The 56,027-nt window shown below is 70.0% G+C and carries 57 protein-coding genes (1 of these 57 cut by a window edge); 29 read left to right on the top strand and 28 right to left on the bottom strand.

The features are described from left to right. Positions 1-10 precede the first annotated feature (10 nt). Complete coding sequence (locus ASD84_RS18835; RefSeq protein WP_056713676.1) at positions 11-361, top strand: DUF4345 family protein; 351 nt, start codon at positions 11-13, stop codon at positions 359-361. A 54-nt stretch (positions 362-415) separates the two neighbouring features. Here the strand turns inward: ASD84_RS18835 and ASD84_RS18830 are convergent, their stop codons facing one another. Beyond that, complete coding sequence (locus ASD84_RS18830) at positions 416-1,540, bottom strand: epoxide hydrolase family protein (protein ID WP_056713674.1); 1,125 nt, start codon at positions 1,538-1,540, stop codon at positions 416-418. A 98-nt stretch (positions 1,541-1,638) separates the two neighbouring features. Between ASD84_RS18830 and ASD84_RS18825 the strand changes: the two genes are divergently transcribed. The 5 genes from ASD84_RS18825 to ASD84_RS18805 are packed head-to-tail and all read left to right on the top strand — an operon-like array spanning position 1,639 to position 7,013. Then, the gene (locus ASD84_RS18825; protein ID WP_082573823.1) at positions 1,639-2,610 is read left to right on the top strand and encodes a helix-turn-helix transcriptional regulator; all 972 of its coding nucleotides are present in this window, start codon (positions 1,639-1,641) and stop codon (positions 2,608-2,610) included. 10 nt (positions 2,611-2,620) lie between these two features. After that, positions 2,621-4,291 carry a DUF885 domain-containing protein gene (locus ASD84_RS18820; RefSeq protein ID WP_056713669.1) on the top strand — a complete coding sequence of 557 codons (1,671 nt, stop codon included), beginning with the start codon at positions 2,621-2,623 and terminating at the stop codon, positions 4,289-4,291. A 7-nt stretch (positions 4,292-4,298) separates the two neighbouring features. Next, positions 4,299-5,387 carry a DNA glycosylase AlkZ-like family protein gene (locus tag ASD84_RS18815; protein WP_056713667.1) on the top strand — a complete coding sequence of 363 codons (1,089 nt, stop codon included), beginning with the start codon at positions 4,299-4,301 and terminating at the stop codon, positions 5,385-5,387. 50 nt (positions 5,388-5,437) lie between these two features. After that, a complete protein-coding gene (locus tag ASD84_RS18810; RefSeq protein WP_056713664.1) occupies positions 5,438-5,974 on the top strand; it encodes a SigE family RNA polymerase sigma factor in 537 nt (178 codons plus the stop codon). Beyond that, entirely contained in the window at positions 5,967-7,013 is a 1,047-nt protein-coding gene (locus ASD84_RS18805; protein WP_056713661.1) for a hypothetical protein, read from the top strand. The genes ASD84_RS18810 and ASD84_RS18805 overlap by 8 nt, the downstream gene beginning before the upstream one ends. Before the next feature lie 7 nt (positions 7,014-7,020). On the opposite strand, the gene ASD84_RS18800 is transcribed toward ASD84_RS18805, so the two are convergent. Continuing rightward, complete coding sequence (locus ASD84_RS18800; RefSeq protein ID WP_056713658.1) at positions 7,021-8,292, bottom strand: oxygenase MpaB family protein; 1,272 nt, start codon at positions 8,290-8,292, stop codon at positions 7,021-7,023. Between the two features lie 60 nt (positions 8,293-8,352). Here ASD84_RS18800 and ASD84_RS18795 point away from each other — a divergent pair, with 60 nt between their 5' ends. After that, positions 8,353-8,946: a TetR/AcrR family transcriptional regulator gene (locus tag ASD84_RS18795; RefSeq protein WP_200954638.1), complete on the top strand. Its 594-nt coding sequence runs from the start codon at positions 8,353-8,355 to the stop codon at positions 8,944-8,946. A gap of 71 nt (positions 8,947-9,017) precedes the next feature. Here the strand turns inward: ASD84_RS18795 and ASD84_RS18790 are convergent, their stop codons facing one another. Beyond that, positions 9,018-9,269, bottom strand: a complete 252-nt coding sequence (locus ASD84_RS18790; protein ID WP_056713654.1) for a hypothetical protein — start codon at positions 9,267-9,269, stop codon at positions 9,018-9,020. 12 nt (positions 9,270-9,281) lie between these two features. Further along, positions 9,282-10,193, bottom strand: coding sequence for a mycothiol conjugate amidase Mca (gene mca / locus ASD84_RS18785; RefSeq protein WP_056713651.1), 912 nt, complete (start codon positions 10,191-10,193; stop codon positions 9,282-9,284). Positions 10,194-10,234: 41 nt separating this feature from the next. Between mca and ASD84_RS18780 the strand changes: the two genes are divergently transcribed. Both ASD84_RS18780 and greA read left to right on the top strand, forming a co-directional pair. Further along, entirely contained in the window at positions 10,235-10,642 is a 408-nt protein-coding gene (locus tag ASD84_RS18780) for a DUF4307 domain-containing protein (protein WP_056713649.1), read from the top strand. Positions 10,643-10,717: 75 nt separating this feature from the next. Next, a complete protein-coding gene (gene greA / locus ASD84_RS18775; RefSeq protein ID WP_056713646.1) occupies positions 10,718-11,230 on the top strand; it encodes a transcription elongation factor GreA in 513 nt (170 codons plus the stop codon). On the opposite strand, the gene ASD84_RS18770 is transcribed toward greA, so the two are convergent. The 3 genes from ASD84_RS18770 to ASD84_RS18760 form a co-directional block, all read right to left on the bottom strand. After that, positions 11,227-12,543, bottom strand: a complete 1,317-nt coding sequence (locus ASD84_RS18770) for an AI-2E family transporter (protein WP_235531175.1) — start codon at positions 12,541-12,543, stop codon at positions 11,227-11,229. The two genes, greA and ASD84_RS18770, sit on opposite strands and share 4 nt — an antisense overlap. A 40-nt stretch (positions 12,544-12,583) precedes the next feature. After that, positions 12,584-14,524 carry a fatty acid desaturase gene (locus ASD84_RS18765; RefSeq protein WP_056713642.1) on the bottom strand — a complete coding sequence of 647 codons (1,941 nt, stop codon included), beginning with the start codon at positions 14,522-14,524 and terminating at the stop codon, positions 12,584-12,586. Between the two features lie 90 nt (positions 14,525-14,614). Beyond that, positions 14,615-15,787, bottom strand: coding sequence for a cystathionine gamma-synthase (locus tag ASD84_RS18760; protein WP_056713639.1), 1,173 nt, complete (start codon positions 15,785-15,787; stop codon positions 14,615-14,617). A 55-nt stretch (positions 15,788-15,842) separates the two neighbouring features. On the opposite strand from ASD84_RS18760, the gene ASD84_RS18755 reads away from it, so the two are divergent. After that, positions 15,843-16,793: a DUF5995 family protein gene (locus ASD84_RS18755; protein WP_056713635.1), complete on the top strand. Its 951-nt coding sequence runs from the start codon at positions 15,843-15,845 to the stop codon at positions 16,791-16,793. Between the two features lie 4 nt (positions 16,794-16,797). On the opposite strand, the gene ASD84_RS18750 is transcribed toward ASD84_RS18755, so the two are convergent. After that, complete coding sequence (locus tag ASD84_RS18750; RefSeq protein ID WP_056713632.1) at positions 16,798-17,166, bottom strand: type II toxin-antitoxin system death-on-curing family toxin; 369 nt, start codon at positions 17,164-17,166, stop codon at positions 16,798-16,800. Then, the gene (locus tag ASD84_RS18745) at positions 17,166-17,381 is read right to left on the bottom strand and encodes a ribbon-helix-helix protein, CopG family (RefSeq protein WP_200954637.1); all 216 of its coding nucleotides are present in this window, start codon (positions 17,379-17,381) and stop codon (positions 17,166-17,168) included. Before ASD84_RS18745 ends, ASD84_RS18750 begins: the two co-directional genes overlap by 1 nt. Before the next feature lie 125 nt (positions 17,382-17,506). Here ASD84_RS18745 and msrA point away from each other — a divergent pair, with 125 nt between their 5' ends. Next, complete coding sequence (msrA, locus tag ASD84_RS18740; RefSeq protein WP_056713628.1) at positions 17,507-18,157, top strand: peptide-methionine (S)-S-oxide reductase MsrA; 651 nt, start codon at positions 17,507-17,509, stop codon at positions 18,155-18,157. Positions 18,158-18,182: 25 nt separating this feature from the next. Here msrA and ASD84_RS18735 read toward each other — a convergent pair whose 3' ends face one another. Next, the gene (locus ASD84_RS18735) at positions 18,183-21,284 is read right to left on the bottom strand and encodes a M14 family metallopeptidase (protein ID WP_056713626.1); all 3,102 of its coding nucleotides are present in this window, start codon (positions 21,282-21,284) and stop codon (positions 18,183-18,185) included. 142 nt (positions 21,285-21,426) lie between these two features. Here ASD84_RS18735 and ASD84_RS18730 point away from each other — a divergent pair, with 142 nt between their 5' ends. After that, complete coding sequence (locus ASD84_RS18730) at positions 21,427-22,788, top strand: ABC1 kinase family protein (protein ID WP_056713624.1); 1,362 nt, start codon at positions 21,427-21,429, stop codon at positions 22,786-22,788. A 15-nt stretch (positions 22,789-22,803) separates the two neighbouring features. Here ASD84_RS18730 and ASD84_RS18725 read toward each other — a convergent pair whose 3' ends face one another. Genes ASD84_RS18725 through ASD84_RS18705 form a run of 5 tightly spaced genes read right to left on the bottom strand, consistent with a single transcriptional unit; the run spans position 22,804 to position 26,829 of the window. Beyond that, complete coding sequence (locus tag ASD84_RS18725) at positions 22,804-23,583, bottom strand: TSUP family transporter (RefSeq protein ID WP_056713622.1); 780 nt, start codon at positions 23,581-23,583, stop codon at positions 22,804-22,806. Between the two features lie 27 nt (positions 23,584-23,610). Continuing rightward, positions 23,611-24,108, bottom strand: a complete 498-nt coding sequence (locus ASD84_RS18720; RefSeq protein WP_056713619.1) for a hypothetical protein — start codon at positions 24,106-24,108, stop codon at positions 23,611-23,613. Further along, the gene (locus ASD84_RS18715; RefSeq protein WP_056713617.1) at positions 24,108-25,922 is read right to left on the bottom strand and encodes an alpha/beta hydrolase; all 1,815 of its coding nucleotides are present in this window, start codon (positions 25,920-25,922) and stop codon (positions 24,108-24,110) included. The genes ASD84_RS18720 and ASD84_RS18715 overlap by 1 nt, the downstream gene beginning before the upstream one ends. Then, a complete protein-coding gene (locus ASD84_RS25355) occupies positions 25,922-26,248 on the bottom strand; it encodes a hypothetical protein (protein ID WP_162251563.1) in 327 nt (108 codons plus the stop codon). Before ASD84_RS25355 ends, ASD84_RS18715 begins: the two co-directional genes overlap by 1 nt. Further along, a complete protein-coding gene (locus ASD84_RS18705) occupies positions 26,239-26,829 on the bottom strand; it encodes a hypothetical protein (protein ID WP_056713613.1) in 591 nt (196 codons plus the stop codon). The genes ASD84_RS25355 and ASD84_RS18705 overlap by 10 nt, the downstream gene beginning before the upstream one ends. A 143-nt stretch (positions 26,830-26,972) precedes the next feature. Between ASD84_RS18705 and ASD84_RS18700 the strand changes: the two genes are divergently transcribed. Continuing rightward, positions 26,973-28,190, top strand: a complete 1,218-nt coding sequence (locus ASD84_RS18700; RefSeq protein WP_056713611.1) for a serine hydrolase domain-containing protein — start codon at positions 26,973-26,975, stop codon at positions 28,188-28,190. Between the two features lie 19 nt (positions 28,191-28,209). On the opposite strand, the gene ASD84_RS18695 is transcribed toward ASD84_RS18700, so the two are convergent. Continuing rightward, the gene (locus ASD84_RS18695) at positions 28,210-30,255 is read right to left on the bottom strand and encodes a vWA domain-containing protein (RefSeq protein ID WP_056713607.1); all 2,046 of its coding nucleotides are present in this window, start codon (positions 30,253-30,255) and stop codon (positions 28,210-28,212) included. After that, positions 30,248-31,696 (bottom strand): AAA family ATPase, encoded by a 1,449-nt coding sequence (locus tag ASD84_RS18690; protein WP_082573817.1) that lies wholly within the window; start codon positions 31,694-31,696, stop codon positions 30,248-30,250. Before ASD84_RS18690 ends, ASD84_RS18695 begins: the two co-directional genes overlap by 8 nt. 62 nt (positions 31,697-31,758) lie before the next feature. Between ASD84_RS18690 and ASD84_RS18685 the strand changes: the two genes are divergently transcribed. Beyond that, a complete protein-coding gene (locus ASD84_RS18685) occupies positions 31,759-32,586 on the top strand; it encodes an adenylate/guanylate cyclase domain-containing protein (RefSeq protein ID WP_056713602.1) in 828 nt (275 codons plus the stop codon). Between the two features lie 44 nt (positions 32,587-32,630). Here ASD84_RS18685 and ASD84_RS18680 read toward each other — a convergent pair whose 3' ends face one another. The 6 genes from ASD84_RS18680 to mshB are packed head-to-tail and all read right to left on the bottom strand — an operon-like array spanning position 32,631 to position 38,082. Beyond that, positions 32,631-33,812, bottom strand: coding sequence for a lipid-transfer protein (locus tag ASD84_RS18680; RefSeq protein ID WP_056713599.1), 1,182 nt, complete (start codon positions 33,810-33,812; stop codon positions 32,631-32,633). Continuing rightward, a complete protein-coding gene (locus ASD84_RS18675; protein WP_056713597.1) occupies positions 33,812-34,306 on the bottom strand; it encodes a Zn-ribbon domain-containing OB-fold protein in 495 nt (164 codons plus the stop codon). The genes ASD84_RS18680 and ASD84_RS18675 overlap by 1 nt, the downstream gene beginning before the upstream one ends. 37 nt (positions 34,307-34,343) lie before the next feature. Continuing rightward, positions 34,344-34,928, bottom strand: a complete 585-nt coding sequence (locus ASD84_RS25575) for a 2'-5' RNA ligase family protein (protein WP_056713594.1) — start codon at positions 34,926-34,928, stop codon at positions 34,344-34,346. A 52-nt stretch (positions 34,929-34,980) separates the two neighbouring features. Then, positions 34,981-36,768: a VanW family protein gene (locus ASD84_RS18665; protein ID WP_056713592.1), complete on the bottom strand. Its 1,788-nt coding sequence runs from the start codon at positions 36,766-36,768 to the stop codon at positions 34,981-34,983. Between the two features lie 10 nt (positions 36,769-36,778). Beyond that, complete coding sequence (locus ASD84_RS18660; RefSeq protein ID WP_156392100.1) at positions 36,779-37,162, bottom strand: hypothetical protein; 384 nt, start codon at positions 37,160-37,162, stop codon at positions 36,779-36,781. Then, the gene (gene mshB / locus ASD84_RS18655; protein WP_056714896.1) at positions 37,159-38,082 is read right to left on the bottom strand and encodes an N-acetyl-1-D-myo-inositol-2-amino-2-deoxy-alpha-D-glucopyranoside deacetylase; all 924 of its coding nucleotides are present in this window, start codon (positions 38,080-38,082) and stop codon (positions 37,159-37,161) included. The genes ASD84_RS18660 and mshB overlap by 4 nt, the downstream gene beginning before the upstream one ends. Positions 38,083-38,107: 25 nt before the next feature. Here mshB and ASD84_RS18650 point away from each other — a divergent pair, with 25 nt between their 5' ends. After that, a complete protein-coding gene (locus ASD84_RS18650; RefSeq protein WP_056713589.1) occupies positions 38,108-39,139 on the top strand; it encodes a hypothetical protein in 1,032 nt (343 codons plus the stop codon). Positions 39,140-39,156: 17 nt separating this feature from the next. Here the strand turns inward: ASD84_RS18650 and ASD84_RS18645 are convergent, their stop codons facing one another. Next, positions 39,157-39,453: a hypothetical protein gene (locus ASD84_RS18645; protein WP_056713586.1), complete on the bottom strand. Its 297-nt coding sequence runs from the start codon at positions 39,451-39,453 to the stop codon at positions 39,157-39,159. 40 nt (positions 39,454-39,493) lie between these two features. Between ASD84_RS18645 and ASD84_RS18640 the strand changes: the two genes are divergently transcribed. The 5 genes from ASD84_RS18640 to ASD84_RS18620 are packed head-to-tail and all read left to right on the top strand — an operon-like array spanning position 39,494 to position 44,057. After that, positions 39,494-40,534, top strand: coding sequence for a hypothetical protein (locus tag ASD84_RS18640; protein WP_056713583.1), 1,041 nt, complete (start codon positions 39,494-39,496; stop codon positions 40,532-40,534). A 40-nt stretch (positions 40,535-40,574) separates the two neighbouring features. Then, on the top strand, positions 40,575-41,648 hold the full coding sequence (locus ASD84_RS18635) for an acetamidase/formamidase family protein (protein WP_056713579.1): 1,074 nt from the start codon (positions 40,575-40,577) through the stop codon (positions 41,646-41,648). Then, positions 41,648-42,814, top strand: a complete 1,167-nt coding sequence (locus ASD84_RS18630) for an amidase (protein ID WP_056713576.1) — start codon at positions 41,648-41,650, stop codon at positions 42,812-42,814. The genes ASD84_RS18635 and ASD84_RS18630 overlap by 1 nt, the downstream gene beginning before the upstream one ends. A 37-nt stretch (positions 42,815-42,851) precedes the next feature. After that, positions 42,852-43,439 (top strand): hypothetical protein, encoded by a 588-nt coding sequence (locus ASD84_RS18625; protein ID WP_056713573.1) that lies wholly within the window; start codon positions 42,852-42,854, stop codon positions 43,437-43,439. A 48-nt stretch (positions 43,440-43,487) separates the two neighbouring features. Further along, a complete protein-coding gene (locus ASD84_RS18620; RefSeq protein WP_056713571.1) occupies positions 43,488-44,057 on the top strand; it encodes a hypothetical protein in 570 nt (189 codons plus the stop codon). Between the two features lie 10 nt (positions 44,058-44,067). Here ASD84_RS18620 and ASD84_RS18615 read toward each other — a convergent pair whose 3' ends face one another. Further along, positions 44,068-44,475: a DUF6281 family protein gene (locus tag ASD84_RS18615; protein WP_156392098.1), complete on the bottom strand. Its 408-nt coding sequence runs from the start codon at positions 44,473-44,475 to the stop codon at positions 44,068-44,070. A 50-nt stretch (positions 44,476-44,525) separates the two neighbouring features. Further along, complete coding sequence (locus ASD84_RS18610; protein WP_200954635.1) at positions 44,526-45,962, bottom strand: hypothetical protein; 1,437 nt, start codon at positions 45,960-45,962, stop codon at positions 44,526-44,528. A 191-nt stretch (positions 45,963-46,153) separates the two neighbouring features. On the opposite strand from ASD84_RS18610, the gene ASD84_RS18605 reads away from it, so the two are divergent. From ASD84_RS18605 to ASD84_RS18565, 9 genes are all read left to right on the top strand, one after another. After that, positions 46,154-47,464 (top strand): adenylate/guanylate cyclase domain-containing protein, encoded by a 1,311-nt coding sequence (locus ASD84_RS18605; protein WP_056713565.1) that lies wholly within the window; start codon positions 46,154-46,156, stop codon positions 47,462-47,464. Positions 47,465-47,559: 95 nt separating this feature from the next. Then, positions 47,560-48,090, top strand: a complete 531-nt coding sequence (gene uraD, locus ASD84_RS18600) for a 2-oxo-4-hydroxy-4-carboxy-5-ureidoimidazoline decarboxylase (RefSeq protein ID WP_056713564.1) — start codon at positions 47,560-47,562, stop codon at positions 48,088-48,090. After that, positions 48,087-48,404 (top strand): hydroxyisourate hydrolase, encoded by a 318-nt coding sequence (gene uraH, locus ASD84_RS18595; protein ID WP_056713562.1) that lies wholly within the window; start codon positions 48,087-48,089, stop codon positions 48,402-48,404. Before uraD ends, uraH begins: the two co-directional genes overlap by 4 nt. Next, positions 48,404-49,291 carry a factor-independent urate hydroxylase gene (gene pucL, locus ASD84_RS18590; RefSeq protein ID WP_056713560.1) on the top strand — a complete coding sequence of 296 codons (888 nt, stop codon included), beginning with the start codon at positions 48,404-48,406 and terminating at the stop codon, positions 49,289-49,291. The genes uraH and pucL overlap by 1 nt, the downstream gene beginning before the upstream one ends. Before the next feature lie 4 nt (positions 49,292-49,295). Then, positions 49,296-50,645 (top strand): allantoinase AllB, encoded by a 1,350-nt coding sequence (gene allB, locus ASD84_RS18585; protein ID WP_056713559.1) that lies wholly within the window; start codon positions 49,296-49,298, stop codon positions 50,643-50,645. Beyond that, positions 50,638-51,882 carry a pyridoxal-phosphate-dependent aminotransferase family protein gene (locus ASD84_RS18580; RefSeq protein ID WP_056713557.1) on the top strand — a complete coding sequence of 415 codons (1,245 nt, stop codon included), beginning with the start codon at positions 50,638-50,640 and terminating at the stop codon, positions 51,880-51,882. Before allB ends, ASD84_RS18580 begins: the two co-directional genes overlap by 8 nt. After that, positions 51,879-53,117 carry an allantoate amidohydrolase gene (locus ASD84_RS18575; RefSeq protein ID WP_056713555.1) on the top strand — a complete coding sequence of 413 codons (1,239 nt, stop codon included), beginning with the start codon at positions 51,879-51,881 and terminating at the stop codon, positions 53,115-53,117. Before ASD84_RS18580 ends, ASD84_RS18575 begins: the two co-directional genes overlap by 4 nt. After that, positions 53,107-53,946, top strand: coding sequence for a MurR/RpiR family transcriptional regulator (locus tag ASD84_RS18570; protein ID WP_235531174.1), 840 nt, complete (start codon positions 53,107-53,109; stop codon positions 53,944-53,946). Before ASD84_RS18575 ends, ASD84_RS18570 begins: the two co-directional genes overlap by 11 nt. Positions 53,947-53,956: 10 nt before the next feature. Further along, on the top strand, positions 53,957-54,451 hold the full coding sequence (locus ASD84_RS18565; protein ID WP_056713553.1) for a nucleoside deaminase: 495 nt from the start codon (positions 53,957-53,959) through the stop codon (positions 54,449-54,451). Here ASD84_RS18565 and xdhC read toward each other — a convergent pair. Next, on the bottom strand, positions 54,404-55,240 hold the full coding sequence (gene xdhC, locus ASD84_RS18560; RefSeq protein ID WP_056713551.1) for a xanthine dehydrogenase accessory protein XdhC: 837 nt from the start codon (positions 55,238-55,240) through the stop codon (positions 54,404-54,406). The two genes, ASD84_RS18565 and xdhC, sit on opposite strands and share 48 nt — an antisense overlap. Position 55,241: 1 nt before the next feature. Beyond that, positions 55,242-56,027, bottom strand: the final stretch of a protein-coding gene (gene xdhB / locus ASD84_RS18555) for a xanthine dehydrogenase molybdopterin binding subunit (protein ID WP_056713549.1). The gene runs 1,467 nt beyond the window's last position; only the last 786 of its 2,253 coding nucleotides appear in the window; the start codon falls outside the window, past its right edge; the stop codon is at positions 55,242-55,244.

Here is a 56,027-nt window from a genome sequence, read left to right as displayed (position 1 = left end):
CGATGGGCCGATGAACCGCCTCATCGCCCTCGGTGCCGCCGGGTACGCCGGCCTCGGCATCGTGTCCTTCCTCAAGCCTTCCGTGGTGCCGGCCACCACTGGCCTCACTGCGCCGAACGCGGACTCGCGCACCGAGATCCGTGCGGTGTACGGCGGCCTGCCGCTCGGTCTGGCGGCAACGCTGGTCGCCAACCCGGCCTCTGCGTCGGCCGTCGGGATCGCGACCGCCGGCATGGCGCTCGGTCGCGCAGCATCGTCTGTCTTCGAAGGCCGGCCGAGCCCGACGATGGCCGGGTTCACCGCGCTCGAGGCGGTCGCGGCCGCAGCGCTGCTCCTCGGTGCCAGGCGCCACGCACGCTGATCGGCAGGGATCCGATCAACCAGGTTGATCAGATCCCTGCCGATGTCAGAGGCGTCAGGCGAAGAACGCCCGGAGGTCGCCGACGACGTCCTGCGGGACCTCCATCGCAGCAAAGTGGCCGCCGGCGGGGAACTCCGACCAGTGCTGGATGTTCGCGTTGTCGCGCTCCGCCAGCGAGCGGATGGTCTGGAAGTCGTCCTTGAAGACCGCGACCCCGATCCGGCCCTGGCTGACGACCGGCCCCGAGTCCGCCTGGCCGACGTGCTGCTCCTCGTAGTGGTAGCGAGCAGCCGAGCCGTAGGTGTTGGTCAGCCAGTAGAGGGTCGCCTGGGCCAGCACCTGCTCCGGGCGGACCAGGCTCGTGCCGTTGCCGAAGCTCTCCAACAGCTCGCTGTAGGCCAGGACCGCGACCGGCGAGTCGGCCAGCCCGGCGGCCACCGTCTGCGGCCGGGTGCCGTTCATCTGGTTGTAGCCGCCGACCGACTGGAACCACTGCATGTGCTCGAGCGCGGCGTACTCCTTGGGTCCGAAGCCCTCGAACTCGGCCGGGTCACCGGAGGGGAACGAGAACAGGTGCAGGACGTGCGCGCCGAGGAAGCCCTCGGGGTTGATCACGGCGAGCTCACGGCCGACCATCGCGCCACCGTCGCTGCCGTGCACGCCGTAGGCGTCATAGCCCAGGCGGCGCATCAGGACGTCGTACGCCTCTGCGACCCTCTTCATCGTCCAGCCGGTGTCGACCACCGGGGTGGACCAGCCGAAGCCGGGCATCGAAGGTACGACGACGTGGAACGCGTCCTCTGCCTTGCCGCCGTGGGACTCGGGGTCCACCAGCGGGCCGATCATGTCCAGGAAGTCGAGCACCGAGCCGGGGTAGGTGTGCGCGAGCAGGAGGGGCGTGGCGCCCTCGACCTCGGAGCGGACGTGCAGGAAGTGGATCCGCTGGCCATCGACCTCGGTGACGTAGCCGGCGTGCTCGTTGAGGCGGGCCTCCACGGTCCGCCAGTCGAAGGACTTCCACTGCTCGACCATGTCGCGCAGGTAGGACTCCGGGGTGCCGTACTCCCACGAGTCGCCGGGGACGGCCGGGGCGAACCGGGTGCGCTCCAGCCGGGCCTGCAGGTCGTCGAGGTCGGCCTGGGGGACGTCGATCTTGAAGGGGGTGATCTGCTCGGTCATCGTCGTGCCTCTCGGTGGGGGTGGGAGAGGGTTTCCCTCCCGGTGAAGACGACGTTATGAGGCATACAGGAACAGTTCGTTCCTGTTTAATCGACCTCGTGAAGAAAACTTCCGGACGGGTCCTCGAGCTCCTCGGCCTGCTCCAGTCACGCGTCGAATGGACCGCCCCGGAGCTCGCGAAGCGGCTCGGCGTCACCGACCGGACGGTGCGCAACGACGTCGCCCGGCTGCGCGAGCTGGGCTACCCGGTGGACGCGACCCGTGGCCGCGCCGGGCACTACCAACTGGGGATCGGCGCGAAGCTGCCGCCGTTGCTGCTCGACGACGAGGAGGCCGTCGCCGTGGCGGTCGGGCTGCGCACCGTGACCGGTGTGGCCGGTTTCGAGGAGAGCGGACAGCGCGCCCTGACCAAGCTGGAGCACGTCCTGCCCGACCGGCTCCGCCGCCAGCTCGCCAGCCTGCGCGACGCCACCGATGCGGGCCCGGTCAACACCGACTCCAACGTCGAGGATCCCGAGGTTGACCCCGGTGTGCTCACCGAGATCGCCGCCGCGATCCGCGACCACCGCGGGCTACGGGTGTTCCACCGGCGTGACGACGAGGACGAACGGATCGAGTTCGAGCCCTACAAGTTGGTGGCGTGGCAGCGACGGTGGTTCGTCGTGGGCCGCGATCCGTCGACGGGCGGATGGTCGCCGTACCGGGTGGACTGGCTGACCCTCCGGCTCCCCGGCGGGCGCAGCTTCAGCCCCGCTCCCCTGCCGGGCGACCTGACCGAGCTCGTGGTGCGCGAGGTCGCGCGCACGGGGTGGGCCGTGCACGCCCGGTTGGTCATCGACGCTCCCGCCGACGACGTCCTGGCCCGGATCAATCCGGCGGTCGGCGTGGTCGAGGCCCGGCCCGATGGCCGCAGCGTGCTCGTCACAGGCGGTGACAGCCTGGAGATCGTCGCCGTGTGGATCGGCATGCTCGGTCTGGACTTCACCGTCGAGTCGCCGCCGGCCCTCGTGGACCACCTGCGGGTACTGGCGGACCGATATGCCCGTGCCCTTGTCGGCAGCGCGCCCTAGGCTCGCGCCCATGACGCGACTCGTGGACGCCCGCACCGACCAGTTCGTCGAGGACGTGGCCGCACTCGACCCCCTCACCGCGACGTACGCCGGGATCCCCGGCCACGAGCACGAGCTGCCGGACTACTCCCCCGACGGCTTCGCGGCCAGCGAGGAGCTGTACCGCCGCGCCTTCGCCGACGTCGCCGCGATCGAGGCCAGCGACGCCCGTGAGCAGGTCGCCAAGGACGCCTTCCTCGAGCGCGTCGGACTGACCGTTGAACGCGCGGACGCCCGCGTGGACCGCAGCGAGCTCTCGGTGATCAGCAGCGCCCTCCACGAGGTCCGCGGGATCTTCGACCTGATGCCGACCGGGACCGACGACGAGTGGGACGCGATCGGGCAGCGGTTGAACGCGGTCCCCGCTGCCCTGGACGGCTACCGCACCACGCTCCTGGAGGAGGCGAAGGCCGGACGCGTCTCCGCTCGGCGCCAGTACGTCGAGGTGGCCAGCCAGGTGCGCGGCTGGACCGGGCAGGAAGGTGCCGCCGGCGACTACTTCCAGAAGGCCGTCAGCGCGGCGCCTGACGCGCTCAAGCCGGCATTGACCCGGGCCGCCGAAGCGGCATCGGCGTCGTACGCCGAGTTCGGCCGGTTCATCGAGACGGACCTGCAGCCCCGGGGCCGCGAGACCGACGGCGTCGGCCGCGAGGCCTACTCTCTCGCGTCCCGCTACTTCCTCGGCGCCACCGTCGACCTCGAGGAGACCTACGCCTGGGGCTGGGAGGAGCTCAAGCGGATCGAGGACGACATGGCCTCGACCGCCCAGCGGATCGTCACCGGTGGTTCGGTCGCCGACGCCGTGGCCGCGCTCGACGCCGACCCGGCCCGCGACTGCGGCAGCCGCGAAGCCTTCCAGGAATGGATGCAGACGAAGTCCGACGCGATCCTCGCCGACTTCGACGGCGTGCACTTCGACATCGCCGAGCCGATCCGCACCCTGGCCTGCAAGGTCGCGCCCACCAACGACGGTGGCGCCTGGTACTCCCCGCCCACCGAGGACTTCTCCCGCCCCGGCACCATGTGGTTCTCCTTCACCGACGACCACAAGCGGTACTCCACGTGGCGCGAGACGACCACCGTCTTCCACGAGGGAGTGCCCGGCCACCACCTGCAGTGCGCGCAGGTCGTCCACCAGGCCGAGCTGCTCAACCGCTGGCAGCGGTTGCTGTGCTGGGTGAGCGGCCACGGCGAGGGCTGGGCGTTGTACGCCGAACGGCTGATGGACGAGCTGGGCTACTTCGCCGATCCGGGCGACCGGCTCGGCTTCCTCGACATGCAGGGCTTCCGCGCCGCGCGGGTCATCGTCGACATCGGCGTGCACCTCGGGCTGACGATCCCGGCCGACAACCCGTTCGGCTGGCGACCCGGCGAGGTCTGGGACGCCGACAGGGTCCTCGAGTTCATGCGCGCGCACTCGCGGATGGATGACGGCTCGCTGAAGTTCGAGGTCAACCGGTACCTCGGCTGGCCGGGCCAGGCGCCGTCGTACAAGGTCGGGGAACGGATCTGGCTCGACGCCCGCGCCGACGCACAGGCTCGCCACGGCTCGGCGTTCGACCTCAAGGCGTTCCACACCGCCGCGCTCGACCTCGGCTCCCTCGGGCTGGACCCGTTGAAGGCCGCGCTGTCCCGTCTGTGAGGTCGTCGTGATTCGGCTCGATCGACAGCAGGCCCGGCGGATCGCCGTCCGGGCACAGCTGCTGGACGCGTGGCGGCCGGAGTCACTGGTGGCGACGGTCGACCACCTCACGCTGCTGCAGGTCGACCCGACCGCCGCGATCGCGCCGAACGTCGACCTGGTTGCCTGGTCACGGCTCGGCGCCGGCTACTCGCCCTCGGACCTGCGCTTCGCGCTCGAGGAGGAGCGCTCGCTGATCGAGCACGGTTCGTACGTCCGGGTGATGGACGACGTCGTCCTCGACCTGGCCACGGTCCGGCACTGGGGCCGCCACGACCGGGCTCTCGAGTGGATGGCGGCGAACGCGGCCTTCCGGGCCGACGTCCTCGCGCGGGTGCGGGACACCGGGCCCGTGGTCGCCGGCGACGTGCCCGACACCGCCGTCGAACCCTGGCAGTCGACGGGCTGGACCCACGACAAGAACGTCGTGCTCATGCTCGAGTTCCTGATGATGTTCGGCGAGCTGGCGATCAGTGGCCGGCGCGGCCGGCTCCGCTGCTTCGACCTTGCCGAGCGGGTCCACCCCGCCGACCTCACCCTCCCCTCGTACGACGACGCACGCGCCGAGATCGCCAGCCGGCGACTGGCCTCGCTCGGGATCGCCCGGGCCAGGCCGGCCGCCCAGTTCTCCGAGATCGTCGAGGTGGGCGACATCGGCGAGGAGGCCGAGGTCGACGGCGTCGCAGGCACCTGGCGCATCGACACCGACGCGCTCGCGGCGTCCGAGGGGCCGTTCGAGGGCCGGTGCGCGCTGCTGTCGCCGTTCGACCGCCTCGTGTACGACCGCGACCGGGCGCGCGACCTGTTCGACTTCGAGTACGTCCTGGAGATGTACAAGCCAGCGGCGAAGCGGCGGTGGGGCTACTTCGCCCTCCCGATCCTGTACGACGACCGGCTGGTCGGGAAGCTCGACGCGAAGGCCGACCGCAAGGCCGGACTGCTGCGGGTCCACGCGATCCACGAGGACTTCCCGTGGGACCCGGCCGTCGGTGACGCGGTCGAGGCCGAGGTGCAGGCACTCGCCGACTGGCTGGGCCTGGAGGTCACCCGCGGTTGACGACAACCATCCTCCGCACCCAGCCCGTCCTGAGGTGTGGAGGTGGTGAGATGCGCGAGGCTGTGCCCGTGCTCGTCAACGAGGAGACCGGCGGTGTGCCGACGTTCGAGGAGTACGTCGCCGCACGCAGCCAGGCGTTGTGGCGCAGTGCGTGGCTGCTCACCGGTGACCGACACAAGGCCGAGGACCTCGTCCAGACCGCCCTGATGAAGTGCTGGCGCCGCTGGGACAGCATCGCCGACGGCGGCGCCGTCGACGCCTACGTACGACGGACGATGCTCACGACCTACACCGACTGGTGGCGGCGCCGCTGGAACGGCGAGGTGCCCACCGGCACGCTGCCGGACCGGCCTGCGAACGGCCTGGCCGACGGACACGACGCAGGGGTCCGCCAGGACGTGCTGGCGGCACTCGCCGGCCTTCCGCGCGGCCAGCGGGCGGTCGTCGTGCTCCGGTTCTTCGACGACCTCACCGAGGCGCAGACGGCCGCGACGCTCGCGATCAGCGCCGGCACGGTGAAGAGCCAGACCTCGCGCGCACTACGCGCCCTCCGCACATCCGGACTCCTGGAGGAGACCCATGACTGACGAGACCCGACTGCGCAGCCTGTTGCAGGCCGCGGTCCCCGACGACGCATCGACCCTCGACCCGCAGACGGTCAGCACAGCCGCCCGTAGCGCCCGCCACCGCAGCCGACTGATCGGTCTGGGCGCGGCCGCCGCGACGGTCGCGGTCATCGGCACGGTTGCGGTCGTCTCCACCCAGGGCCCCGACAGGGGCCGCGCAGCCGACGACTCCGGCACGACGGCGCCGTACGACGCCCCGGCCTGCCCGGCCACGCTCCCCGAACTCAACGACGCGAACCAGACGACCGGCAACCTCGATGGCCTCACCAGCGTGCGCCTGTGCCCGGATCTCGGCCGTGCGATGGCCTCGCCCATGTCGGCCGCGGACCAACGCAGCGTCCTCGCCGGCATGGATGCTCTCGTCGAGGATCTCGAGGGACTCCGCGCAGCGCTGGCAGCGTCGCCCGAGCCCGACCCTGGGCGTTGCGCCACGATCTCGGTCCTCAACTCCCGCCAGTCCCTGTTGTTCACGATGGGCAACCACTCCACCATCGTCCCCACCATCCTTTGCGGAACGATCCAGGTCGAAGGCAACGCAGTCGACGGCGGCGATCTCGCAAGGGCGTTCCTGTCAGCACTCGATCGGCAACGCGACGAGCTCGACTACCACCGCGACTACACCGGCCCCCTCGGTTGTGACCAGGTGGACACGAGCAGCCCAGCCCGACCAGGCCGAGAGCACCTCGTCGCCGCCGTGATCTGCCCACCCCGCACCGACGACGGTTCAGCGCGGGAAGCCACGCGACTCGACGACGACCAACTGGCCGCACTGGAGGCGGCCTGGCAGAACCCGGGGGATGTGGCCGAGGACCTCAACGACTTCGGCGAGAACACCTGTACCGAGCTCGAGGATCCGTCCTCCACCCTCCTGGCCGCCACCGACCATGGCGACGTCGTCCGCCTCACCGAGAGCCCGTGCGGATTCCTCTACTGGAGCAGCTGGGAGCTTGGCGAGGGCAAGGCGCTCCCCACCACCCTCAAGGACTTGGGGCTCGACTGAACCGGTCTCACACCTTGATCTTGCCGACGTCCTCGGGCTTGCCCTCGAAGTAGCTGTCCAGCACCCACTGGGTACGACGCCCGCCCCACCGCGTCAGCCAGTCCTTGCCACCGGGCAGTCGACCGATGACGCGGTACCGCACGGTGTTGAGGCCGACGAGGTAGGTGTGGGCCCACGGTGGGCGCATCGGCAGTCCGAGCTCGCGCATGCTCTCGGGCCCGAGGAACACGGTCAGCATCGACAGCAGTCGCTCACGCTCGAAGAGGCGGCGCGGACCTTGCAGCGCCGCCGGGACGCCCGGGAAGGTGCGCTCGGCCTGGGCAGCGACGACCGCCTGCGCGAGCTTCGGCCCCGCGTCGGAGATCGGCCCCTGGGCGAGGAGCACGTGGTAGTCGAGCCGGTGGCGCGCCCATTCGTCGTCGACGAGGAAGTCGTCGGCGACACCGATCAGCCAGCCGACGTACTTCCACAGGTGCATGACGGCGCGCGACTCGTGCTTGTCGATCGGCACACCCAGGGCGCGCGAGCCGATGAGCAGGACGCCGTCGAACAGCCCGAGCGTCGAGGCCTGGTCGGCCTGGTTGATCGGGAGTCCCCAGGTCGCTGAGTCCCACTGCGGCTCGAAGGCGTGGTTCACCATCGCGTGCATGACCCGGACGTGCAGGGTCAGCCGCCAACCCTCGCCTGCCGGCACTCCGGGGCGCGGCGCCTCCAGCGCGCCCGGCTCGGTCAGGGCGGCACCCCACTTCTGGGTCTCGGCCAGCCGTCGCAGCGTTGCCCCACCCGTCAGGGCGCCGGTCGCGACGAGCAGGTCCGTCGGCCCACCGAAGCGGTAGCCACCGACCAGGGAGAGCTGCAGCAGGACGTCCTGCGCGTTCTGCCCGAGCCGACGGAAGACCCGCGCACCCTCCTCGACCAGCTCGCGGTCCAGCCAGTCCGGGTCGGCCTCGACCATGGAGAAGAACTCGACCAGGGCCGGCGGTGCGTCCGGCACCGACCCGACGCCGTACGCGAGGGCGTTGCGGACCTGGTCCATGGTGACCCGTCCGGGGGCACCTGCTCGCAATCGGATCGCGTCCGCGAGCCGTGCGCCCGGCTCGTCGCGCTCCGTCATCGCCTCGCCGATCCGTGCCAGGAGGTCGTCATCGACATCCTTCACGCGACCGACCAGCTTCAGCGGGCGGCCCAGGCGGCGGTTGCGCTCGCCCCCCGCCATGAAGCGGGACGGGGGCGCGGACGACAACGGCATCTCGGGGGTGACGGCAGCCTCTGTGCTCATGCTCCATGATGACGCGAGCAATTACTCGCATTCAAGTCGCAACCGCACTACGCTCAGCGCGTGCGCAAGGCTCCCCAGCAGGCCCGGTCCCGCGAGATGGTCGAGCGGATCATCACCGCAGGGCGAGGCGTGCTCGTCAAGGACGGGTACGACGCCTTCAGCACCAATCGCGTCGCGACTGCTGCGGGGATCAGCCCCGGGTCGCTCTACCAGTACTTCCCGGACAAGGCCGCGGTCCTCGACGTGGTCATCGACCGCTACTGGGAGCAGGTGGCCGAGAGCGTGGCGGCCTCATTGACCGACCGGATCGGCAGCGTCGGCGTGGACGCCGTACGCGACACCGCCGACGCCCTCGTGGCCGCGCTCGAGGTCGACCCTGCGCTGTTGCGGGTGATGGCCGAGGAGCTGCCGCTGGCCCGCAACAAGGCCCGCCGCACCGTCCTCGAGAAGCGGGTGAGCGACCTGGCGTCGATCTACTTCGCTGCCCGACCGGAGACGAGTCGCCGACCGTCCCCCGCGATCACGGCCTGGGTGCTGGTGATCAGCCTCGAGGCGCTGGCCACGCGCTGGGTGCTCGACCAGCCGAGCGCCCTGGGCCGCGAGCAGCTGCTCGAGGAGATGGTGGCCCTCGTGATGGGCTACCTGCAGCCCTGACGAGCGCCTGCGTCAGCTGTGGCGGCCGGTGAGCGCCAGGCCGAAGCCGAGGAGCTGGTCGGCGCCAACCATCAGGAGCCCTGCCCGTTGGGCGCAGCCTCGTTGTCGTCCGCAGCCGGCACGTCGCCGTAGACGCCCTGGTCCTTGGCCTTGCCCGCCTTGCGCAGGCTGCGCGTGAGGAACCAGCCGATGACCGCCACGGCGAGGATCAGGAACATGAAGACGGTGAAGCCCATCCACCCCGCGACCACGTCGTTGTCGTCAGGCGCCTTCGGCTCGGCGCTGATCACGAGGGAGACGAGGGAGACAGCGAGCGCGTGCATGACGTCAGTCTCTCAGGCGTCGACCGGTGCCGGCGCAGCGATGCCCGCGAACAGGTCGTCCTCGGGCAGCTCGGAGGTGACGTGGCTGGCCACCAGCTCGAAGTCCTCGGTGGGCCACACCTTCTCCTGCAGCTCGCGCGGGATCGCGAACCAGAAGCCGTCCGGATCGATCTGGGTGGCGTGCGCGAGCAGTGCCTGGTCGCGGACTCCGAAGTAGTCGCCGCACGGCACCCGGGTGGTGATCCGCGCGTCCCAGTCCGGCTCGCGCTTCCACTCCGCCAGGCGCTCCGCCCACGGCGACTCCAGGTCGTGCTCGACCATCGCGTCGTGCAGCGCCTGCATCCGCGGCCGGTTGAACGAGTGGTGGTAGTACAGCTTCAGCGGCTGCCAGGGCTCCCCCGCGTCGGGGAACCGGTCCGGGTCGCCCGCGGCCTCGAAGGCAGCGACGCCCACCTCGTGGCAACGGATGTGGTCGGGGTGCGGGTAGCCACCGCGCTCGTCGTACGTCGTGATGACATGGGGACGGAACTCGCGGACGTGCCGCACGAGGCGCTCGGTCGCCTCCTCGAGCGGGACCAGACCGAAGCAGCCGTCGGGAAGCGGCGGCTTGGGGTCACCGTCGGGCCAGCCGGAGTCCACGAACCCCAGCCAGGTCTGGCTGACGCCGAGGATGTCGCGGGCCCGCTCCATCTCCTGGCGACGGACCTCGGTGATGTTCGCGAGGATGTCGGGACGGTCCATCTTCGGGTTCAGGATCGACCCACGCTCACCGCCGGTGCAGGTCACCACGCGCACCGACGCGCCCTCGGCGACGTACCTCGCCGTGGAGGCCGCGCCCTTGCTCGACTCGTCGTCGGGGTGAGCATGGACGTGCATCAACCGCAGCCCGGAGCGGTCGATCGCGGGCGCGTGCGTGGTGGGCATGCCCCCCATCGTAGAAACAGACCGCGTGGGACCATGAACCGGTGAGCTCTCTCGACACCCTTGCCGGTCGGTACGGCGCCCCGTCGCGCGTACGACGGCTGGCGGTGATCGTCGTCGCGGCTGCTGTTTCGCTCACCTTCCTCGGCTGGCTGCTGTGGGCGATGCTCTACCAGGCGGACCCGGCGGTGTCCTCCCAGGAGATCGGCCACCAGGTGATCGACGACCACAACGCCACCATCGAGGTGCGCGTCCAGTACGGCGACGAGCCGGTCGACGCCGAGTGCGACCTGCGCGCGATCTCGCACGACAAGGCGGTCGTCGGCGAGCTCACCTTCGAGCCCGACCCGGCCGACGGGCCGACGTACGACATCGCGATCAAGACGCACCGACGCGCGACGACGGTGGAGTGGATCGGCTGCCGGACCGAAGGTCAACCGCGGTATCGCTGAACAGCGTTCCAGCGACAGGTAGACTCATTCGTTCTGTATCCGAACGGATGCACGACGAGCAGTACAGGAGTTCACATGACGCAGACCGACCAGACCGGCGGCGCCAACACCATCTGGCTGACCCAGGACGCCTTCGACAAGCTGCAGGCGGAGCTGGCGCACCTCAAGGGACCGCGCCGGGCCGAGATCGTGTCCGAGATCAGTGCTGCCCGCGACGAGGGCGACCTCAAGGAGAACGGCGGCTACCACGCCGCCCGCGAGGAGCAGGGCAAGAACGAGCTCCGGATCCTCCAGCTCGAGGACATGCTCCGTCGTGCCGAGGTCGGCGAGACGCCGCCGGACGACGGCATCGTGGAGCCCGGCATGGTCGTGACCTACAAGTTCGAGGGCGATGCCGACGACGAGGCGGAGTCCTTCCTCCTCGGCGCGCGCGAGATCGACCCGGGCGACGGCCTGACCGTCTACTCCCCGCAGTCGCCGCTCGGCCAGGCGATCAACGGCCGCAGCAAGGGCGAGACGGTGAGCTACGAGGTCAACGGGCGACCGCAGACCGTCGTCATCCTCGACGCCAAGCCGTTTGCCGGCTAGGCGACCAAGGGTTCCTCCGGACCGTCCGTCCCCTCGGGGGCGGGCGGTTCGGCCATTTCAGCCAGGTGCAGCACGACGGCATTGGCTGCCGCGGCCAGCGGTACGGCGACCAGGGCCCCCGCGATCCCCGCAACCAGGACGCCACCGGCAATCGCCAGGATGACGCCGAGCGGGTGCAGCGAGACCCAGCGTCCGAGCAGGAACGGCTGCAGGATGTGGCCCTCCAGCTGCTGGACGCCGATGACGACGGCGAGCATCAGCAGTGCGGTCAGCGGCCCCTGGTCGACCAGGGCGACGAGGATCGCGACGCTGCCCGCGATGGAGGCACCGATCATCGGGACGAACGCACCGAGGAACACCAGCACACCGATCGCCAGCACGAACGGCACGTTGAGGATGGCTGCTCCCAGGGCGATGCCGGCCGCGTCCACGAGCGCGACCAGCACCGTCGCCCGCACGAACTGGACCAGCGAGATCCACGCGACCTTGCCCGAGCTGTCGACCCGCTCCCGGGCCGCGCGCGGCGCGATGCGCACCATCCACGACCAGATCCGGTCGCCGTCGGCGAGGAAGAAGTACGTCGCGAACACCGCGATGAAGAAGCCGGCCACGACGTGGCCCAGCGCCGCACCGACCTCGGTGACCTGGCTGAGCACCTCGCCGTTCTGGGACCTGTCCCGGATCATGTCCTGGGCGTTCTTGATGTAGTCGTTGATCTGGGAGTCGCTGGCATTGAGGGGCCCGTCGCGCAGCCAGTTCCGGATCTCCTGGAGGCCCTGCACCGTCGAGTCGGCGAGGTCGTTGGCGCCCGAGGCCACCTGCTGCCCGGCGAACGTGAGCAGGGCACCCACGATCGCGAACCCGGTGATCACGACCAGCAGCGCCGAGAGGCCGCGCGGGACACCGACCCGGGTCAGCGCACGGACGAACGGTGCGGCCAGCGCACTGATCAGCAGCGCCACCGCGATCGGGATCGTGACGACGGCGAAGAAGCCGAGCAGACGCATCAGCAGGTAGGTCGCCGCGGCGATGATCAGCAGCCGCCAGGCCCAGCCCGCGGCGAGGTCGAGCCCGAACGGCACCTCGGCCCGCCGGAAGTTCGACGGACCGGTGGCGAACACGGGCGCCTCGGCCCGCCGCTCCTCGCGACGTTCCTCGCGGACGAGGGCCCACTGGTGCGCGAAGCGCCGGAAGAGCCGTTCCTCGCGCTCCTCGTCCGTGGGACCCAGCGGGGGCTCGGGACCCGCGTCGGGCTCCGTGGCTTCCGTGGCTTCCGTGGCGTCCTCGGGTTCGGTCGGGGCGTCGCTGGTCACCGCCACAGGTTAGTGCGCCACCACACACCCGGCGCCACGCTCAGGCGTCGTAGTCGAGCCTGAGCTCCTCGGTGACCGGGTGCGCCTGGCAGGTGAGGACGTAGCCGGTCGCGACCTCGTCGTTGTCCAGCGCGTGGTTCTGGTCCATCACGGCCTTGCCCAGCAGCACCTTCGCGCGGCAGGTGCCGCACGCGCCACCGGCGCAGGAGTACGGCGGCTCGAGGCCCTGCTGCAGGGCGGCGTCCAGGATCGTGTCGCCGGAGGACCGCAGCTCGAAGGTGCTCTCCACGCCGTCCAGGGCAACGGTCACCTGGCTCTCGACGTCGATGGCGAGGTCGACGTGGGCCTGTTCGGTGTGGAAGACCTCCGTCAGGACTCGGCCCGGGAGCGCCGCCGACAGGCTCTCGACCAGCTGTTGCGGGCCGCAGAGGAACCAGGCATCGACGTCCTGGGGCACCAGCTCGCGCACGAGGTCGGCAGTGATCCGCCCGGAGTGCGCAGCACCCGGTTCGCGGGAGAGCACGTGGTGGACAGTCAGCCGATCGCCGAGCTCGTGCAACTCGGCCCAGAACATCGTCGAGTCCGAGGTGCGGTTGCCGTAGACCAGCGTGAAGCTGCTCTCCGGCTCGGTCTCGAGCGTGGTGGTGATGTTGGACAGGATCGCGGTGATCCCCGAACCCGCGGCCACCGCCGCGTAGGTCCGCTTCGCGGCCGGCTCGAGGGCGGTGTGGAAGCGACCCGTCGGTGACATCACGTCGAGGATGTCGCCGGCCTGCAGCTGGTTGTTGACGTAGGTCGAGAAGCGACCGCCCTCGATCTGCTTGACGGCGACGCGCAAGGTGCCCTCGGAGACCGGAGCGGTGATCGAGTACGACCGGCGCACCTCCTCGCCGTCGATGATGGCGCGCAGCGTGATGTGCTGGCCCTGCACGTAGCGGTACTCGTGGGCCAGGTCGGCCGGGACGTCGAAGGTGACGACGCTGCTCTCGGACGTCAGCGGTGCGACCGAGCGCACCCGCAGGGCGTGGAACAGCGGACGCTGCGCACCGGCCCGATCAGGCGTGGCACGCAGGTCCTCGGTGATGCGCCGCCAGGTGCGGTACTCACTCGGCGTCAACGAGCGTCCGAACCAGGTCGAGATGGCCGCGTTGCGGTCGAGGTAGGCCTGCTCGTTGCGACGCCAGGCACGCACGTAGCGGTAGAACGGGATGCTCGGGTGCAGGTGATGGATCAGGTGGTAGTTCTGGTAGACGAACAGCGGGGTCAGCCAGGCCTCGCCCCCGACCCGGACCCGCGTGGCCTGGTACTTGTCGTCGCGCTGGGTCGCGGTCAGTCCGTGGTGCGGCAGGTAGTCGAACCACCAGGCGAGGATGCCGAGCCCGATCCGCTGTCCGATCAGGAAGGTGGCGAGCTCCCCGGCGTACGACGTCGTGAACAGCCAGCCGAACGTGCCCATCACCGTCGCGAACGCGAGGACGGTGGGCACGGACTCGGACTTCGGCCGCTCGAAGATCCGCCGCAGGTAGAAGACGAGGTACCAGAGGTCGATCGACATCCACCGGAACGGCAGCTGCCACCACGGGCCCTCGCTGGTCCAGCTGTCCGGGTCCACCGACTTGGGCTCGTTGGTGTTGCGGTGGTGCTCGATGTGGATGAACTTGATCATCGGGAACGTCGTGTACGTCGCGACGAACGGCTGCGAGAGGTGCCCGAACAGGTTGTTCAGGCGAGTGTCGGTGCTGATCGCGTGGTGCGTCGCCTCGTGCAGCACGCTGAACATGAGGAACGTGACCGCGGCGCCCATCGGGATGGTCAGCCAGGGGGTCCACCCTCCGGCGAGCACGCCGTACACCTCGGCGACGAAGAGCGCGAGCGTGCCGACGTACAGAGCGGCGGTGGGCCCGGCGAGGCCGGGGACCTTCTCGCCGGGGTCGGGCAGGCCGAGGACCCGCTGCTGGCCGGGCGCGGTGCTGACGGTCATGAAACCTGCTTTACAGTCTCGACGGACTTGTAAAGTCTCATGGACGCACGGGCCCTGACAAGTCCCCTGTCGCCGGTCAGACGACGGCGGTCAGACGACCGCAGCCAGTGCTCGGTCCAGGTCGGCCAGCAGGTCGTCCGCCGTCTCGATCCCGACGCTGAGCCGGACCAGGTCCGCCGGCACCTCGAGATCGGTGCCCGCGACGCTCGCGTGCGTCATCCGGCCGGGGTGCTCGATCAGCGACTCCACGCCGCCGAGGGACTCCCCCAGCGTGAACACCTGCGTGGCCGCGCACACGGCGAGCGCCTGCTCCTCACCACCGTTGACGCGGAAGGAGATCATGCCGCCGTACCGCTTCATCTGGCGCGACGCGACCTCGTGGCCGGGGTGCTCGGGAAGACCCGGGTAGATCACCTGGCTGACCGCGGGGTGGGTCGAGAGGTACGCCGCGATCTTCTCGGCGTTGTCGCAGTGCCGCTCCATCCGCAGCGCCAGGGTCTTCAGTCCACGCAGCACCAGCCACGCGTCGAACGGACCGGCCACTCCCCCGATCGCGTTCTGGTGGAAGCCGATCTTCTCGGCCAGCTCTGCGTCGTCGACGACGAGCGCACCGCCGACGACGTCGGAGTGCCCACCGGCGTACTTGGTGGTCGAGTGGACGACGACGTCGGCACCGAGCGCCAGCGGCTGCTGGAGGTACGACGACGCGAAGGTGTTGTCCACGACGAGCCTCGCGCCGGCTTCATGGGCGACGGCGGCGATCGCTTCGATGTCGCCGATCGAGAGCAGCGGGTTGGTGGGGGTCTCGAGCCAGACCAGTTTCGTCTCGCCGGGCCGGATCGCGGCACGCACCGCGTCGAGGTCGGTGACCGGCGCCGGGCTGTGGGTCAGGCCCCACGCGGTCGCGATCTTGTCGAAGAGCCGGAAGGTGCCGCCGTAGGCGTCGTTGGGGAGCACGACGTGGTCGCCCGGTCGGCACAGCGCGCGGACCAGGGTGTCCTCGGCGGCCAGGCCCGACGCGAAGGCGTAGCCGTGCGCGGCGCCCTCGAGAGCGGCCAGCGTCGACTCCAGGGCGGTCCGGGTCGGGTTGGCCGAGCGGCTGTACTCGTAGCCGTTGCGCAGCCCGCCGACGCCGTCCTGGGCGTAGGTCGACGTCGCGTAGATCGGCGGGATCACGGCGCCGGTGGTGGGGTCCGGCTCGTAGCCGGCATGGATGGCCCGGGTCTCGAAGCCAGCAGTGTCAAGGTGCTCGCGGTTGCTCACCCCCCGAGCCTAGCGAGCAGCGTCACGACGACCGGTCTCGCTCGTTCAACCTCTTGTGACCGCGCACCGCCGCTTGTTCGTCGCCCTGCTCACCACCGTGCTCCTGATCGGCGGGATCGGGGTCGGCACACCGGCCGCGTCCGCCGACGACACCGGCGGATCGGGCGATCCGGACCCGCTGCGCGGGCTGGTGCTGCCGGTGTTCGACGGACTGATCGGCCTGTTCGCGCCACTGCCGCTCCCCGCGACGCCGTACACCGGGAACGTCTGCGTCAGCGGTGCCGATGCCTGCATCGACGACGTCGTCGACCGGATGGAGGTGCGGCTGGACCGACGGTCGACGAGCTGCGCCCACTCCTCGATCTTCTCGCTGGCCTACCTGCGGGTGACCGAGAACGTGCGCGACGCCGTCCGGACCGGCTACTTCGCCGACCGGGCCTGGCTCAACCGCGTGGACGCCGTGTTCGCCGAGCTCTACTTCGACGTCACCAGCAAGTGGGAGTCCGGCCAGCGCACCGGCCTCCCGATGGCCTGGCAGATCGCACTCAAGGCCGAGGACGACCGGGCGATGAGCGGGCTGGGCAACTTCATGCTGGCCATGAACGCGCACATCAACCGCGACTTCCCGCACGTGCTGGCCACCGTCGGGCTGACCGGCCCGGACGGCAGCCACAAGGCCGACCACAACCGCTACAACAACCGTCTCGACACCCTCTACGGTCCGGTGTTCGCCGAGGAGGCACGCCGCTTCGACCCGACCTTCGACGACATCGACGCGGGCACCGTCGAGGAGACCGCGGCTGGCCTGATCATGCGCGGCTGGCGCGAGATGGTCTGGCGGCACGCCGAGGCCCTCACGCTCGCGAAGACCCCTGCGCAGCGCAAGCTCGTCGAGCAGGAGATCGAGCTCTACTCGGTCCTCCAGGCTCGGCTCATCAGGGCCGTGCTGGTCGCCAACCCGACGAAGCGCGACGCGTGGTGCGCCGTGCACGGCCACGACAACTGATCGCTCAGCTTCGCGGCGCGCTCTCGAGCACTGCTGCAATGTCGGCCACTTCGACATGGTCGGCAGCCACCCGCATGACCAGCGCGAAAGCGTCCTCGTCGGTCATCTCGATGACCGTGTCATTGATCCGCAGGAAGACGTCGGCCGCGAGCCACGCCAGCCGCTTGTTGCCATCCACCAGCGCATGGTTCTGGCAGATCGAGTGCAACAGGGCGGCCGCCTTCTCGAAGAGCGACGGATAGGCATCGTCGCCGAACACCGAGGTCCGAGGGCGTGCGACCGCCGCTTCGAGCAGCCCTGGATCCCGCACCGGTCCGGCGCGAAGGTCCTGGGTCAGGGTGAGCAGATCCTCGAGGTCTAGATACTCGACCATCACACGGAGCCGAGGCGATCGAGCACGTCACCCCACCGGTCGCGCGACGCTGCCGAGGCAGCGGCAACCTTCGAACGGTGCTGCGTGCGCGCCTGCATCTCAAGGATCGCAGCGCGGACGATCTCCTGCTTGGACACCCCGCGCGCCTCGCTGAGCTCGGCCAGGGCAGCCTCGAGCTCGGCATCGGTGCGCAGGGTGAAGGCCATGGTCGTCATGGTACTCCTCGTCGGTATCAGCGTGATACCACGATCTCCCCGGGTCCCGCCCGCCGCAACCGCGTTTCCACAGGTCTTTGCCGTGAAGCCGGTGTGAGCCTTGCCTGCCCGGAGAGAATGGAGGCATGTTCTCCCGCCGCAAGTCCGAGATGGTCGACCCTGCCCAGGCCCTGCCTGGCCGCGCTGCTCCCGCATTCGCGCTCCCCCCTCTCCACGAGGTCCTGCACACGCCCCTGGTGACCGGCCCCGCCGACGGCGACGTCCCCGACGGCCTCGAGGCCGCCGTCTTCGCCCTCGGCTGCTTCTGGGGCGCCGAGGAGATCTACTGGCAGGTCCCCGGGGTCTGGTCGACGTCGGTCGGGTACGCCGGCGGCATCACCCCGCACCCGACGTACGAGGAGGTCTGCAGCGGACGGACCGGACACACCGAGGCCGTCCGGATCGTCTTCGACCCTGATGTCGTCTCCTACGCCGACCTGGTGAAGAAGTTCTTCGAGGTCCACGACCCGACCCAGGGCATGCAGCAGGGCAACGACCACGGCACCCAGTACCGCTCGGCGATCTACTTCACCAGCCCCGAGCAGGAGACCACCGCCCGCGAGCTCACCAAGGTGTACGGCGAGGAGCTGGCCGGTCGCGGCTTCGACCCGATCACCACCGAGATCGCCCCGGCAGCGGAGTACTACTACGCCGAGCCGCACCACCAGCAGTACCTGCACAAGGTGCCGCACGGCTACCGCTGCCACGCCTCCACCGGGATCGCGTTCCCGCGCTGACCCCGGTGTTGTCGAGAGCTCCTCGCTAGTCGAGCAGGTACGACATCACCTTGGCGACGAAGTCGTTGCGCTGCGCCTGTGTGGTCAAGCCCTCGGTTCCAAAGCCGGTGAAGACGGAATCGTCGGTGACCGTCGCCGCGCCCTCGTCGAACGCTTCCTGGGTGCGCAGCCAGGTGTTCGTCTGGCGCGAGCCGGCCGGAGCGGCCGGGACGGTCCAGCCGTCCAGGCCACCTTCGAACGAGGTCTCGTGCACGGCGGATCCGTCGACGACCACCTTGGCGTCATCGACGAACGCTCCCAGGCCCTCGGTCCCCCAGTCGGTCACGTAGCTGATCGAGACCTCGACCGACTTCCCGGCGAAGGACGACAGATCGATGTCCCAGTCCTGCCAGCCACCGCTGTTCCCGCTCGCCGCGTTCCAAGTGCCTGTCGAACCCGTCGACGAGCAGTCAGCACCTTGATAGTGCGCGAGCTGCGGGTGGATCACGACCCAGCCCTCGGGGCACGACTCGCCGGTGTAGGTGTCGGTGTGGCCGTTCGCATCGGGCAGCGTCGTCCAGTTGTCGGTCCCGACCTCACGGGCCTCGACCATCACGTAGTCCCAGTCCCGTTCGGTGTCGAACGAGAACGCGAACTCGAGCGATGCCGAGGTGGCACCGGTCAGGTCGATCGTGCGGTCCAGCCGCTTGAAGCCTTGGTCGGCGTTCTGGCTGAACAGGTACCAGTCGCCGGCGTGCGGGTCGTAGGGCGCAGCGCCGGGACGGTCCCAGTCGAGCGGCGCCGAGCTCGCGAACTGCGGGAAGGTTGCCGCAGGCAGGACACTGGACGTGGACACCAGACCACCGGTGTGGCGCTGGTTGTCGGCGGAGTCGCCGCCGTTGAAGGTGCCCGTGAAGCCGTCGAACGGACTCGCGGCCGCACCCGAGACCGCGAAGGGGTTCCCGGCGTCGTCGGTCCCGCCGTCGCTGACGTAGTTGTAGGCGCCGAGCCAGTACTGCTGGAAGTCATTGAACAGCTGGACGCAGGGAGCGACCCCGGGCGTGGTGCACTCCGGCGGTGCGAACGGGTTGAACCAGAAGCTCCCGTTCGTCGCCTGGGCGAACTGGTTGTACTGGCCGGTGACGAGCGCCTTGCCGCCCTCGTTGAGGTAGTCGCGCACGGTGATCTCCAGCTGCTGCGCCAGGTCATCGGCTGTTCCCGCCACCTGGCCGACCGCGCGGGTGACGACGTCGTCGCCGGACTCCCAGACGATCGCGTCGTAGTGACCGAGGACGCCCAGGTGGTGCGGAGCCGTTCGGCCGTTGACGTCCACGTCATACACATCGGAGCTGTAGCCGGCTGCGGACAGCGCGGCGGCGTAGGCGTCGGCGTACTTGGCATTGGTCACTCCCTGCGCCGGGCTCAGGCCCGTCACGTCCTCAGCGGCAAGGATGAGGACGTCACCCCCGATGTCGTTGGCCACCGTGTAGGTGAACGGCACGCTGGACACCGTCTTCTTGCCCTTGACCCCGGTGAACCAGACCTTGACCGAGTTGCCCGGCGCGGTACCGGTGACGGTGCCGCGGAACTCCGCGTAGTACGTGTCGCCGGTGTCGCCGTAGCGCTCGCCGCCTGCCCAGGCTGTCACCGGAGCAGTCCTGGTCGGGCCGCCGTTGACGGAGTACTTCAGGGCCTTGTTCGTCAACGCGCGCTTGGCGATGACAGCCACCTTCTGCGTGGTTCCGTAGGACACCGGGAACGGATCGGCAACGAGATCGGTGGCCGTGCGACCGATCGAGGACACCGGGTCGTCCGGGTCCTTCGCAGACCTGGCCAGCGAGAGTGCGAACGGCAGGTTCTTCGTGAACTCCGCCTGGATCAGGCCCTCGTCGTCGGGGAAGTTGAACACGCTGATGCAGTCCTCGGGCAACCACTCGTCGTCGGCGACGGCGTTCGACGCCGTCGCACAGGTCGACATCTCCGGGGTGAAGCTGAGGATGCCGCTGGTGTCGGTCGCGTGCCCGTCGGTCTCGCCGTTGGTCGTGTAGAGCTCCGCCGAGAGGTCCGGGTCATAGCCGGCGATGGCGGAGTGCGCGTCGTCGCCCGCGAGCGCCTCGAGGATCACGTCGTCCGGCGACGGAGTGCCGACCTGCCAGCCAATGCCGTAGAGCAGCAGCTCGGCCGCGGAGTGGTAGTTGATCAGGTATTCGAAGTCGACCCTGTCGAAGAGCTCGTCGAGCGCCTGGGTCTCCGGCTCGGAAGCCGGACCGGTCCCGCGGTAGGTCTCGCTGGCCGGGTCGTTCGAGGAGCCCTCGTTGTCCCAACCCCACTTGGTCGGGTAGTTCCTGTTCGGATCGACGCCGTCCGCGGCCGTGATGACGTGGTCGCCATCGTTGTCACGGAGGTTCTTGCGCCACAGCCGGTTGGTGCTGAACGTGTAGTCGTAGCCGTCCGGGTTCAGCACGGGAACGAACCACAGCTCGGTCCCGTCGACCACGGACCTCAACTGCTTGTTGGTCGAGTACCCGTCGAGGAAGTAATGCATCAGCCGGCGGACCTGCTCGGTGGTGATCCACTCGCGTGCGTGCTGGGCGCCCGCGTAGAGCACCGACGGGCGGCTGCCGTCTCTGGACTTCCTGGCGTCCTTGGTGATCTTGACGCCGAGGATCTGCTGGCCATTGAGGCTGTGGCCAACGACCACCAGCTTGGCGATCTTGGGGTTTGCGGCGACCGCTGCACGGAGCTCATCGGCGATGCCGCCGGGCTCGCTGTAGGACCGGAAGGTGTTGAAGCCTGCTGCCAGCTCGGCGCGCGCTGCCGCCGAGGCGGGCTTGCCGTGCACCTTCTTGACGTTCACCTTCAGGCCCTGGGAACGGAGCTTGGCGGCCTGGCGCCCGGTGATGACCGTTTCGAGCTTGACCGTGCCGTTGGCGCCCTTGCCCTGGACGACGTGATCGGTGTCGACACCGATCTCCTGGAGTGCGTCGATGCCGGTGCCGGAGGTCTCGACGACGTACACCTCGAGGTCGTCGGTGCCGGGTCTCGGCGCCCCTCCAGGAGCAGGTAGCGCCGTCGACGCCAGCGGCGCGGAGATCAGGAGCCCGGCGACGAGGCCGGCCAGGGCAACAGGAACAGTCAGTCGTCGCATGTGCGTGCCCCCTGGGCGGGTGTAGGTCCTCCCCACCTTTCTGCGACCCGGCGAACATGTCAACCATGTCAAAAGAGGTACTGCACTGGTCCAGACCACGACCACGGGCGCCCACGCTTGCGGCGATCAGGACAATGGCGTCATGGCTGATCTTCCCCGCAAGGCCGCGGCGCGCACCGCACGTCTGGCGGCCCTGCCGCTGAGCTACGCGGGCCGGTCCGCGATCGGCTTCGGCAAGCGGATGGGCGGGGCATCTGCCGAGGCCGTGATGAGCGACATCCAGCAGCGCACGGCCGAGCAGCTGTTCCGCACCCTCGGGGAGCTCAAGGGCGGAGCGATGAAGTTCGGCCAGGCGTTGTCGGTGCTCGAGGCGGCACTGCCGGAGGAGATGGCGGCGCCGTACCGCGAGCACCTGACCCGGCTGCAGGACTCCGCTCCCCCGATGCCGACCCAGACCGTGCGCAACATCCTCGCCGAGGACCTCGGCGAGGACTGGAAGCAGAAACTGGTCTGGCTGGACGGCGCCCCCACCGCGGCCGCCTCGATCGGCCAGGTCCACGAGGGCAGGTGGCGTGACGCCGACGGGACCGAGCGCCGGGTCGCCGTGAAGGTGCAGTACCCCAACGCCGGCGAGGCCCTGATGTCCGACCTGCGCACCCTCGCGCGGGCCGCCCGTGCGATCGGGCCGCTGATCCCGGGCGTGGACATGAAGCCGCTCGTCGAGGAGGTCCAGGCGCGGGCGCGCGAGGAGCTCGACTACGAGCTCGAGGCCGAGGCGCAGCGGGTGTTCGCGGCGACCTTCCACGGCGACCCACAGATCGTCGTACCGGACCTAGTGGCGGTTGGTCCTCGGGTGCTGGTCACGGAGTGGCTGGACTCGGCCGGCTCGCTCGCGACCGTCATCTCTGCAGGCACGCCCGAGGAGCGCGACCACTACGGCGAGATCTTCACCCGCTTCCTGTTCTCCGGACCTGCGCGCACCGGCCTCCTGCACGCCGACCCGCACCCGGGGAACTTCCGCGTGATCCCGAACGAGGACGGCTCTCCCGGACGGATGGGCGTGCTCGACTACGGTTCGGTCGCCCGTCTCCCCCAGCGCGGACTGCCCGCGCCGATGGGTCGGCTGATCTCCCTGTGCGCGGCCGGCGACGGAGATGCCCTGATCGCCGGGTTGCGCGAGGAGGGCTTCCTGAAGGAGCGGATCAACCTCGATCCGCAGCTGTTGATGGACTACCTCTCACCGTTCGTCGAGCCGACCCTGGTCGATCGGTTCCGGTTCAGCCGGGAGTGGATGCGCGAGCAGTTCCAGCGGATCAACAACCCGAAGGACCCGGCGTACACCGTCTCGATCAAGCTCAACCTGCCTCCGTCGTACGTCCTGATCCACCGCACCTGGCTCGGCGGCGTGGGCGTGCTCAGTCAGCTGGGGGCCGAGGCACCGTTCCGCGCACTGATGGAGGAGTTCCTGCCGGGCTTCGTGGCCGTCGCACCCCGGAAGGACTGACCGGCCCCGGCCGCGTCACCAGATCCCGAGGACGCCTCCGCCGATCCGGACGATGAAGGCGCTGACCACCACGATGAAGAACACCCGCACGAACTTCGCACCCCGCGACACCGCCGTGCGCGCTCCGAGGTAGCCGCCGACCAGGTTGCAGGCGCCCATCATCAGGCCGACGTCCCACATCACTGCCCCCGTCGGGATGAACAGCAACAGCGCACCGAGGTTGGTCGCGAGGTTGGCCAGCTTGGCCTTCGCCGATGCCTGCAGGAAGTCGTAGCCCATCAGGCCGACGAGGGCGAAGACGAAGAAGCTGCCCGTGCCAGGGCCGAGGATGCCGTCGTACAGACCGATCACGAAGCCGACCCCCATCGCCGCGGCCAGGTGGCGGTGGCCGTCGAACCGGAGCTCGGTCTCCTCGCCCATCTTCGGGCGCAGCACGACGTAGGCGCCGACGGCGACCAGGGCCATCAGCACGATCGGCTCGAAGGCCTCCCGCGGGATCTTCGATGCGGCGAGCGCGCCGGTGAAGGCACCCGCCAGTGCCAGCAGCATCAACGGGCCGAAGGTCTTCGGATCCGGGCGGATCCGGCGGTAGTACGTCGCCGAGCTCGCCGCCGTACCGCAGACCGAGGCGATCTTGTTGGTGGCCAGGATCTGCACCGGACTCGCGCCCGGCAGCCCGAGCAGCAGCGCGGGCAGCTGCACGAGACCGCCGCCACCGACGACAGCGTCGACGAAACCGGCCGTCAACGCCGCCAGCGCCAGGAGCGCCAGGACGGTCAGGCTCAGGTCGCTCATCGCGACCGACCCTACGGCCTCACCGCACTACTTCCACGTCAGGTCGGCGGATCCCTGGTCCTGGTACTCGTCGGCCAGGTCGTCGGAGGTCTCGACGCAGGACGAGGTGATCTCGACCTCCGTGCCCGCGGGACCGAAGTGGAACCGGACGGTGTTCTCGTCCTTGATGCCCTCGATGATCGCGGTGTTGTCCGCGCGCTCGACCGTCCACCCGTCGGCCTCGAGGGCGCCCGCCGCCACGTCGACCATGGCCTCGGCCGACTCGTCCGCCTGTCCGAGGTGCAGCGACACCCGGTGGATGACACCGCCGGGTGCGTAGCTCTCACCGCACGTGCCGAACTCGTGAGTGCCGCTGAGGAACTCCAGGCGATTCAGCTCGGCGACCTCGTGCACGACGCCGTCCACCGCGGCCAGCGCCCGCTCTTCCACGGCTTCGACATCCTTCCGTTCGGCTTCGGGGTCACCGCTGCAGGCCGACAGGCAGGCAGCCGTCACCAGGCCGGCCGCGACAGCCCGGCCCCGCATCAGAGGAACCTCCCCGGCCCGAAACCCCTCGACAAGGAGTCCACGAATCCCTCGCCCCATGACTCGACTCCGTCCACGATCGATCCTCCTGCTCCCTTGACCGATGACTCCACGAGGTACTCGGGCAACGTCTGGTAGTGGCCCTCGTCGGTCCATCGCTCTCGCTCCTCGTCGTGGGTGACGTTGTCGTCCTGGTCGACCACGATGGCTCCCATGTTCTCCAGTGCCTCGCCCTCGAAGTAGGACGTGTGGTTGTCGAGCGCGTCCTGGATCCGTGACGAGCCGTCCCCTGTCTCGAACCTGCTGCCGCCGAACGACTCCTGGGCAGGGTCGCCACCCAGCGTCCCCGGACCGTCCTCGGCGCCCAGGAGCGACACCGGGTCGTTGTCCTTGGCTCCCACCCAGACGTCCGCGTCGGTCAGCTCCGCGGCGGTGTACTCGGGGACGCCCGGACTGCCGATCAGGATGGCGTCGTCGACGGGAAGGCCGTCCTGGAGGGCGTGGCCCACGGTCGTGGACCCGTAGCTGTGACCGATGGCCGTCAGATGGGCCCGCTCACCCTCGTCGGAGGCACGAAGCCCGTCGATGAAGTCGGAGAACCGTTCACCACCGCGGTCGGCCGCCCCCGGACCGATGACCGACCCGAAGTCGCCCAGGTCGTCGAAGCTGCCGAACGGATTGCCACTGGGAGCGTCGTAGTCGAGCCAGAAGACGGTGGCGACCGAACCGTTCGTCTGGGCGGTGGCCGCGTCGTGCAGGTCTCCGCTCCTGTCGAGGTTGCCGGGCAGGCTCGACGTCTCCGACGTCAGGCCGGGCACGTTGACCGACACGTGGTCGGCCCGGTCGGGGTCACCGAAGCTGATCGCGACACCGCCGTCGCCGCCGTGCTCGCCGGGCTTGTAGACGATCACGTGCACCAGGTGCTCGCCGGTGCGTGGATCGATGTCGTCCAGCCGGTCATTGAGCTCCTCGCGGATCACCTCGGCGTTCGCCAGGACGGCGCGCTCCTCGTCGGTCAGCTCGCCATCCGCCTCCTGACGGGTGAGCCGGTCGATGTCGCTGTAGACCGCAGCACGGTTCGCCTCGTCACGATCGCTCACCGGGATCCCGTCGGCGTTGCCGACGTCGTGGGGACGCTCGGCCATCAGCGCCTGCTTCTGGGCGCGGGACAGGGTGCGCCACCACGCGGCCAGCGCCACCGGATCGCCGACCCGGCGGTCGAAGGCGCGGCCGAGCTGGTCGGGATCGGGTCGATCGGGATCGCTCGCGGCGCGACGACCCTCGGCGATCTCGTCGACACCCTGCAACGCCCGCACGAACTGGTCCTCGGCGTCGGCCGCGTCCCCGCTCCACACCGTGATGTCGTCGATCAGGCCGGTGGCCCGCCCGCGGAGCCGACCTGCCCGCAGCTCCCAGGCATCGACGTTGACCGGGACCGCTTCGTTGCCCGCGATCTCGGCGCGAAGAGTCTCGATGTCGTCGTTCAGCTCGGTGCGGCGGGTGACCAAGGCCGATCGGCGGGTACCGAGGGTCACGAGCCGGTCCTCGAACCGGTCAGTGGCCGTGATGGCCCGCTCCAGCGCCGCCTCGGACACGTCGACCCTCCGCGCAAAGCGCGTCGTCCCGTGCTCGGCGGCCTCCCGGGCATCGCCCTGCCAACCTTCGGGGACACCTTGGGACTCGGCCCACGCCTGGACGTCCTTGACCTGCACCGTCACCGCCCGCAGGTTGTTGGCGAACGTGGCCGCCCTCGTCGAGGAGGACTCCAGCGCGGGGATCGCGTCGACCGGGGCGGGCAGCTCGATGGTCACCATCAGCGTTCCCCGATCGGTGCGGCGCGGTGAACCCAGCCGAGGAGCGCACGCGCCTTCTCCGCCGCCGCGACGTCGACGAACTCGAAGCCACCGTTCACCTCGACGAGTGCGTCGCTGTTGTCCTGGGCTGCCTCCGCGCGCCGCTTGAGCTCGTCGGTCCAGGTCGTCTGGAACGCCTCGACAGCAGAGACCACCGTCGGCGCGAAGCCGCTCGTCGATGCCTTGCCCAGCCGCCGCCATGCACCGTCGAGTCCGTCGGCAGCGTCGTCCCAGGCGACCTTGGCGGCAGTCAGGACGCCCGCCGGGACGTCAATGGTCACTGCCATGACGCCACCTCTGCCCGGACCTCGTCCTTGACGACCTGTGCGACGTCGGCGGAGACCCGCAACGGGACGCTCGTGAGCGTCACGACGGTGGCCCCCGGACCGGCAACCGCCTCGACCGCCACCTGTCCATCCGTCGCTCGCAGCATCGGGAGGCCGTCCCTCGCTCCCGGATGCAGAGCCCAGCCCTGCTCGCCCAGGTGGAGCAGGCAGCTCAGCAGGAGGTTGGTGCCCTCGTCCTGCGCGACCCCGGTGAGCGCCTTCCTCAGGACCAGTGAGCTCTGTCCCATGCCGGCTCGCCAGCGGACACTCGGAGGCGCCAGCGGCCCGTCCCCGGCCAGCAGGGGACGCAGGCCACGCCACACCTCCAGAACGGCGTCGGCAGCCCCCCGCGCCTGGTCGGCAGAGGCGTTGCCGCCCTGGGCATCCGCCGGCGGCTCGGCAGGCGGCTCAGCAGGCGGCTCAGCAGGAAGGAGGACGACGTCGACCTCGGGGTGACGACGTCGTACGACGGACCAGAACGGGTCGTCGTCTAGGACAACGGGATCGACGCGATGAAAGCGCCCGGGATTCGCTTCATTCATGCAGTGATGGGTGCCCGACCACCCCGGCGACAAACAAATGCAAATCGTTGTCCACAAAGTTGCAAGATTCGCCCTGCCCCGCTGCTCCAACAGTCACCGAGCCAAACACACCGACTGGCCCATCAACTGAAGGAGCAACTCCGATGAACCTGCGCCGCACCGCCGCCACCCTGGCCCTCGCCGCCGCCTCCCTGCCACTGGCCCTGGGGAATGCGTCCGCCGCCCACGCCGAAGAGGGCGTCTTCGCCAACACCCAGGCCAGCGTCGCCGAGATGCGCGCCTCCGTCGCCGCCCAGATGCAGGGCAAGGCGTTCGGCTGGCAGCTCTCCATCTCCCAGAACGGCACCCTCAAGGCAGCCGACGAGGGTGGCTTCGCCGTTTCGGCCGCCGACAACAACGGGGTCCCGGTCCCGATGCAGGCCTCCATGCAGATGGAGCTCGCCAGCGTCACCAAGAACGTCACCGCCGTCGCCACGATGAAGCTGCTGCGCCGCAACGGCCTGACTCCCGAGACGCTGGTGTGGCCCTACCTGCCGAAGACCTGGGACGTCAGCAAGTTCAAGCAGGTGAAGTTCCGGCACCTGCTCACGCACACCTCCGGCCTCAACCAGGCGATCACCGCGATGGCCAACCCGCCGAGCAACAACGGCTGGAACGCGATGCAGACCATCGTCGCCAACGGCACGGTCGTCGACTCGCAGCGCTCCTACAAGAACGCCAACTTCGCCATCCTGCGGATCGTCAACGCCGAGCTGTGGAACCGCAGCGGCGGCAAGAAGTACACCAACGCCGCCGAGGAGATCACCGTCAACGCGGCCAACCACACGTCGTACGTCCTGGAGTACGTGCGCGAGTTCGTCTTCAAGCCCGCCCAGATCGGTGGCATCGGCTGCATCGCCCCCGGCACCACGACCGGCGTGCGTTCGTATGCGATCAACTCCACCCAGGCGTCCAAGGGCAAGGTCCTCGGCACCGGCACCGAGGAGTGCGCCGGAGCCCGCGGCCTGGCGATGTCCTCGGCCCAGCTCGTGCAGTACCTCAGCAAGCTCCGTTCCGGCGCGATCATCTCCCAGGCCGACCTGGACTGGATGGACGAGCAGCGCGCGGGCTGGAACGAGGACTCCAACGGCGGCGACGGTGGCCAGTACGGCGGCCCGGCCAACGGCGAGGCCGACAACTGGCGCTCGCCGGGTGCCTACTGGCACGGCGGTGACCTGATCGGCGACAACCAGCCGCAGCTGCACACCTGCGCGATGACCTTCGACGACGGCACCCAGGCCACGTTGCTGGTCAACTCCGAGATGACCTCGGGCACGCAGTGCGGCGTGCTCCTCAAGGCCTGGTACGAGGCCAAGCCCTGAGCGGTGGCCGAGAAATGACTCAGCCGGCCCAGAATCCACGTGAGCCGAAGAAGTCGCGATAAGTGCCCGGGCCGCCAGCGGCCCGGGCACCGCGTCGTGACCCGAGGTACGAACCGACGACCGCGGCCCCGAGGTCGCCCTCTTCGGGAGCGATGACCGACCCGTCCACGCGACGGGCCATCGACTCGATGAAGCGGGCCAGCCCGGGGTCCTCGCCGAGCCGGAAGAAGGTGGTCTGGGCGCCGAGCCGCTGCGCGTTGTCGAGCTCGCGGACCGCCAGCGCGATCGTCATCGGGTGCGGCGGGTAGGAGAAGAAGATGTCGCCGCTCGACTCGAGGTGGGAGGTGGGCTCGCCGTCGGTGACGATGAGCAGCACGGGCTGGGCGTTCGGGTGCTTGCGGAAGTGCCGGTTGGCCAGCAGCAGGGCGTGATGGAGGTTGGTGCCCTTGGCCCACTTCGCGTCCAGCGCCGTGAGCTGCTCGATCTGCATGGTCTCGGCGTGCCGCCCGAAGCCGATCAGCTCGAGGCTGTCACCGCGGAACCGCGACCCGATCAGGGTGTGCAGGGCCAGCGCGGTCTGCTTCATCGGCACCCAGCGACCGTCCATCGCCATCGAGAACGACGTGTCGACGCACAGCGCCACGGCCGCCTGCGTGCGGGCCTCGGTCTCGGAGACCTCGACGTCCTCGATCGACAGGCGGATCGCTGGCCCGGAGGTTTCGAGGCTCGCTGGCGCTCGCACCTCAACCACCGAGGCGCGCCTGATGACACCGTTGAGCATCGTGCGCGGGATGTCCCACGGCTCGGTGTCACCGAAGGCCCACGGTCGCGTCGCGCCGGACAGCTCGCCGGCAGCACCTGCCTGGCGCAGGTCGCGTTGGCCCTGTCGCCCGGACAGCTTCTGCGCGACGTCGCGCAGCAGGGCCTTGCCGAGCTGGCGCATCGCCTTCGGCGTCAGCCGCAGCTCGCCGTCGAAGCTCCGCTCCATGGCACCCGACTGGCGCAGCGCCTGCTCGAGCTCCTTCAGCTTGCGCGCGTCGACCGCCGCCTCGTTGCCGAGCTGCCGCGCGAGCTTGTCGAGGTCGATGTCGTCGAGCCGCGCGCCGCCGTACCCCTGGGAGAGCTGGTCGGCCAGGGCGTCGAGGTCGGCGAGGTCCTGGAGGACGCCGGTGCCGTCACCCAGCCCGAGGCCGTTCCCCCCTTCACCGAACTGCTCCGATCCTCCCCAGTCCTCGCCGGGCCGCAGGTCCATCAGGTTCTGGTCGAGGCGGTCGAGCTGGTCCATCAGCGCGGGTGACCCGAAGGCCTGCGCGGAGAGCTGCATGAGCTCGTCGCGCTGCTCGGGTGTCATCGAGTTGAGCATCCGCTGGGCGGCGGCCGACCGCTGGGCGAGCGTGTCCAGGAGCTCGTCGATCGACTGCGGGTCCTCCGGGAAGTGCTCTCCGTGCTTGTCCATGAACTCCTGGAAGTCCTCAGGAGTGTCCTCGCCGGCAGCGTGCTTCTCGAGCAGGTCGTTGAGGTCCGACAGCATCTCGTTGATCGCCTGCCGGTCCTGCTCGGTGGCGTTCTCGAGGGTCTGCTTCATCCCGGCGAACCGCTGGTCCAGCAGCTCGCGGCCCAGCAGGTCCTTGATCTGCTCGAAGGCCTCGCGGGCCTCGCTGGACTGCCAGTCATAGTCACCGAGCTCGGTGACCGCTGCTGCCGGTGAGTCCGGCAGGTCCTGCAGGCGCATCTCGCGGAAGGCCCGGTCGCCGTCGTCCATCATGGCGTCGCGGGCGAGCTGCTTGCGCTCCTCGAGGACTGCCTTCTCCAGCAGCTCGCGGACCTCCTGCAGGGTGCCGTCAAGGTTGTTGCGCTGCAACAGGTCGCGGCGGCGCTCGGCCACCCGGCGGGCGAGGTCGTCCAGCCCGGACTGGTCCCGGCCGCCACGTCGCAGGAACTCCCGCATCGCCCGTTCGGGGCTGTAGCCGGCCATCACGTCCTCGCCGATCGCGTCGAGCGCCTCGGCGATGTCGACCGGCGGGGCGAGGGGGTCGCCGCCGCCGTACCGCAGGTACCTAGCCATAGACGGTCTCGCTGCCGGACGTCCCGATCTGGGTGTCCTTGCCGATCTTGCGGGCCAGGAAGAGCCCCTCGAGGGCCAGCTCGATGGCGGCAGCCCGCTCGCCGTCCGTCGTACCGCTGCCGGCGCCGTTGACGCGATCGCACACCTGGTCGTAGAGGTCCGACTCCCCCAGCACCGGCAGGCCGACCAGCAGGTCCCGCGCACCGATCCGCTCGCCGGTCGTCACGGTGGCGCCGTCCTCGATGGCGCTGACGAGGAGGGCGAGGTCGAGGCCGCGGAACTTCTCCCGCACCGTCTCGGCAGTCGCGGTGCGGAGCAGGTGGGTCAGGATCTCGGTCTCCCGGCCCTCCTCACCCGACTCGAACTCGATCTTCCCGCCGAGCACGTCGACCGCGGTCTCCAGGTCGACGACCCGGGCCACCGCGTGGTCCTCCCCCTCGATGGTCGCCCTGCGCAGCGCGGCAGCGGCGATGGTCTCGGCACCGGCGATGGCGAAGCGGGCCGAGACGCCGGAGCGCTGGTCGACAGCGCTGGAGTCGCGCAGGTTGCGGGTGAAGCGGGCCAGGATCTCCACGAGGAACCCGGGGACGATGACCTGGTCGGCGAGCAGGTCGGCCTCCTGCTGGATCACCGCGATCTCGGCGGCGAGCTCCTTCGGGTAGTGCGTACGGATCTCGGCGCCGAACCGGTCCTTGAGGGGCGTGATGATCCGGCCGCGGTTGGTGTAGTCCTCGGGGTTCGCCGAGGCCACGACGAACACGTCCAGCGGCAGCCGGAGGACGTAACCGCGGATCTGGATGTCACGCTCCTCCATCACGTTGAGCATCGCGACCTGGATCCGCTCGGCGAGGTCGGGCAGCTCGTTGATCGCGACGATGCCCCGGTGGGACCGGGGAATCAGGCCGAAGTGGATGGTCTCGGGGTCGCCGAGCGACCGCCCCTCAGCGACCTTCATCGGGTCGACGTCACCGATCAGGTCGGCGACGCTGGTGTCGGGCGTGGCCAGCTTCTCGGCGTACCTCTCGTCACGATGGCGCCAGGTCACGGGCAGCGCGTCCCCGAGGTCGGCAGCGCGGCGTCGCGACGCCACCGTGATCGGCTCGTACGGGTGCTCCCCGAGGTCGGCGCCCTCGATGACCGGCGTCCACTCGTCGAGCAGGCCGACCAGCGTGCGCAGCAGCCGGGTCTTGCCCTGGCCCCGCTCCCCGAGCAGGACCATGTCGTGCCCGGCGATGATCGCGCGCTCGAGCTGGGGAATGACCGTGTCCTCGAAGCCGTGCAGGCCGGGCCACGGGTCCTCGCCGGCCCGGAGCCGGGCCAGCAGGTTCTCGCGGAGCTCGGCACGGAGCGACTTCTGGACGTGGCCGGAGGCGCGCAGCTCGCCGAGGGTCGCGATGGTGGGAACCGGGCCGGTGGCCTGCAGGGAGGAGACAGTGGTCACCGTCTCACGCTACTGGCGCCGAACAACGGCGGCGAGGGTTCCGGTGCCTCTAGGCTCCCCCTGTGGCCATCGTCCTGGGGATTCTCTGCGTCGTGCTCCTCGTGCTGGTGGTCGCCTTCGCCCGCAGCCGGGCCAGTCTGCAGACCCAGCTCGCCGACGCGCAGCACCACATCACCCAGCTCGAGTCCGACCTCGACGCCGCGCTCCGGCCGCCGCCGCCCAGCAGCTCGACCGAGCGCGCGATGCGGCGGGTCCTGCGCACGGCGTCCCGGGTGCGGGTGCACGGCATCAGCGGTCTGATCCAGAGCACGGTCGAGGACCTGCAGAACTGGGCCAGCGACGACACCCGCGCCGACATCCTCAACATGGCGGCCTCCGACGGCACCGTCACGTTGTTCTTCTCCGACATCCAGGACTCGACTCCCCTGAACGACCGGCTCGGCGACGCGGCATGGGTGAAGGTCCTCGCGGCGCACGACCGGGTGCTGAGGACCCGGATCGAGCAGTACCGCGGCCAGGTGGTCAAGACCGCCGGGGACGGCTACATGGTGACCTTCCGCGACGCCGAGGCCGCGTGCCGGGCAGCGCTCGCCATCCAGCGCGACCTCCCGCGCGATGCCACGCTGCGCCGGTACGGCGGCATCCACATCCGGATCGGCATCCACACCGGCCAGGTGGTCGCCCTCGACGGCGACTACTTCGGCCGCAACGTGGCGATGGCCGCGCGCGTGGCCGACCTGGCCCGCGGTGACGAGATCCTCGCCACCGACGCCGTACGCGAGGCGCTCGACGACGACGCCGCCCTCGAGCTCGAGGAGCTCGAAGCGGTCCAGCTCAAGGGCCTGACCGGCGAGCACGTCATCTGGCGGATCCTGCCGCCCGCGGCTTAGCGTCTCGACACGCCTCGCCTGGCGGCTCGGCTACTCGACGACCTTTACGTGGAGAGCAGCACCGAGGAGCCGTGGCCGAAGAGGCCCTGGTTCGCCGTGATGCCGACCTTCGCGCCCTCGACCTGCCGGCCGGTCGCCTGGCCGCGCAGCTGCCAGGTCAGCTCGCAGACCTGGGCGATCGCCTGGGCGGGGACTGCCTCGCCGAAGCACGCGAGACCCCCGGACGGATTGACCGGGATCCGGCCACCGATCGTGGTGTCACCGGCCCGCAGCAGGATCTCGGCCTCGCCCGGCTTGCAGAGCTGCAGGTCCTCGATCCAGTCGAGCTCCAGGGCCGTGGACAGGTCGTAGACCTCGGCCACGTCGACGTCCTCGGGACCGATCCCGGCCTCCTCGTAGGCGGCCTGGCCGATCGCTTCCTTGAACGTGCGCTCCGGAACGCCGGTCAGGGCCGACGAGTCGGTCGACAGGAGCGGCATGTCGATGACGGTGTTCGGGAAGGTCGGCGTGACGGTCGAGACCGCGGCGACCTTCACCGGTGACGCGATGCCGTGCTTCTTCGCGTAGTCCGCGCTGACCAGCACGACCGCGGCCGCACCGTCGGAGGTGGCGCAGATGTCGAGCAGGTGCAGCGGGTCCGAGACCACCGGCGAGGCCAGCACGTCGGCGATGGTCGCCTCCTTGCGGAACCGCGCGTTCGGGTTCTCCAGGCCGTGGCGGGCGTTCTTCACCTTCACGGCAGCGAAGTCCTCGCTGGTCGCGCCGTACAGGTCCATCCGGCGACGCGCGTAGAGCGCGAAGTACGCCGGGTTGGTCATGCCGAGCAGCCGGAACCGCAGCCAGTCCGGGTCGTCCCAGCGCTCACCGGCGTTCGGGGCCAGGAAGCCCTTCGGCGTGGTGTCGGCACCGACCACCAGAGCGACCTCGCACAGACCCGCCATGATCCGGGTGCGCGCGGTGTCGATGGCCTGGGCGCCCGTGGCGCACGCGGCGTACGACGTCGCGATCCGGGCGCCGTTCCAGCCGAGCGCCTGGGCGAACGTCGAGCCGGCGACGTACCCGGCGTAGCCGTTGCGCACGGTCTCGCCACCGACGACGAAGTCGACGTCGGCCCACGCGACGCCCGCGTCCCTGAGCGCGGCCCGGGCCGCGTGCACGCCGTACTCGGTGAAGTTCTTGCCCCACTTGCCCCAGGGGTGCATGCCTGCACCAGCGATGACGACCATCAGTTCTCCTCGGTGGTTGAGGTGCGAGCGGAGCGAGCCTCGAAACCAACCGGCTTCCAGCGGTAGATGGTGCGCTCACCGGTCTCGTCGGTGTGCAGGGTCTCGACGACGAGCTCCACCTCGGCGCCCACGGCGAGGTCGGCGACGCCGTAGCCGTCGGCCACCTGGCCCAGGATCACCAGGCCCTCGGGGAGCTCGACGGCTGCCAGCGCGAACGGCTGGTACGGGTCGGTGGCCGGGACGTACGGCGCCGGCGGCTGGTACTGAGCGTCGGTGTAGGACCACACCGTGCCACGACGCGAGAGCTCGACGGCGTCGTACTCGTCGCCGTCGCAGGCGGGGTTGCGGCAGTAGAACGCCGCGGCCCCTGCGGCCGTGGACACCGGCGGGAACACCACGTTGCTGCAGCGGGTGCACCGCGACGCGAGCAGCCGGGGCTCCTCACCAGTGGTGAACCAGCCGTCGATGACGGGGCTGACGGGCGTGGCAGTCACGAGCGACCGGCCTCCTGAACTAGAACGTGTTCTTATTCTAGCGGGTCTCGACAGGCTCGACCACCGGCGTCCCACTCGACAGCGGGATCGGAATCCACTCCACGACCTCGCTGACCGGCTCGCCCCTGAACCAGCGGATCCGGAGCAGCGCCACTTCGACCGCGGTCCACGAAACGCCCACCCAGTCATCCAGACCACTCAGAGCGGAGGCGACCCGTGAACCCGGCTGCTGCTGTTCCATCGTCGCAATGACCGCGACCGGCCGGTAGGCCCTGCGGTCGACGTACACGTGAACCCGCTCGGCGCACTTGCCGACAGCACGGGCGACGTGCGCAAGTCCGTCCAGGTCTCCCCCGATGCCCACGACGACCTCGCCGTTGGGCTCCAGCCGTATCCCCGACCAGTACACCTCGGGCAGGACGTCGACACCCTGCCACGCCTCGAAGTTGTCGCCCAGCCGCACGGTGTCCTGCGCGGAAAGGTTCCCCAAACCGGCGATGGGCAGGTCGAGGCGATCGCTGGGCGACGGGCGCACTCCGGGAAGCAGGGCGACCCGGCCTGAGATCGCGCGCAGCTCCTCGACCGCCTCCTCAGGCGGTACGAATGCCGCTCGTAGCATCATCGCAATCCCTCCACCAGCCCCCATCGGCCCGATGTGGAGGATCTGAAGGAAACTACTCCCCCGGCTCGGGATCCTCGGGAGGCGGCGGACCCGGCTTCTTGCACACGACGGTGTCGGCCGGGGTGTAGTCGGTGTGGAACTTCTCGGTGTGGTCGATCGCGGACTGACCGTGCTTGCGGAAGATCCGGGTCACGTCGATCTGGAACCCGGAGGAGCCAATGTGTTCCTCGCAGTCCGGCGTGGTGAGGGTCCGGGTCGCGGGCGGGACGTAGCCGTAGCGCTCCGAGCTCTTCGACTTGATGTCCCAGACCTTCGTCGACCACATCTGCACGGTGACGACGCCCTGGGAGGAGTAGTTGCTGGGCTGCACCCAGGCGCGCACCAGGACGCCGTACGGGCTGTCGTTCTCGAAGGACATGTCGACGGTGGGCCACGCGACGGTTGCCTCGCGACCCGCCGGGTAGCGGTCGATGTAGAACGAGTGCGGCTTGTGCTCGATGTCCTTGAGGCCGGCGTAGAACATGGCGTTGAAGGTGGTCGTGGCGAGCTGCGACACCCCGCCACCGAGGTCCTTCTTGAGGATGCCGTTGCTGATGACGTAGCCCTCGGTGAATCCGTTCTCGGCGGTGCGCTCCCCCACGATGCCGTTGAGGGAGAACCGCTCACCCGGCTTGAGCACGGTGCCGTCGATCAGCTCCGCGGCGCGGCCGATGTTCACGTTGCGGTAGTCGGCGTGGGGGTAGTAGGTCACCCACTGTGAGACCTTCTCGACGATCTTGAGGTCCTTGGCGTCCTGCGTCGTGAACTCGGCGTCGGTCACCTCGGCCTTGACCTCGCCGCTGCGGGAACCCTCGGGAGCGGTCAGCAGGCCCTCGAACACGGCGGCGACGTCGGCCGGCTCGAAGGAGACGCCTGGCTTGGCCGGCACCACCTTCGGCTTGTTCTTCACCAGCTTCACGGTCGCGTCGACCGGCTTGCCCGTGGTGGTGGCGTCCTCGACGAGCCTGGTCAGCACTGCCTGGTCGATCACCGGGACGAGCTCACCGTTCTCCGGCTTCATCGAGAGCGCCGCGGCGAAGCGGCGCGGCTCCAGCCGGATGTCGTTGTCGCCGAAGACGAGCGTGACGGCGTTGGCCATCGCGGGGTTGGCGAAGGACTCGGCAGCCTCGGCCACGTCCGACGCGTCGATCTCGGGCTGGGCGTCGGCCACCTGCAGGGACACGGACTTCTCGCCCGCCAGGTAGGCGTCGATGATCGCGGTGCGTGCAGCGTCGCTGTCGACGGCCTTGCCTGCCTGCGGTTCGACGGTCTCGACGCCATCGGCGGTGAACGTGACCTGGCCGTCCTTCGGCGGGGTGCCGAGGCCCTTCGACAGCTCGTCGAGCTTCGCGTCGAACAGTCGGTCGTCCACGGTGACCACGGCGTCGACGTCGGTGCCTCCGGTGAAGTAGTCCCACTGGCGTCCCGGGCTCAGGCTCGAGCCAGCACCGGCCGCGTCGACCGACGCGGCGTAGTCCACGCGCAGGCCGATGTCACCGGGCTCGACCGCAGCGCCGTTGCCCTGGTCCGCCGTGCTGGACGCCGCTTCGACCGAGACGTCGATGGACGCGTCGGCCCGCGGGTCGAAGACGGACGAGAGCTTCTCGATGGCAGCGCTGCGGCTGAGGCCACCCACGTCGACACCCGAGATGGAGGTGCCGCGCGGCACCTTGTCCCCGGCAACTGCGTAGGCACCGGCGTACCCGCCACCGACGAGGACGAGGAGTCCGGCGACGACGACCGCCACGACCTTGCCGCCGGCGCGCTCGCTCTTGCCGTCGGTGGGCTCCCAGTTCGTCACGCGCGCCAGTCTAGGGAGCGGTACCCGACGGGCCTGAATCGCGAACGGCCCCGCGCGGAGCGACCAGACCGACGAATCCCGCGCCGAACACGGCGATCCCGGCACCGAGCAACAGGTAGCCGTCGAGGTCGCCGGACACGACGAAGTCCCCCTCTGCGCGCTCGGGAGTCACCAGCACGAGGACGGCCACCCAGCCGAGGGAGAAGGACAGGCGCGACCACCAGCCCGCCGGCAGTGCCACGAGCGTTGCGGCTGTTGCGGCCAGGCCGAGCGCAAGGCCCCAGGCGTAGTCGTGCACCGCGACCGCGCAGAGGGAGACGCCGAAGCCGAGCAGCGCGCAGGGCACCGCCAGCAACGCCCGCCCCCACACCGGCAGGGCTCCTCCGGGGGTCACTCTGCGGAGACGCCTGCGAACAGGTCGGTCTCCCAGCCGTTGTCGGCCACTTCGCCCGCGACGCCCTTGACGAGACGGAACTGCTCACGCCCGAAGGCCTGGGCGCCCATGTTGTTGGACAAGGCGAAGAACGGTCCGTCGGTCGTGATCTGGGTGGCGTGGGCACGCAGTGCGTCGAGCTTGCGCTCGACGTAGTCGCCCGCGTCGACCTCGCAGTCGATGTCCTCGTCCGGGCGGAACATCGGGGGCAGCGGCCCGTCGGGGTCCATGCCCTCGAAGGTGGTCGTGTCGCCGGCAGCGCGCAACGAGCGCAGGCCCTCGCGGATCCGGCTCTCCGCCATCGCGCCCCAGTAGATCTTCTCGATGTCCCAGGCCGCCCCCAGGTCGCGTCGGTACGACGGCACGGCCGCCAGCTGCGCGCCGTACATCGCGACCCGGTGGGCCTGGATGTGGTCGGGATGGCCGTAGCCACCGAACTCGTCGTAGGCCACCATCACCTGCGGCCGCACCTCGCGGATGACCGCAGCGAGCTGGGTGGCGGCCTCGGTGAGGTCCGCGTGCCAGAAGGCGTTGTCGTGGATGTCGTCGGCGGCAACCGCGTGCCCGTCCTCGTGCCACTTCATCCCGGAGTCGCGATAGGTACCGAAACCCCCGAGGAACCGGTGGTCGGTGACGCCCAGCGCGACCATGGCGGCAGCCAGCTCGCCCTTGCGGTGCTCACCGAGACCGTCCTCCTGGTCAGCGGCCAGGTGCACCAGGCCGGGCACCAGGATCTCGCCCATCTCGCCGGCCGTGCAGGTGACCAGGGTGACGCCGCGACCTTCGGCGACGTACTTCGCCATCGTCGCCCCCTGACCGATCGACTCGTCGTCGGGATGCGCGTGGACGAGGAGCAGCCGGTGGGCCGGTGTTTCACTCATGGTCTGGAGCGTAATGATGGATGCCATGAGTTCCACGCCCGGGCGCTTCGTGACCGTCTCTGCAACGATCGTTCTCGTGGCCGCGGGCCTCGGCGGGTGCGGTCTTCTGGACGGCAGCTCGCGGGTCCAGGAGTCCCTCGACTACCTGCCGGCCAAGTCGACGAGCCTGGTCTTCGTCGACAGCGCCGCCATCGCCGAGCGACTGGGCGTGGACGACCTCGAGACCGGCGCGTCCGAGGCTGACCTCGACCGCTGGGCCGAGGCTTCACAGGACGAGGCGTACGGCTCCGAGCTCCGCAACTGGACGCGGGTCATGCAGGAGGCCGCGTTCAGCGAGTTCGACGTCGAGTGGGAGGCAACCGCGACCTACGAGGACGGCCTTGTCCGGGTGACCAAGCTCAACGATGACGCCGACTTCGACGCCATCGCCGACGACCTCGAGGACGCCGGCTACGAGCGTTCCGGCGAAGGCGACGCCAGCGTCTTCCGGGGCGACCTGAGCTCAGCGGACGCGACGACCGGCCTCTTCGGCGGCCGCTATCCGAACACCCTGCTCAACCTGGCACTCGTGCCCGACGAGCACCTGATCGTGACCGGCGACGTCAGCGAGGGTCTCGACGTGATCAACGAGGACGAGGACTCCCTCGCCGACTCGGGCAGGTTCGACGACCTGCTGGACGCCGCGCCCGGCCAGGACGACCTCGAGTTCGCCGCCCTCGACCTCGACCCGCCCTGCGGACTTCGCAACGTCTCGCCCGAGCAGCAGGAACAGCTCTTCGGCGGCCTCGGGCACCCGCGCCGGACGGGCTACTTCGCCGTGCCCGAGGAGCGGTTGAAGGTCGTGCGGCTCTTCCTGGACGAGGAGGCGGCCGCGGACGACGAGAACGGCCTGGTGACCTTTCTCGACGGTCCCGCTGCGCAGACCGGACTGGACGCCGACATCGATGTCTCGGCCGACGGCGACTCCGTCGTCGCCGAGGCCGACTTCGACGACCGCCAGGCGATCACGCAGGCCTGGAGCCGGGGCGAGGGACCGTTCGCCTGCGCGGCTGAGTGACACGTCGGGAGTGAGGCTCAGTCCGGACGCTTGATCCGCTTCGGCTGGTCCGGCAGGGGCAGCACGAATCCAGCCTTCGTGGGCGGTTCGGCGGGCGCGGAGTCCTCGTCGTCGTAGTCCAGCCAGCCGTCGTACATCTCGACGAGCATGTCGAGCTGGATCTCCGGAGCGTCGGTGACCACGGCCCACGGGTGGGCTTCCTCGTCGTCCTCGCCAGCGAGACGCTCGCGGACGACCTCGGCTGAATAGCCGCCACGGACCAGCACGAGCGCGGCGGACCGCGCGTGCTCCTCCTCGAAGAAGATGCCCCTCACGTGCCCATCATGGCGCAGTGGTTCGGCTAGGTTGACCGCCGTGGCCGGACTTCACCTGACCCGCACCGCGGAGAACGGCGCCGAGATCGAGGCGCTCGCCTCGGCCCTGGCGGCTGACGGTGGTGGCCGGGTCGGCCTCGCCGGCATGGTGCCGGACCTGACGGGGCGGCTGCGGCGCACGTTCGCCCCGACTCCCCGGCTGCTCGGCCTCAAGGTCAGCAGGGCCTACACCTGGGAAGCCGCGGACCGCCGCGATCCGGAGTGGTGGCCCCAGGGCATCACCACGTCCGCGCTGACCGGCTTCAAGGAGAAGTACGGCCACGACCTCCTCGCCTCCTCGTGGTACTCCAAGGGCGTCGCCGGTTCCCGGATCAGCATCATCGACCTCGAGCGGCGGCGGTACGGCCACGTGCTCCTGGTGACGCCCACGCTCGTCGACGGCGTACCCGGCTTCAAGCCGCTGAAGGTGCACGCCGGCGGCATCGTGTGGCTCGGCGACCACCTGCACGTCGCGGGGACGGGCCGCGGCTTCTTCAGCTGCCGCCTCGAGGACCTGCTCCGCGTTCCGGCGGGGTCGTCGTACGAAACCCATGGGCACCGCTACGTCCTGCCGGTCCGGTTCGCCCACCGGGGCAGTGCGGACGAGGGCCAGTCGAAGCTGCGGTTCTCCTTCTTCACCGTCGACCGGAGCACGACGGAGCCGACCCTCGTCGTCGGCGAGTACGGCTCGCGCAAGCAGTCCCGCCGGATGGCCCGCTTCGCACTCGACCCGGCAACGGGCCTGGTCGCCGCCGACGCGGAGGGGATCGCCCGGCCGGTGATCGACGACCGCGGACAGGCCCGGATGCAGGGGGTGTCCGTCGTCGACGGGGTCTACTACGTGACGTCCTCGCGGAGCGGCTACCTCCCCGGGTCGGTCTTCGTGGGTGCGCCGGGGGCGTTCCGCGAACACCGCTTCGCGACGGCGATCGGGCCGGAGGACCTGGTGTGGTGGCCTGAGACGGAGCGCTTCTGGTCGGTCACCGAGCATCCGCGCCGACGCTGGATCTTCGCGATGAAACGCTCCAGCCTGCCGGGCTGAACGCCCCTTCTTGAAACACGAGGGCCCTAGGGTGCGAGGCATGATCCTGCAGCCCGGGACCGGCCCGATCCGGGCCACGTCCTACCTCCCCGCGGACCCGGACACGGTCCTGTGGGGGCGGCTGCCGTGTGCGGCTGACGCACCGGTGCTGACCGTCGACCCGGGCACCGAGGTCACCTTCGACACGATCAGCCACGAGGGGATCCTCGAGGACCAGGGGCGGGATCCGCGCAGGTTCTTCGGCAGCCATGGCGTGCCCGAGGACGGGGTGCTCTCCGACGCGGTCGCCCTTGCCGCGTCGTCGGTCTCACATGCGGCAGGGGTCGACGGACCTCACGTCGTGTCGCGACCCGTGGGTGTCTCGGGTGCCCGGGTGGGCGACCTGCTCGCGATGACCGTGGTCGAGACGCTGCCGCGAGTGCCGTACGGCGTGGTGTCCAACCGCCATGGCCGCGGGGCACTGCCGGACGAGTTCCCGGCCTCCGGGGAGACCGTCTCGGTGTTCACGCGGGTGTCCGACGACGGCTCCTGTGGCCTGCTGCCGTTGGTCGAGGGTGGCGACCCGGTCGTGTCGTTCCCGCTCGCTCCGTTCCTCGGGATCATGGGCGTCGCCACGGCGGCTTCGGAGCGTCCCCATTCCGTCCCTCCCGGCGCCTACGGCGGCAACCTCGACATCAACCTGCTCACGGTGGGCGCGACCCTCTACCTGCCGGTCCAGGTCGACGGTGCGTTGGCATACGTCGGCGACCCGCACTTCGCGCAGGGCGACGGCGAGGTGTCCCTGACCGCACTCGAGGCGTCCCTGCGCGCAACGGTGCGGTTGGACGTGGTGCCTCGCGAGGACGCGCTGCGGCGCTTCGGTGACCTGGTCGGGCCGCTCGCCGAGACTCATGAGCACCTGGTGCCCACCGGGCTGGACCCCGACCTCGACGTGGCCGTGCAGAACTGCGTGCGGGCAGCGATCGCTCTGCTCGGGGCCCGCCACGGCATGGCCCCCCACCTGGCGTACGCCTACCTCAGCGCCGCGACCGACTTCGACATCTCGCAGGTCGTCGACGTGGTGAAGGGCGTGCACGCACGGATCCGGAAGAGCGACTTCCCGGAGGTGTCGTGATGGCTGGCTCGTCGGGTGAGGCGTGGGACGAGCGGGTGTGGCGGGTCGTGGGCTCCCCACTGGTCGCCGGTGCTCCTGACGGGCCCCTGGCCGGCGAGACGGTCGCCGTCAAGGACCTGTACGACGTCGCGGGGTTTGCCATCGGTGCAGGAAATCCCGCGTGGCTGGCTTCGTCGTCCCCTGCGGCCGTTTCTGCTCCGGTCGTGTCGGCGCTGCTGGCTGCTGGCGCGGCGGTACGCGGCATCAGCCGGACCGACGAGTTCGCGTACTCGCTCGCCGGCACCAACGCCCACTACGGGACCCCGCCGAACCCGGCCGCCCCGGGCCGGGTGCCCGGAGGCTCGTCGTCGGGGTCGGCGGCCGCGGTCGCGCTCGGCGAGGCGTCGATCGGGCTCGGCACCGACACGGGCGGCTCGATCCGGGTCCCGGCGGCCTACCAGGGCCTGTTCGGCATCCGGACCACCCACGACGTCGTACGACGGGACGGGCTGCTGCCTCTGGCACCGTCCTTCGACGCGGTGGGGTGGCTGACCCGCTCTCCCGCGTTGTTGGCTCGGGTGGGTGAGGTTCTGCTGCCGGGGTCGACGACCGCTGCGGATCGGCGACTTGTCACCGTGCCTTCGCTGATCACCCTGGCCGACCCCGACGTGGCAGCCTCGATCGCTGGCTGGCAACCGGACCTGGGGTTGCGGTTGCCGGAGGCCTGGCCACTGGACGACCTGCCTGTCTGGCGAGAGGCGTTCGTGACGCTCCAGGCGTGGGAGGCGTGGCAGGCCCACGGCGGCTGGCTCGAAGGGCGCCTCGACACCTTGGGCGCGGACGTCCGGGGACGCTTCGAGCGGGCCCGTCTGGTCACGGCGAGCGAGGCTTCGTCGGCTCGACGGGTCGTCGCTGCGGCGCGGGAGCTGATTCGCGACCTGGTGGCCGACCGGATCGTCGTACTGCCCGCAGCACCCACCGTGGCACCTGAGCTGGGCAGTCGGTTGACCGAGCGGCTGCAGGCCGCGCGCGAGGCCACGCTCGCCCTCACCTGCCTGGCCGGGATCGGTGGACTGCCGGCGGTCACGGTGCCGCTGACCACCGCGAGCGGGCTGCCGTGCGGGCTGTGTCTGGTCGCTGCGCCGGGGCGGGACAAGGACCTGCTCGACCTCGTCAACCAGATGTAGGCGCTCCGCGTCCAACAGGTGTCCAGAGGAGGACACCATGAACACTTCCCAGCACATCCGGCGCATCGTGCGCCTGCTCGTTCTCGCACTCGCCCTCTCGGTGAGCATCGCGCCGCTCGGGGCGGTCACCTCGACGCCGACGGCCTCAGCATCTGCGTGTGCGGCGCAGTGGGGGTCGCTCGCGAAGGCACGGTCGTCGTACTCCAGCAAGCAGATCACGAACGTACGGTCCGGTCGGCACGCCTGCTTCGACAGGCTGGTGATCGACGTCAACGCCAGGGGCAGGGGCGCGCCCGGATACGTGGTCAAGTACGTCAAAGCGGTCACCATGGACGCGTCCGGCGCACCCGTTCCGCTCCGGGGTGGCGCCCGGTTGCAGATCATCGTCAGGGCGCCGGCGTACGACGCCAACGGCAAGCTCACCTACCGGCCAGCCAACCGACGCGAACTCGTCGATGTCGCCGGCTACCGGACCTTCCGCCAGGTCGCCTGGGCGGGCACCTTCGAGGGGCAGACCACGATCGGGCTCGGCGTGCGGGCGAGGCTGCCGATGCGCGTCTTCGTCCTGAGCACCTCCGGGGGTGGGCACCGGCTCGTCGTGGACGTGGCGCACCGCTGGTACTGAGCGGCTGAGCGCCCGCGGGCCACGCGAGGCTCCTGACAAGATGCCGCCATGGCTCGCCGTCTGCTCGTCCTGCTCGCGACCCTCGTTGCCATGTGCGCCGGATGCTCGACGTCAACCGAGGGCGACGACCGGAGACCCGAGACCGATCGCGAGGGGAGCAGCTCTCCGGTCGCACCGGAACGCTTCACGATCGCGCCTGACGACTACCACGTGCCGTACGCGGGAACGGCCGAGGACGGACGCAAGTTCTTCCTGAGCGACGAGCTCTTCGAGTTCGACTCAGCGACTGAGAGCAGCGCCGGTTACGTGGGTCTCTTCCTCTGGAATGCGGATGGGAGTTTCTCAGAGATTCGCGTCGACAGGGTGTCGCGCGCGGATGGGGTGCCACCCGGCCAGGCAGCCAGCGCGGACGCAGACGACCTCATCGAGAAGAGGCTCGCAGAGCTCGGTGACTACGAGCTCGAGCCGATCACCGTCGAGCCGTTCCTCCGGACGATTGACCACGTGGAGTTTGGTTGGGCAGTGTCAGAGTTCGAGGGCGACTACTCGATCAACATCGAGCCCGGCAACTTCATCGCGTACTACGAGCCTTGGGACGGGCTCGAGTACGACACGTGAGGGGAAGGCCTCATGACTCAGCGCTGGCGAGCTCCTGCAGGAGACGCTCGGCTTCCTGGTCGGAAACTGAGTCGGCGACGAACACGGCGAACGAATCGTCATCGAAGCGAGTGCCCACCACCTGATCGGTCGAGTACCCCTCGAACGACCACACCGTCATCTGCGTCGGCTCCCCCGAAAAGACCGACCCCTTCGGGTCACAGCCGGTGTCCTGGCACTCGGCCACGTCGGCCTTCGCGAACCTGGTCGCGGCACGTTCTGTGAAGCCATGGGACGTGTACACGCGCTCGCCGATCCGGACCTGGCTGGAGCAGTCGGCAGTTGAGGGCTCGCACGCGTCACCGGAGCACCCGCCCAGCACGACAACGGCAGCACACACGGCGCCGGCGACGGCCACTCGGATGAGTTTGATCTGCACGACCATGGGCGTTCGACGGCTGTCGCACGCGAGCGGTTCCACGCGCCCGGTTATGCCGCGGCAAGCCTGAGCGCGAAGAACTCACCTGCAGTGATCACCGTGGTGCCGTGGGTGGTGACGAGACGGTGCAGTCCGTGGGGCGTACGCCAGATCCAGCGGTCGGGTCCGAGCTGATGGACCGAATAGCCGGCATGCGTTTTGGCGCGATGGTGATGTCGCCGGAGCGGGGTGTCGTTGTGATCCCCGGTCTGCCCGGATGGGCCGTTCTTGTCGTACGGCACCGTGTGGTCGTGATCGGGTGGTCGACCGGTCCTGGTGAACAGGCCGACGGCGTGGGGGAAGACGTCTCCGAGGGTGCGGAGCTCGGTGCGGGTCTTGACGTCGGTGGGGTGTTCGTAACCGTTGACCGAGCGCCCGGTGTGCAGGTCGATGACCGGGGTGACGGTGACGTTGGCGTGCCGGCGGAGCAGGTCGCGGACCTGGGACAGGAGTCTCGGGCCGAGGCCTTCGACGCGGGCCACGGGGCCGAGGGCACCGGTGTCGGGGTCCTGGGCGACGTGCACGACCACCGTCGCAGTCGGGCCGGCCGCCGGCGTTGCGGCCGGGCTGGCTGCAGGTGCCTCGGGGGCTTCGGGTGTCTCGGTGGATTCGTCGGTGGGTGCGTCGGCGGTCTGTTCGGTTTCGCCGCGGAGGAAGGCCAGGACGGCGGCGGGGTCGGCGAGCATCGCGAAAGCTTCGGCACGCCAGTGGTCCATCGACAACGGCTCCTCGCCCTCAACCGGGGCCGGGGCGTTCGCAGCCAGAGCCTGGGCGAGCTCCTCGATGAACTCGCGGTGCGCTTCGAGGTCGACCTCATCGATCCGCGCGAACACCGAACCCACACCGGCCGTTTCGCCCTCGACCGAGTCGCCGGGCTTGGGGCGCGAGTGCCACACACCCTTACGAGCGCGGTTCGCATCGATCCGCTCCCGGTGCCCGACCGGGTCGGCCTCGATGATCTTGGCTTCAGCGATCTCCAGGATCCGTGCCGGCGCCTCATCGAGCGCCGCAGCGACCGCGACATCCACGAGCGCGACCTGTTCGAGGGTGAGCTTGCGGGACATCGCGGCGACCTTGGTGCCGACCCAGGTCTCGCAACGCAACGCCTGCAACCCGGCCCACACCAAGGGGAGCCGGTGGCGCAGGTCGAACGCATCGGCCAATCGGCGCCGGGTGGTGAACACCGACTCCCGGCGAGCGATCGCCATCTCCACCAGAGCCAGGTCCGAGACCTTCGGAGTGCCCTCCCCACCCCAGGAGATCAACCGCGGGCCGCCGTACCGGACCGGGACCGCATTCGGTTCGTCCTGCGGGTCACCCGAGAACCAATCAGCCCACGCCAGCAGGACCTGGAGCTTCTCGACCTCGGCTTCACGGCTCTTGAGCAGCACGTCGTCAGCCGTCTGGAGCAACTGCTCCGGCGACATCCCCGCGAGACCCGAGATCATACATAGATGATACCGAACAGGCGTTCGAAAAGCAAGGATCTGCAGACGCTTTCTCCCATGTCCGCGCGGCGACAACGTCGACATGCCTGGCGAAGCCACCTGAAACGATGGTTTCGCCCAAGCGTCGATGGGAGGATCTTGTCCTCAGGCCGTCGGCGATCCAGTCGCAGCGACCGGGGACAGGAGGCAGGGTGCGGATCGCGGAGCTCCTACCCACGGACGGCGCAGCGACGCTGGCGCGACACGGACCCCTCGGGCGGTTCGACGCGCCCGTGGAGACGGCGTACCGGGCCTGGTACATCCAACGGTTCTGCCCGCTCGGCAGGGCGATGGGCTGGGCCTCGATCCTGGCCTGGGTCGTCAACCCGTTGATCCTGATCCTGTACATGGACACGGAGCACTCAGCTGCGGTGCTGGTCATCTGCTGGGGGATCAACATCCCTGCCCTGCTCGTCGGCATCACCTACCTCCGGCGACCGGAGCCGAGACTGGCGATCCTCGTCGGTACGACGCTGGTCATCCTGACCGCGGTCACCACCATCGCCGTGCTGCTGCCATGGGTGCCGAGGCTCGAACCGACGGGCTTCGCCATGGCCGCGACGTTCTTCGGACTGCTGGCACCACTCGTCCAGCTGCCGTTCCGCTCCACCCTCCTCACCGGTCTCGTCATCACCACGGCTGGCGAGCTGAGCGTCTTCCTCACGGCCGAACGCACCGACCAGAACGTAGTCCTCGCCCTGGTCTTCATCGTGCTCGCCGCACTGCTGGTGGGACCGGCCATGGCGTTCGCGAACGAACGCGACCTGCGGACGCGGTACGTCGGCGAGCACCTCCTGGCGTACCAACGTCGCCTGATCCGCCGCTACGTCCCCGACTCGGTGGTCTCCCGGATCGAGCTCGGCGACACGTCGGTCGACGAGCCGCAACGGCGCCGGATCACCGTGTTCTCCTCCGACGTCGTCGGATTCACCGCGATGGCTGACCGGATCGACCCCGAGGCCCTCGCCCACATCATCAATGACTACCTCGGCGCCGTCTCCGACCTCGTCGAACGTCACGGCGGCACCGTCACCGAGTTCGCCGGCGACGGCGTCATGGCCATCTTCGGCGCGCCCCAAGAGGTCGATCCCGTCGACCAGGTCCACTCGGCGGTCGCCGCAGCACGGGAGCTGCAGGCATCGCTGGCCGAGTGGAGCGCGGCCTGGTTCGCACACGGCATCGTGGAGCCGGCCAACGCGCGGATCGGGATCAACACCGGCGTCGTCTCGGTCGGCACCTTCGGATCGGCGCTCCGGGCGACGTACACCGGGATCGGGCTGCAGATGAACATCGCCGCCCGGGTGCAGGCCCAGGCAGAGCCCGGCGGCATCCTGCTCTCCAACACCAGCTGGCACCTCGTCAAGGACTCCGTGGCCTGCGAGCCGCGCGGCGAGGTGATGGTCAAGGGCGTGCACTTCCCGATCGAGCTGTACCAGCCACTCTCGAGCTCCTCACGCAATTGACCTCCCTGAAACGATTGTTTCGCGTGGCTGTCACAGGGAGGATCTAGTTTCAGGTCGTCGGCGATCCCGCCCGGCGGCCAGGGACAGGAGGCAGGGTGCGGATCGAGGAGTTCAATGCGTTGTCCGACGCTGAGGTCGCGGCCGCGCTGCGGGCCTGCGTGGACATCGACTCCTGGGTCACCGAGCTCGCCTCCGGTCGTCCGTACGACGACACGAGCCAGCTTCTCGACGCCGGTCGCGCCCAGGTAGTGGGGTGGGCGACGGCCGACGTCGAGGCCGCGCTGGCCGACCACCCGCGGATCGGCGAGCGAGCAGCCCCGGGCAGTGCGACCGCCGATCATTCGAAGAACGAGCAAGCAGGCGTCGATCCGGGCGACCGGGACCTCGCTGAACGCCTGCGCGACGGCAACGCGCGCTACGAGGAGCGGTTCGACCGGATCTACCTCGTGCGGGCGAAGGGGCGCAGCGGCGCGGAGATGCTGGCGCTGCTGGAGCAGCGCCTCGACAATGACCCCGTGACCGAGCTCGAGGTGACCCGACAGCAGCTGGGCGAGATCGCGCTGCTGCGCCTCGCCGACCTGATCGACGCCGACCTGATCGAGACCGACCTGGAGGTCGCACCGTGAGCACCTGCTCCACCCACGTGCTCGACGCTGCCCTCGGGCGACCGGCGGCCGGCATCGCCGTACTGCTGACCTCGGTGGAGGCCGCGATCGCCGAGGCGGTCACGGACGCCGACGGGCGGGTGCGGTTCGGGCAGGACCTCGCGCCCGGCGACTACCGACTGACCTTCGCGACGGGACCGTGGTTCGGCAAGCAACAGCGGAAGACCTTCTACCCCGGCGTGACGCTGCACTTCACTGTCGAGCCGGGCCAGGAGCACTACCACGTGGCCTTGCTGCTCAGTCCGTTCTCGTACACGACCTACCGGGGCAGCTGATGAGTGACGAGCAGAACGACTACGTGCTGTCCGACCTGCAGCACGGCAAGGCGGAGTGCCGGCTCGTGAAGGTCGACCGGACCGCCGGGGCGGACCACGTGCTCCACGACCTCAACGTCACCACCCAGCTGCGCGGAGACTTCGCGACGGCGTACACCGAGGGCGACAACGCCCACGTGCACGCGACCGACACCCAGAAGAACACCGTCTTCGCCCTGGCCCGCGAGCGTGGCGTCGAGACGCCGGAGCAGTTCCTGCTCGAGCTCGCCGACCACTGGCGCGCCCAGCCGTGGGTCACGGGCACCTGGTTCCACGCCGAGCAGTTCACCTGGGACCGGTTGCCTGCCAATGGGCACTCCTTCGTCCGCACCGGTGACTCCACCCGCACCGCCTGGGTGCAGACGTACGGCGACGAGACGTTCGTGCTGGCCGGACTCAGCGACCTGGTGCTGCTCAAGAGCACCGGCAGCGAGTTCCACGGCTTCCCCCGGGACCAGTACACCTCGCTCGGCGAGACCAATGACCGAATTCTCGCGACAAGCGTGACCGCGACCTGGCGTTATGCGACCTCGGACGTCGCCTGGGACACCGCGCACGCGACGATCCACGCAGCGATGACCGAGGCGTTCGCCAGCACGCACAGCCTCGCGCTGCAGCAGACGATCAACGCCATGGGCGCGGCCGCACTCGACGTCTGCCCCGAGGTCGCCGAGATCCGGATCGTGTGCCCCAACAAGCACCACTTCCTCGTCGACCTGGCGCCGTTCGGCCTCGACAATCCCGGCGAGGTGTTCTTCGCAGCCGACCGGCCCTACGGCCTGATCTCGGCGACCCTGTCCCGCAACGAGACCACCGAGCCGCGTGCCTGGGCCGGGATCGCGGGCTGACCGCATGCCGGTGACGTACGACGCCGTCCGTGGCCGGCAGGTGCTGGTCGGTGATGGGTTCGCGCCCGCCACCGTGCTGATCCGCGACGACGTCGTCACCGCCCTCGCGTCGTACGACGCCCCGGTCGCCGGCGACGTGCTGGAGCTCCCCGACACGGCGCACCTGCTCCCCGGCGTCGTCGACACGCACGTGCACGTCAACGAGCCCGGCCGCACCGCGTGGGAAGGCTTTGCGACAGCGACCCGGGCGGCTGCACTCGGCGGGGTGACCACGCTGATCGACATGCCGCTGAACTCGATCCCCTCGACGACCACGGTCGACGCGCTCGCTGCGAAACAGGCCGCAGCCGCCGGACAGCTCGCCGTCGACGTCGGCTTCTGGGGCGGCGCCGTGCCCGACAGCCTCGGCTCGCTGGAACGCCTGTGGGACAAGGGCGTCTTCGGCTTCAAGTGCTTCCTCGCGCCGTCCGGGGTCGACGAGTTCCCGCACCTCGACCCTCCCCAGCTCCAACGTGCCCTCACCGAGATCGCCGCGTTCGACGGGTTGCTCATCGTGCACGCGGAGGACGCCGCCGTACTCGAGGCAGCGCCGCACCCGCCCAGCCGTGCCTACTCCGACTTCCTGCTGAGCCGGCCAGCCGAGGCCGAGGTGGCGGCGATCCGGCACCTGCTCGACGGCGCACGCGAGACCGGGTGCCGGGTGCACGTCCTGCACCTCTCCAGCGCGCGCTCGCTCGACGTCCTCGCCGATGCCCGCGCCGAGGGCCTGCGCGTCACGGTCGAGACCTGCCCGCACTACCTCTGCTTCTCGGCCGAGCAGATTCCTGACGGCGCAGCGGAGTTCAAGTGCTGCCCGCCGATCCGCGACGAGGGCAATCGCGACGAGCTCTGGCAGGCCCTGCAGTCCGGCGTCATCGACACGATCGTGAGCGACCACTCCCCCTCGACCGCCGACCTCAAGTGCGCCGGCAACGGGGACCTCCAGCAGGCCTGGGGCGGGATCTCCGGCCTCCAGGTCGGCTTCGCCGCGGTCGCCCAGGAGGCCGGCGCCCGCGGGATCGGGCTGGAGCAGGTCAGTCGCTGGATGGCCCGCAACACCGCCGACCTGGTCGGCCTCACCGACCGCGGCCGGATCGAGGTCGGAGCGGTCGCCGACCTGGTCGTCCACGACAGCGTGGGGTGGGAGGTCGACGTCGCCGACCTCGCGCACCGCAACCCGATCTCCGCCTACGCCGGACAGAAGTACGACGCCAGGGTGACGCACACGCTGATCCGGGGCCGTGTGATCGGCCGGGACGACACGCTCGGACAGATGCTGGCCCGGACCCAACTGCAGAGGACTGGTCATGAGTGAGCCGATGGAGGAGATCGCTCCCCCGCCACGGTTGTTGATGGGCCCCGGCCCGATCGGCGTGGACCCTCGGGTGCTGCGGGCGATGGCCGCGCCGCTGGTGGGCCAGTTCGACCCGTTCATGACGGCCACGATGAACGAGGTGATGGGGCTCTACCGCGAGGTCTTCGACACCGACAACGAGCAGACCTTCCTCATCGACGGCACCTCGCGCGCCGGCATCGAGGCCGCGCTGGTGTCGCTGATCGAGCCCGGCGATCGCGTGCTGGTGCCGGTGTTCGGGCGGTTCGGTCACCTGCTCACCGAGATCGCGCAGCGCTGCGGTGCGGACGTGCACACCATCGAGGTGCCGTGGGGCGAGGTGTTCACGCCGGAAGCAGTGGAAGCGGCCGTCGAGCGCCTCCGTCCCAAGCTGGTGGCCATCGTCCAGGGCGACACGTCGACCACCATGTGCCAGCCACTGGCGGACATTGGTCGGATCTGTCGAGACCACGATGCCCTCCTGTACGTCGACGCGACGGCCTCGATCGGCGGAAACACCTTCGAGGCCGATGCGTGGAACATCGACATTGCCACCGCGGGCCTGCAGAAATGTCTCGGAGGCCCGCCGGGATCCGCACCCATCACGATCTCGCCAAGGGCGGTCGATCTGATCGCCGGCCGCGGGCGCGTCGAAGCCGGCATTCGCGATGTGAACGACGATGAGGACGAGGGCTTCAGGACCGGCACCCGCATCGCCAGCAACTACTTCGACCTCGCCATGGTCATGGACTACTGGGGCCCGCGCCGCCTCAACCACCACACCGAGGCCACCTCGATGTTGTACGCCGCCCGCGAGTGCGCGCGCCTGCTGCATGCGGAAGGCGTCGACCATGCCGTCGCGCGGCACGCCCTGCACGGCACGGCGATGCTCGAGGGCGTGCTGGGCCTGGGCCTCGCGGTCTTCGGCGACGTCGCCCACAAGATGCACAACGTCGTCGCCGTCGAGATCCCCGACAAGCTCGGTCCGGCCGGTGGTGACGCGGTCCGGGCCAGCCTGCTGGACGACTTCGGGATCGAGATCGGTACGTCCTTCGGGCCGCTGCACGGCAAGGTCTGGCGGATCGGGACGATGGGATTCAACGCCCGCAAGGACGCGGTGCTGACGACCCTTGCTGCCCTGGAGCACGCGCTGCGGGCAGCCGGGGTCGCCGTACCTGCGGGTGGTGGGGTCACCGCGGCCCAGGCGGTCTACGCATGACGACCGCCGAGGTCGCCCTCGCCCGCTGCTCGGAGCTCGACGCCCTGTCCGCCTCCGAGACCTGGCTCGAACGCACCCACCTCACGCCCCAGCATCGCGCGGCCAACGCCCTCGCCGGGCGCTGGATGCGGGACGCCGGGCTCCACGTCTGGCAGGACGCCGCCGGCAACATCTGCGGCCGGCGCGAGGGCCGCGCGCCCGGCCTCCCCGCCCTGCTCCTCGGCTCCCACCTCGACACCGTCCCCGACGCCGGCAGCTTCGACGGGATGCTCGGCGTCGTGATGGCGATCGCGGTCGCCGAACGGCTGCGCGACACCGACCTGCCGTTCGCCCTCGAGGTGATCGGCTTCAGCGACGAGGAGGGCGCCCGGTTCGGGAAGGCACTGCTCGGCAGCCAGGCCGTTGCCGGCACCTGGGACGAGGACTGGTGGGACCTCCGCGACCGCGACGGCATCACGCTGCACCAGGCGTTCCTGGAGTTCGGCCTCGACCCGCGGCAGGTCGGCGACGCGGCCCGGCGGCCCGAAGAGCTCGTCGGGTACCTCGAAGCGCACATCGAGCAGGGCCCCTACCTGGAGGCGGCCGACGCCTCGCTCGGGTACGTCACGACCATCGCGGGCGCCCGGCGGTTCCGGCTCACCGTGACCGGGGAGGCGCGGCACGCCGGCGGGACGCCGTACGAACGGAGAAGGGACGCGCTGGTCGGCGCCAGCGAGATGATCGTCGCGGTGGAGCGGCTGGCCCGGGCCGCCGGGACGATCGCGACCGTCGGGCGGATCGAGGTGCTGCCCGGAGCCGTGAACGTGATCCCCGGTCGCGCCGACCTCAGCCTCGACCTGCGTGCCGCCACCGACGAGGAGCGCGACGCGTCCTGGGCAGAGCTGGAAGCCGAGCTCGAACGGATCTGTACCGCGCGCGACCTCCGCCTCGACGTCGTCCTGAACCACGAGGCACCGGCCGCGCCGTGCGCCGGCTGGCTCAAGGACGCCGTGATCGCGGGCATCCGCAGCACGGGAGACCCGAACCCGATGGGCCTGTGGAGCCGCGCCGGGCACGACGCCATGGCCATCGCGGCGATCACCGACATCGGGATGCTCTTCATCCGTTGCCACGACGGGATCAGCCACCACCCCGACGAGGGTGTTCGCGAGGTCGACGTCGCACACGGGATCGACGCGTTCGAACAGGCCGTGCTCGAGGTGGCCGCGCGCTGGGCGGTCGATCGTGTCGGCTGACGGGAAGGGCCAGCGGATCGCCCAACGGATCGATCAGCGGATCGCCGAACGCCACGATGACCTGAGCCCCCAGGAGCGCCGCGCGGCCGGAGCGCTGCTCGAGCACCTCGACGACCTCGCGACCTACCGCGCCGCCGAGCTGGCCGAGCTGGCCGGTGTGTCGCGGGCGACGATGAGCCGGCTGTTCCGGAGCCTGGGCTTCGCGGACTTCGACGAGGTGCGCGAGCACCTCCGCGGGCTGCGCGCGACCGGGGAGCCGCGCCGGATCGACGGTGCGCCCGACCCCGAGACCCTGGCCGCAGCAGAACAGGCCGCGATCCTGCGCGCGGTCGGACATCCCCGCCTGCCCGAGGTCGCCGGCCTGCTCGCACTCGCCGAGCGGGTCCTCGTGGTCGGCTGGCGCAACAGCTACCCCGTCGCCCTGCACCTGCGCGAACAGCTGGCCCAGGCCCGTGACGACGTCCGGATCGCGCCCGTCCCCGGCCAGACGACCGGCGAGGAGCTGGTCGGGCTCGGCTCGGCAGACGTGGTCGTCGTTGTCGGCTTCCGACGCAGGCCACAGCACTTCGCGGCCTTCCTCAGCGCCGCGCACGCGACCGGCGCGACCGTCGTGCTCCTCGGCGACCCGACGGCGGTGGCGCACGCCTCGCACGCAAGCATCTGGCTCGAGTGCCCGCTGCAGCACACCCTTGCGTTCGACAGCTACGCCGCACCGATGGCGCTGGTCAGCGTGTTGGCGGACTCGGTGCTCGCTGCGTGTCGGCGTACCGGCAGCACCCGGGTGCGCCGGATCAGCGAGACTTACGAACAACTCGGCGAAGTGGAATGAGAGGCGATCGGTGACCGGCGACCAGGACGACGACCCGAACCGTGACGCAGCATGGCTGGCTCGGGCGGTCGAGCTCGCGATCGCCAACGTGGACGACGGCGGCGGGCCCTTCGGCGCCGTCATCGTCCAGGACGGCAGACTGATCGCCACCGGACAGAACCGGGTCACCCGCGACCTCGATCCCACTGCCCATGCCGAGGTGATGGCCATCCGCGCCGCGTGTACGGCGATCGGCTCGTTCAGCCTCGCCGGCTGCTCGCTCTACACCTCGTGCGAGCCGTGCCCGCTCTGCCTGTCCGCGTCGTTGTGGGCGCGGCTGGACCGTGTCGTCTACGCCGCCGACCGGGAGGACGCAGCCCGGGGCGGGTTCGACGACCGCGAGTTCTACGAGCTCTTCGAGCGACCGCGGTCCGAGTGGGTGATGGACATCGACACCGTGCGGCTGCCGAACGCGGCCTCACCCTTCGACGCGTGGCTCGCTCACGAGAAGCGCACCGCGTACTGACAGGAGCTCCACCGCGACGCCCAGCGCGATGACAGCCGGCTCCTTGCCGTGGATGCCCGTGACAGCAGGATCCCCGATCGGCGTGCGGATCCGGGCGATCTCCTCGGGCGGATGACCCAGGTCCGCCAGCTTCGCCCGGAACCGGGTCCACTTGGCCGACGAGCCGATCAAGCCGATCGACCCGGGCACGTCCGAGCGCAGCAGCGCGTCGAGCAACGCGAGGTCCTCGGCGTGGTCGTGGGTCAACACCAGGGCGTGCGTCCCACGCGGCAGCTCGGAGATCACCAGCTCCGGGAGGACGGACACGCGGTGCACGTGGACGTCGGCGGGGCCGGTCAGCAGCGGCGCGATCCTCGCCTCCTCGAGCTGGTCGGCGCGTGAGTCGACCAGGTGCAGCTCGAGGTCGTGACGGCCGAGCAGCAGCGCCAGCTCGAAGCCGACGTGCCCCATCCCGAAGATCGCGTACGACGGCAGCACGCCGACCGGCTCCAGCAGCAGGGTGACCTCACCGCCGCAACACTGCACGCCGTGCTCGACCGGCGCCTTGTCGGAGAGGTCGTGGCGCTCGGTCAGCGGCGTCGTGGTGCCGTCGGCCAGCAGGCCCCGCGCCCGTCGTACGGCGGCCTCCTCGAGGTTGCCCCCGCCCACACTCCCCCAGGTCTGGGTCGCAGTGACCACGAGCTTGGCGCCGGCCTCCCGCGGGGCGTGACCGCGGACCTCGGCGACGGTGACCAGGACGCACGGCGTCCGCGCGTCGCGGAGGTGCTGGAGCGCGCGGAGCCAGTCCATGTCACACCTGCGCCTTCCCTGCTCGGGTCTTCGCGGCCTGGATCGCCCAGTAGACGGCTTCCGGTGTGGCGGGCGATGCGAGCTCCACGGCCGCACCGTCGGGCCCGAACGCCGCGACCGCCTCCCGCAACGCCTCGCGCACCGCGAAGGCCAGCATCAACGGCGGCTCACCGACCGCCTTGGACCCGTAGACCGCGCCGTCGTCCGCCGCGTGCTCCAGCAGCTCGACCCGGAGGTCGGTCGGCATCTCCGACAGGCTCGGCAGCTTGTACGTCGACGCGGACTGGGTCGCGAGCCGACCGCGCGACGGGCCGTCGGAGGTGTCCCAGCGCAGGTCCTCCAGGGTCAGCCAGCCGACCCCCTGGACGAAACCGCCCTCGATCTGTCCCAGGTCGACCAGCGGCGAGAGGCTGTCGCCGACGTCGTGGACGATGTCGACCCGGGTCACCCGGTAGGCGCCCGTGAAGCCGTCGACCTCCACCTCGGCCGCGGCGACGCCGTAGGCGAAGTACTTGAACGGGTTGCCGCGCATGGTCGAGGCGTCCCAGCTGAGACCGGGGGTCCGGTAGAAGCCGGCCGCCCAGAGCTGGACGCGGTCCAGGAAGGCGTGGCGCACCAGGTCCTCCCAGGCGATGTCCGGGCCGAGGCGTTCCCGTACCGGCGCGAGTCGCGCCAGGATCTGTTCGCACGCGTCCTTCACGGCCGCGCCGTTGAGATCTGCACCCGAGCTGGCTGCCGTGGCGGAGGTGTTCGGCACCTTGTCGGTCCGCGTCGGCGCGAGCCGCAC

This window comes from Nocardioides sp. Root682 (genome assembly GCF_001427795.1).
Lineage (GTDB): Bacteria > Actinomycetota > Actinomycetes > Propionibacteriales > Nocardioidaceae > Nocardioides.
This window is presented reverse-complemented; position numbering and strand designations above follow the sequence as displayed.

Coding starts and splice junctions, on each gene's coding strand:
- ASD84_RS18730 (WP_056713624.1), top strand. CDS start 21,427: ATGGCTGATCTTCCCCGCAAGGCCGCGGCGCGCACCGCACGTCTGGCG.
- ASD84_RS18745 (WP_200954637.1), bottom strand. CDS start 17,381: ATGACGACCATGGCCTTCACCCTGCGCACCGATGCCGAGCTCGAGGCT.
- ASD84_RS18830 (WP_056713674.1), bottom strand. CDS start 1,540: ATGACCGAGCAGATCACCCCCTTCAAGATCGACGTCCCCCAGGCCGAC.
- ASD84_RS18805 (WP_056713661.1), top strand. CDS start 5,967: ATGACTGACGAGACCCGACTGCGCAGCCTGTTGCAGGCCGCGGTCCCC.
- ASD84_RS18700 (WP_056713611.1), top strand. CDS start 26,973: ATGAACCTGCGCCGCACCGCCGCCACCCTGGCCCTCGCCGCCGCCTCC.
- ASD84_RS18695 (WP_056713607.1), bottom strand. CDS start 30,255: ATGGCTAGGTACCTGCGGTACGGCGGCGGCGACCCCCTCGCCCCGCCG.
- ASD84_RS18810 (WP_056713664.1), top strand. CDS start 5,438: ATGCGCGAGGCTGTGCCCGTGCTCGTCAACGAGGAGACCGGCGGTGTG.
- ASD84_RS18750 (WP_056713632.1), bottom strand. CDS start 17,166: ATGGTCGAGTATCTAGACCTCGAGGATCTGCTCACCCTGACCCAGGAC.
- ASD84_RS18630 (WP_056713576.1), top strand. CDS start 41,648: ATGGCTGGCTCGTCGGGTGAGGCGTGGGACGAGCGGGTGTGGCGGGTC.
- mca (WP_056713651.1), bottom strand. CDS start 10,193: ATGCCCACCACGCACGCGCCCGCGATCGACCGCTCCGGGCTGCGGTTG.
- ASD84_RS18800 (WP_056713658.1), bottom strand. CDS start 8,292: ATGAGCACAGAGGCTGCCGTCACCCCCGAGATGCCGTTGTCGTCCGCG.
- msrA (WP_056713628.1), top strand. CDS start 17,507: ATGTTCTCCCGCCGCAAGTCCGAGATGGTCGACCCTGCCCAGGCCCTG.
- ASD84_RS25355 (WP_162251563.1), bottom strand. CDS start 26,248: ATGGCAGTGACCATTGACGTCCCGGCGGGCGTCCTGACTGCCGCCAAG.
- allB (WP_056713559.1), top strand. CDS start 49,296: ATGCCGGTGACGTACGACGCCGTCCGTGGCCGGCAGGTGCTGGTCGGT.
- ASD84_RS18725 (WP_056713622.1), bottom strand. CDS start 23,583: ATGAGCGACCTGAGCCTGACCGTCCTGGCGCTCCTGGCGCTGGCGGCG.
- ASD84_RS18680 (WP_056713599.1), bottom strand. CDS start 33,812: ATGGTCGTCATCGCTGGTGCAGGCATGCACCCCTGGGGCAAGTGGGGC.
- ASD84_RS18735 (WP_056713626.1), bottom strand. CDS start 21,284: ATGCGACGACTGACTGTTCCTGTTGCCCTGGCCGGCCTCGTCGCCGGG.
- ASD84_RS18575 (WP_056713555.1), top strand. CDS start 51,879: ATGACGACCGCCGAGGTCGCCCTCGCCCGCTGCTCGGAGCTCGACGCC.
- ASD84_RS18835 (WP_056713676.1), top strand. CDS start 11: ATGAACCGCCTCATCGCCCTCGGTGCCGCCGGGTACGCCGGCCTCGGC.
- ASD84_RS18610 (WP_200954635.1), bottom strand. CDS start 45,962: ATGATCTCGGGTCTCGCGGGGATGTCGCCGGAGCAGTTGCTCCAGACG.
- greA (WP_056713646.1), top strand. CDS start 10,718: ATGACGCAGACCGACCAGACCGGCGGCGCCAACACCATCTGGCTGACC.
- ASD84_RS25575 (WP_056713594.1), bottom strand. CDS start 34,928: ATGATGCTACGAGCGGCATTCGTACCGCCTGAGGAGGCGGTCGAGGAG.
- ASD84_RS18705 (WP_056713613.1), bottom strand. CDS start 26,829: ATGAATGAAGCGAATCCCGGGCGCTTTCATCGCGTCGATCCCGTTGTC.
- ASD84_RS18715 (WP_056713617.1), bottom strand. CDS start 25,922: ATGGTGACCATCGAGCTGCCCGCCCCGGTCGACGCGATCCCCGCGCTG.
- ASD84_RS18580 (WP_056713557.1), top strand. CDS start 50,638: ATGAGTGAGCCGATGGAGGAGATCGCTCCCCCGCCACGGTTGTTGATG.
- ASD84_RS18720 (WP_056713619.1), bottom strand. CDS start 24,108: ATGCGGGGCCGGGCTGTCGCGGCCGGCCTGGTGACGGCTGCCTGCCTG.
- xdhC (WP_056713551.1), bottom strand. CDS start 55,240: ATGGACTGGCTCCGCGCGCTCCAGCACCTCCGCGACGCGCGGACGCCG.
- ASD84_RS18650 (WP_056713589.1), top strand. CDS start 38,108: ATGAGTTCCACGCCCGGGCGCTTCGTGACCGTCTCTGCAACGATCGTT.
- ASD84_RS18790 (WP_056713654.1), bottom strand. CDS start 9,269: ATGCACGCGCTCGCTGTCTCCCTCGTCTCCCTCGTGATCAGCGCCGAG.
- ASD84_RS18620 (WP_056713571.1), top strand. CDS start 43,488: ATGGCTCGCCGTCTGCTCGTCCTGCTCGCGACCCTCGTTGCCATGTGC.
- ASD84_RS18625 (WP_056713573.1), top strand. CDS start 42,852: ATGAACACTTCCCAGCACATCCGGCGCATCGTGCGCCTGCTCGTTCTC.
- ASD84_RS18765 (WP_056713642.1), bottom strand. CDS start 14,524: ATGACCGTCAGCACCGCGCCCGGCCAGCAGCGGGTCCTCGGCCTGCCC.
- ASD84_RS18635 (WP_056713579.1), top strand. CDS start 40,575: ATGATCCTGCAGCCCGGGACCGGCCCGATCCGGGCCACGTCCTACCTC.
- ASD84_RS18820 (WP_056713669.1), top strand. CDS start 2,621: ATGACGCGACTCGTGGACGCCCGCACCGACCAGTTCGTCGAGGACGTG.
- pucL (WP_056713560.1), top strand. CDS start 48,404: ATGAGTGACGAGCAGAACGACTACGTGCTGTCCGACCTGCAGCACGGC.
- mshB (WP_056714896.1), bottom strand. CDS start 38,082: ATGAGTGAAACACCGGCCCACCGGCTGCTCCTCGTCCACGCGCATCCC.